The sequence below is a fragment of the Mogibacterium timidum ATCC 33093 genome, assembly GCF_000525775.1.
Lineage (GTDB): Bacteria > Bacillota > Clostridia > Peptostreptococcales > Anaerovoracaceae > Mogibacterium > Mogibacterium timidum.
Window position 1 is genome coordinate 1 of the sequence record NZ_JALU01000026.1, and the last position, 47,823, is coordinate 47,823.

Below are 47,823 nucleotides of genomic sequence, written 5' to 3' on the forward strand. Positions count from 1 at the left end.
ATTTGTTCCATCACTACTGGTCGAGTTCCGTAAAAGGTTGACGCCCGAAATCCTTGGAGACATCAATGACATGATCCTTGAGTACAATACTGCGGATGATGACAATGATCCAAACGGGTCACCTTCAGAGGGATGTACTGAAGAGACTTCATCAGATAGCAATTCCGGTACAATGATCATTGACGCCACATGTGCACCACAGAACATTGAGTTCCCACAGGACATAAACCTGCTGAACCAGACTAGGGAAAATCTTGAGTACATGATTGATGAGATATGCTTTTCGTACAACCTAAAGAAACCAAGAATGTACAGAGAAGTGGCAAGAGGTGACTATCTCGCTCCAGCCAAGTGCAAAAGGCGCACCGGCAAAAGGATCAGAAAGGTGAGCAAGAAGCAGCTGCAATATATCCGCAGGGATCTCAGGTATATCGATGAACTCCTTGCTCAGGGCATAGAACTCAAGCCAAAACAGCTTGAGCGACTCATAGTTGTTCGCAAAGTCTATGAGCAGCAGGAGTACATGTACTGCAATAACACTCATAAGGTACCGGACAGGATAGTAAGCATCAGCCAGCCTTACGTCAGACCAATCGTGAGAGGAAAAGCCAAAGAACCGACGGAGTTTGGAGCAAAGCTCGATCTCAGCATAGACAACGGCTTTGCAAGGATAGAAAAGCTATCCTTCGAAACATACAACGAGAGTGAAGTGCTCATCGGTGCCATAGAGCAATACTTCAAACGAAATGGTTATTACCCGAAGCGAGTCTTGGCAGATAAGATCTACAGGACTCGTGACAATACGGCTTATTTCAAGCTACATGGCATACGTCTTTCCGGGCCTGCACTTGTCAGACCGAAGAAAGATCCGAAGGCTGACAAGAAGATTGAGTACGAGGATGCTGTGGATCGCATTGAAGTAGAAAGAGCCTTCAGTCTTGCCAAAAGAAGATTCGGGCTCGGACTGCTTACGACGAGGCTTGAATCCACAACGGAGAGTTCTATCGTACTGTCTATTATCGCTATGAATGTTGATCGCTTCACCGGGCTTTTCTTTGTGCGAGTTTTGCTATCAATATTTCAAGGTACGTACGTTGGCCTCATTTTAGATCTAACTTTCTAACAATGACTTGTTGTGCATACACTAATTAAATTTTTGATAAAAATTACAGAGGAGATATACAAATGCCAACATATAGTAATAAGTGGGGATTTTTAAGGGAATCGCAAGAGGCTGCATTAAAAGCTGGAATTGACAAGAGAACTGGTCTATGTAGAACAGGGTTGGATGAATATCTAAAAGTTATATTCCCTAGCACTAGTGATTGGGTGCATGATGAAACTACTGGTATAGTAGAAAAATCTGGTAAACGGAGTTTGAAACGTCCAGATTGGCGAAGTGCAACCTTAAAGTTGATAATAGAGTTTGATGGTGTTGACCATTACAAGACTCCTCATCAAATAATTAGTGATTCAGAAAGAGTGGAATTTTACGAGAAGAACGGTTATAAAGTGGTTAGAATACCATATTTTATACAACTAACAAATGATGCAGTCGAAAAAATGTTTGGAGTTTCAGTAGAGGAGAAACTCTTTGATGAGACTATCCCTGCATTGGGCGAAGATAGGGCTTCTCCAGCATGTTTGTGTCCAATGGGAATTCAAAGAATGGCACGAGAATTTCATGAATTTCCAACCCAGTATAAAATAAACATCAAGCATCTTGAGAGTTATAATAATGAAGATTTGACAGGCTGTAAGTTATTAAAAAAAGAGTATGATAAGATTAAGTGAACTGAAGAAAATAAATAAAATATGATTTCAGGAAAACTCTAATACGATTTTTAACTATCTTCTCAAAACTTCTTATATGCCGATATAGCCTGTCTTTACAGGCATTGCCGGCATTTTATCTATCGGGAGATACTCACATATTTTCTTAAATCCGCTTGTGTTTTCGCTTTGAAAGGTAGTAAAGAAGTAGTAAAATCTCTCTTTTCCTTTAAGCCGCCAGTCTGAAAAATTCCGCCTGTGCGCTGTCAAAGGTGGCGTGTGCGTAATAGTTCAGGGTCATGGTAATGTTGGCGTGTCCCATAAGATACTGTAAGGCTTTCGGATTCATTCCCGCATTTGCCATGTTGGTGCAGAACGTGTGTCGCAGGGTATGGGGCGTTGTTACCGCCGGCAAAGCTTCCTCATGATTTTTGTTATACTTTTCTACAAGTCTGCGAAACATAGCATCATAGTTGATACAAGCCTGTGGTGTTCTGTTCCTTGTGAGAAAAAGAAAGCCTGTGTAGCCGTCAACCTCGAAACTACTTTTTCTTCGGCTTTGCACAACTCTCTGCAAGGCCTCAAGAACTCGGTCGCTCATTGGAATTTTCCGAATGCCGTTTTCCGTTTTCGGAGTTTCAATGCGGTACGATTTTTTACCGGAGTATTGAAGCTGATGATCCACATTGATTGTACGATTCTCAAAATCAATATCGCTCTCCGTCAATCCGCAAAACTCTGAAATACGAAGTCCTGTTCCAAGCAGAATGATAAGCTCGTCATAATACTTATGATAGACCTTATCGCTTTTCACAAAGGAAAGTAAACTTTCTTCTTGTGCAGGCGAAAGAGGAACCTTCGGCTCGGTGTCATCCTCAATAACTGTGTTGATATGAAAGTCAAAGGGATTTTTCCTGATACAGTCATCCTGAATGGCAGAATAAAAAGCTGCCTTTAGAGAACGCTTATGGTTGCTGATAGTTTTGAAAGAATAGCCTTTTTCTTTCATTCGTAAAGCCCATTCCTTTGCATCAGACATTTTTACATTCTCAATGCTGCAGGCTCCGATCGTATCTTCCTCAAGTATTCTCATAAGCTGCTTTCGACCTTGCTTTGTACCATGTCTTACATTTGCATGATTTCGTATGTGTTTTTCGTAAAGCTGGCATACGGTCATTTTCTTTCCCACAGGGTCAATCCCGTCATCAAGGTCTTTTTGTATCTCCTTGACTTTTTCACGCAGGGATTTATCCTCACGCTTGCCTTTCGGTGTCTTATCCGTAGGAACTAATTTCCACGCGTACACAAACTGCGGCTTTCCAAAAGTATCTGTATATTTGTAAGCATATCTCCCGTCTTTTCTCTGGCTCTCACCTGACCGCAAAACTCGGTTTTTGCTGTCCCGTCTTTTTTCTGACATTTTATGCTCCTTTCCAAGACGGAAAGAGCCTTGATATGCTATATCTATTATACCATCGTCAAGGCTCGATCTCCATTAGATTGTGTCAACCGTATCGATCATTTTTTCAAACAGCTTGCGCTTGATCTGAATACGGTTGCCGTTTAATATCACCCAATTTGCGTTAGGGTTTTCTTCCGCCAACTTTCGCAGCTTATTTTCTCCGATGCGAAAATACTTTGCTGCTTCTTCTATGGTAAGGGTATATTTCTCCCAGATAGGCACATCAATTTGATTCATCTCATCGCCCCCTTTCTCAAAATAGGTATCGTAAAAGTTCTGATATTTATATTTTTAAGAAAGGCACTACCGGACGGCTGTAAGCTTTAGCCTCACGGGAATTTCACCCCTGCATGGATCTCATCCAGCCCTACCCATTGCCTGCGACGCTTTTAACGCTCGGACTGTGGCTGTAAGGGAGTATCATTATGTATTTTGTGCCGTCATGGCTTGCAAGGTGCTACGCTTGCTTTACGGCAAAATGTTTCTCGCTCGGCTTCCGGTTAGGAAAGTGTCATGGCGTATTCTCCGCACAGCTAAGGCACAAAAGGAAAGTGTCCGGTTTGCCCTATGATACGCCGCCGTTATCTTGCGGGTATATTTGTCAAAGAACAGGTGTAAGAAAATCTGTCTTATCTGCGGAAAGGGGAACGCAGATCGTTACAGTCTTAAACCTTGAACATCAGGACAGCCTGCATCAGCTTTGAACGAAGGCGATCTCGTATATCCTCGTCTATGCCGTAATAGGTGTTTCCCCGTTCATCACGGAGTTTTCTCATAGAAAGGTGTGCGATATAGCCTGCGTAATGCTGGCAGACAATATTCATTGCCTGCGGCTCTCCCTTGGTTGCGGCTATGATTACCGGATAAGGCAACAAGCCGCGTTCATCGTCGGTTGTTTTACCAGTCTGGGTAGTCATAAGCGTGTTCCTCCAAATAGCGTTTTAGCAGCTCAAATGAGCTGGTTCTCCGATACTGCACCGTGCTTCTTGGAATCTGATAAAGCGCTGCTATTTCCGCATCGCTCATATCAAAGAAGTAGTAGAGTAGAACGGCTCTTCTTTTTTCTTCCGGCAAGCTGTGGATTGCGTCAGCGATAAGATTTGCACTCAATTCCTTTCCGCCTGCGAAAAAGGTTTGTTCTTCTTTATCTTCTGCAAAGAAATCTTCACAGGTATAAAGCTGGTTTTCCTCTTTCGGGGTCAGGTCGGAAAAACTAATTTCGTGTGCCTGCCGCTTCCTAATATCCTTATGGGCATTGATACTTTCATTCTTCAATGTCCGCTTGCAGAATCCGTTAAATGCACAGCGTATTTGCCATTCGGTTCTTTCAGGTTCATTCATGGTATTCACCTCCTTTCGCAGCCGCGAAAGCGGGTAGAATTTCCCCTTTCGTAAACCCTCAACAACGGAGAGTTGAAAACTGCCAAAGAAAAGCGAATATTTTTAGAAAAAAGTTTTTGCAGGCACAAAAAATCCCGACTGCACAGGGCAGCCGGGATTGGACATGAAAAGATATGGATATGATTTAAGTGGTCATCCGTAAAGACACGGAAACCCGGAAATAGAGTATATCCCTTTTAACAAGATTTTAAGATAACGAAGAATGAACACGACGATACCTCCTTTGATACCGCCGCTTTTCGTAAGCTATGACCTAATTTGAACTTCCGCTTTTTCATTCATAAAATGAAACCGGCGGCTTGCTCTTGCTTCTTAAAAAACTCTTCATAAAAATCACAAATTCAATCTTTTATTCAATTCTCAAAATATTGATATCATGCATTCCGGTACTGAGAAGCACGCTGTGATTTTCTACAGAATGAAACCCTCCGGCTTTTGCTGCATCAGCAATCTGACCTTTTATTACACCCATAGGCATTCCTTGTAAATTAAATGCCATATAGCCTAAAATCATGTCCCATGGTCCGGAATAATCCGGTTCAATTCCTTCATTTAAGCATACAACTACACCACCGGGATTTAATGCTTTTTTTAACTTTGCAAAGAAATTTGCACCGCCTGCAATGGCGAATAACATAATGGATGAGCAGATGATTAGATCATATCCGCTGCCAATATCATCGTTTATAAAGTCTCCGGTTTTGACTGAAACGCTGTCTTGCATATCGGAAAGCGCCACACTTTCTTCGATAAGTGGCTGCATATCCGGTCTGTCAAAAAGAACGCCCGTACGATTGCTTACGTCCTGTATAACTGCAATTCCAAGACAACCTGCACCGCAGCCCAAATCCAATATTTTGTGAATAGATTTATACTCAGGAAGGAATCGAAGAATTTCTAACAGTTCATATTGACGTATCCCTGATTGAGCATCACGCATCGCATCGCCATAAGATGCAAAATCCATAGACTGCTGTGTCTGTTCCTGCGGTTTAGGACCTTCTTTCACTTGCTGTGCTACGTTTCCAAGGCTCATTCCTTGATTATTGCAGAAAAATGCTAACATACTTCCCATATATGCAGGCTTCCCCTTAACAAGATATTTTGAAGTTTCCGGCATATTACAAAATGTATCTCCTTTTCGCTCAAGATAACCAAGACTGTACAAACCTTTCAAAAGATTGAAGGTGTTGCCTTCATTCCAGTTCATTTTTTTAGATAGCTCTTTTGTGGTAATAGGCTTTTCTAAATTAGAAAAGACATCTAATTCGATGGCACCCTGTATCAGTTGCTGATAAGCGGTGAGATACGGTAGTGCTGTAAGTTGTTCATAAATATTTGCTTTGTTAATCATAGTAATTTATCCTTTCTTTAATTTATAATTGCTTATGGCATAATTTTTCCATTTTATGTTTAGTGAATATCAGTTTTATCGATAAATTTCAGATTGTGGGTTTTCAAGCTCTGCAAAACCATTCGAAAGTCTCTTTCGTGCAACTTCAATATATGGATGTATAACGGCTTTTACAGGACATTGATGATAACACTCGGCACATAAAATACAATGCTTAGGTTCACGAACCATTTGTATGGTGTTATCAATATATGCAAACATATTGACAGGACAAGCTGCAACACATCGTTTACAACCAATGCATTTTTCTGTATTGATTGTAACTTTCTTATATTTTCCATGAATTTTTTCTTGGCTGAAAATGCGAAACATAATGCGTTTCATAAACGGTGCATATGCAAATTTCTTTCTTACATTGACCACAGCTATCTTGTCATTTACAACCTTTTCTGTTATTTTTGCCGCTTCTGCAAGGATTTGATCCTCAACTTTTCCCGGCAGATTTGGATTGATCCGTTTTTTGAAAGTTGCTGTCAAAGTATGCTCCGCAGCAATCTTAATGCCCATAATCGGAATATATCCTCTGCCATTAAGCGCTTTACCCATTTCTTCCAGTGCAACACTGCTGTGCACTCCCCCATAGGTCACAAGTGGAATCGCAGGAATCTGTTTTTCCTTTTCCCGAGGAAGTGCCCGTATTGTCCTGAGCATATTTTGCTCACAATGTCCGGCATATACCGGAGCACAGGGAATTAACAAATGATGTTCTCCAAGATCATTAACCAGTGTTTTTGTAATTATGAAGTCCTGAATATACTTATCGTTTTTTGTGATATTGATCATATGACAGGAAATTCCATTATTTTCAAGCAAATGCATGAATTTTTGTGCCGCAATAAGTGTATGTCCTGATGGACTAAATACAATAAAAACGACTTTCATTGCTTATCACTTTCCTTCCGTTTATCATCAAAACAATAATGACTGCCGTTTCCATACTCCCAGCTTCCACCCCCTGCTCCTAATTCAAAATGTAATTTAGCAATTCCAAGATCAATCATCGCAGTTTCTGTCGGTACTGTAATGGAAGCAGTTACCTGTCCATCTTTATATTTGAATACAAAGGGGCGTAAATTTCTTGCAGTAGGGGCAAGATAAACGGCATCCATACCATGGTTAAACCACTCCGGCAAAGGCGCTTCTGTTTCTATTAAAGCTTCCTTAGCTTTACTCTGCCTGTTCATACCATATTCCATCATTCGTTCTTTAAGTGAATGTTTTTCATCTGAATATCCGATTGCTATCACACAGTCTAATGTGTCGTTCACTCTACACAATGTCGTCGCTGCTTTTTTGTCATAACTGGTTCCTACCCAACAACTAGATAATCCCATTGCGGTCGCTTCAAGAATTATTTTTTCACCATAACGACCCACTTTCTCCATACGGTCAGGAAGATCTTTGTTGCCAATCATAGCAATGTAGTTCTGAACACCTACAAATAAACCATAGCTTTTTCGGAATCCGTTAAAAAGTTCCGCTCCGCTTCCAATGACTAATTTTATATTAAGTCCGGATTCTTTGTTGAACAAAGCAATGATATCTTCAAGCTGTTTCACATACTTGGAATCAATAGGTTTATTTGTATACTTTCTGCGGGAGCATCTTTTTTTCATAGCGGAAAGATATTCTTCGATTTTCATTTTTACCTCCTCACGCAAAAATCTTGCAAACTTATTTTGCCTAATATATAATTAAGTTAGTCGAATCTAACCTATTTTTTATATTACTTATTCATATCTTTAGCGTCAATGAAAGATGACAATAATTAGCTATTAGCATAAACTATTTATCGAATGGAGAAAATATAACTTTATGAGCGGGCAATTAGAAAAAATGTACAAGGATATTTTTGCGGACAGAGGCGTTATTCCGTGTGAACCCGTGCCCGGGTTTAATCCGAACGGCAAATTTTATAAAATGAATCCTGAGCTTGGAAAGGGACACTGCTGGGTATATCAATGTAACCCATACGTGACTATCACCATTATGAATCAGATTCACTACGAAGATACCTGTTGCGCTTTTGAACAGCCGGAATATATTTGCGTCGGTTATTTTTACTCTGTTTCCGGCGAAATACTGACACCATACCGCCGTTTGACATCCGGAGCAATCCAGGCATATGTAGGGAAAAAGAGTGAATATCGTATGATACTTCACAAAAAAATTCCTATAGACAGTGTAAGCATTACCTTTATGCCGGAATACTATAAGAAATATTTAAGCGAACAATACCCGGACCTTTATGAAAATCCTTCAGAAGCATTCGCACAGATAGACGGCTATCCCGATTTTCCTGAACTGGTCACGGTTTTCAACCAAATTAAAAGCTATATGGGTGACGGTATATCTGCAAAGTTGTTTTATGAAAGCAAAGTGAATGAAGCGCTTTCCATAATTCTTGAAAAAGCAAAAAAACGGAATAAAGAACATATTAGACATAGATTTTTAATACCCGATGATGATTTGGATGCCGTTGTATCTGTGGCTAATTATATTAACGACCATTATGCCGCGGATATCAGGATCGATTTTCTTGCACAAATTGCATGCATGAGCCAAGCTAAGCTGAAATATATATTCAAGGATGTATATCGGATGAGCATTCAGCAATATATTGTTACACGTCGTATTACACATGCTGAACATCTCCTTAGAGATACAGTACTTCCGGTATCTCAAATTGCCGAAATGGTCGGTTATAAACATATAAGCAGTCTGTCTGATATGTTTAGACAGCATACAGGAATGAAGCCTACCGAATACAGGGAAAAAATGCAGATGATAATAAATAAGTGATTAGGTTATTTTATGATATGAGTAACCAATGATAATGGGTAGATATCGCCTAAACAAAAGAGATAAAAAGACGAAGAAACAGACATCTAATGTTTCAAATACTAATTGAACAGATCTTACAAAATAAACGTTGCTGTTATATAAATTGCAGCGTTTTTCTTTGCAATCTTTGGCAAAAAGTGAATTTCCGTTGTTGTAGAGATTAAGGGATAAGTGGAATAGCAAGCATAGGAAAGGGGTACCCTTTCCGTAAAAAATCTCTATTTTCCGCAGTTCCAGCGTTAGAGATTTTGCTTGTACCCTTGCAGGCTAAAGCCTGTTGGGGCAGACCCTTGGGAAGTGTCCCAAACCCTCTATGAAAATGGAAAGGAAATTCACCTATGAATAACAGAAAAAGAAATGTGCAGATTAAATTTCGTGTGACGGAAGAAGAACGCAGCTTGATTGAAGAAAAAATGAAACAGGTGCCTACAAGAAATATGGAAGCGTACCTTCGGAAAATGGCGATAGACGGATATATCATTCAGGTCGATCACAGCGATATAAAGAAAATGACGGAAGAGCTTCAAAAAATCGGAGTCAACATCAATCAGATAGCGAAACACAATTTAAACTATATACCTATTTCATACATATACTTAGTTTTTAAAATTTAGCATATAGCATGTTATAATTATCACGAAAGGATGTTTATATGGATAATCAAAATGCATTAACAAGTACCGCAATGTTGGCGGCAATATGGGAGCAAGAAAAAAAGGATAATTTAGAATTAATACTACCTTTTGTTATATATTCGATAGGGAAAAATTTTTCTGTAGGTAATCGTGTTGATATTACCTCTATTGCTACATACCTTTCTACTAATTTGGGATTTTATGATATGCCCCATTCTGTGCTACAGAAAGCATTTAGGAGACTATCAAAAAGAAATATTCTTGAACGCAAAAATCTAGGATTTTTTTTAAAAATAGATTTAAGCGAAAAATGTAGTACTATCGACTTACAGTTACAGCAGGCTCAAAAAAATACTGATGAAGTTATCAAAGCATTGACAGAATATTTAAATCAGCAAAAAGAACGCTTTTTAAAAAAAGATTTTAGCGAGAAAGAAATTAAAAATCACTTTATAGAATTTCTTGAAACTAAAGGATATTTTGTATATGAAAAGATTGAAAAACTTCAGGAAATTTCAGCTCGTGAAAATACAATATATTATCATATAGCACAATTTATTATTGCCGAATACCATAAAAAAACAGTTGTATTTTCTTATATTGAAAATATTGTTAAAGGATTATTGCTTTCTCGTGTAATATATGGATATGTAGATGTAACATATAATGAAAAATTTAAAGATGTATGTGTTTATGTTGATACAACACTTTTATTGTGCATATTTGCGTTCAAAAGCGATGAACAAAATACCGTTGCCTCCCAATTAGTTAAGATATTATTTAATAATAATATATCTATCAAATGTTTTAGGCATAATTATGACGAAGTTTATAAAATTATTGAAGCATATAAATATAACATCTTAAACTCATCAAACAGACACGGACAAACAATAGAATATTTTGATAAACTTAGATATTCAGCAAGTGATGTAGAACGGGTATTGCGTAATTTAGAAGACTATTTCAAAGAAAGATCTATAGAAATAGTTGATACTCCCACTCTAAGTAGTGATGGCTCTGGCACTATTGTTGAAAGTGATTTCCAAAAGGCTATAGGGGAAACTGAGCTAAAAGAACATCTATCTAAAAAAGTATTTTATAAAAATGATATGGCAATAAGTAATGATGTTGAATCTATATCTGCAATACATATACTACGTCAAGGCAAAACATTTAAAAAAATAGAAAAATGCAAGGCATTGTTTGTAACTACAAATCATAGCTTGGTTTATGCTACCCAAGAATTTATTAACAATACTTCTAGTTCAGTACCACTATTAATAAGTGATTTGGAGTTAACATCGCTTTTGTGGTTAAAAAATCCAAAAAGATTTTCTGATTTTCCAACATTAAAATTAATTGAAAGCGCACGCATATCATTAGAACCTACAGAACAAATTCGTACTGAATTCATTAAGAAAATTGAGCAATTTAAAAATGAGCCTACTGTAACCGAAGAACGTGCAGCAGCTTATAGGCAGTTAATATATACTGAAAAAGAGAAATTAATGGAACTTATAGACGCAAACCCTGAAAATATTTCAAATATACAACTTGCAGATTTAGAAGATATATCTCGATAGCATTATAGTTCGCAGTTGAACGATGAAAACAAAAAATTAAAACAGCAGCTAGAAGAAAGAGCGAGAAAAATACGAATAGAATCAAATGAAAAAGTAGAGCGTGTCAGGGAGATTACAGCAAAAATATTAAAAATTATCATTTGGATATTTTTTGCAATTGTGTTTATTGTGGGCATAATATCAATATATACTCAATGGAAAGAGAGTAATAATAACTACCGTTCATTTATTTTATTAGGATTTATTTTATTAGGAATTATAGATGCAATAGTTCCACGTTGTCGACGTGTTAACAAACTGATAATGATATTGGCTAATAAACGTAAAATGCAGGTTGCTAGAAAAGAACAAGAACGTATAAAAAAAATACTTGAAAACTGAGCATTAATTTTTCTGTGATAGAAAAGACTGAAAGGACATAGTCCCAGTTTTCCGGAAGTGAAAGCATTTGAGAAAGCAAGCCCTTTGCCTTTAAGGTCAGTTCCTTGTTTCGCAGGTGGTGATTGCTCATGACGGTATAGCCCTTGTTTTTCTCTACTCTGAAAACTGCCATGATCTCTGCTCCTTTCATTTTTATTTGTTACGCAGTTAAAGGGCGATTTTGAAAGAAAAGGTATATTCCCTTTGCTTTGTCAAAATCGCCCTCAAAAAGCCTTGTATTTCAAGCCTGTATATGCCTCTACTTCGTAACATGGGCATGAAAAAAGCGGTGTCCTTATGCTTCCTTTACAGAAGCAGAAGATCACCGCTTTTACGATTTCCTATTTAATTTTGATCTCTACAATATATCTTTTGTATCTGTGTAAAATACTTTTATCTGCAAGAGTTTTTACAGCACATCAAGGCTTTTTCCTCAAAAGTAGTAAATTGGTAGTAAATTCAACTTGTTCTCTTGCAAATATCCTTGTATTTCAAAGGGTTTGAGGGTTAATTATTAAAGTTTCATAATAAATTATATTGACAGTCGGTATTAAAGGAAACGTAAAGTGAGCATTGTTCTTCTTTTAAGTAATTGCGGAGGATAATTAAAAAAAGGCGTGAGGATAAAAACATGGACACATATTAAGATTCTAAAATGGGTAGACATATGTATTCAAGTTAACAACGAACAGAAGCGTTGAAGATGTATCATAGGAGAGGAGCCGTCACGGAGATTGCGTATTAACTTTGTTATCCAGGTCGAAAGCAAGTGTATTTTTGGACGAGCATGTGGGTACAGAATCGGTTGATATGTTTCTGCAAACAAATGAAACTTTTTTGATATCTTGCAGCATAATCAATGTAAGTTTCCAGTGACTGTCATCAATCAAGGACTATCGAGACAGTTCGTAGGGGAAGTTCGAGTACAATAAAGTCGTAGGATTTGAGACTGATTAAGAGATGGATAGTGTCAACTGATCTATGAAAACCGAGACATGATCGATTGGAGGAGTCAGATATGGATATTTACAAGGAACTCAAGTTGAGGCGGAGCTATTACCGGCTGGATAAGCAGCTGCCTGTCGGCAAGGATGTTGTGCAACAGCTGATCGAAGAGGTTACGGAGCTCGTCCCGGACGCGTTCAATATGAAGAGCGCGCGGGTTGTGGTGGCGTTCGGCAGCAAGCAGGATGAGCTGTGGGACGGCATTTATGAGACTTTTGGCGGCAAGGTGCCGAGGGATAAGATTGACGGATTTAAGGTGGCGGCCGGTACTGTGCTGTATTTCTATGACGAGGCTGTCGTGGAGAATATGCAGGGTAAATTTCCGCTATATGCCGAGAATTTCCCGACTTGGGCCAATCATGCAAACGGCATGCTGCAGATCAGCGTTTGGAGTGCGCTCAGGAAGCTCGGGATTGGAGCTAATCTCCAGCATTATAACCTGGTGATTGACAAGCTCGTGTGCGAGATGTTCGGCGTGCCGGAGAGCTGGAAGTTGGTGGCGGAGATGCCGTTTGGCGGAATCGTGGCTGAGCCGGATCCTAAGGAGAAAGAGGATATAAGCAAGAGGGTGAAGTTCTTCGAGTAACCATCATGAAACGCAAGTAGGGGTGAAGCATGTATCCGGGTATATTAATTGTGACGATAATTGCCGGTGTTATTTTTTATCTGGCATTTCAAATCGGTAAAGGGCATACGAACTTGATACATGATTATCATGTTAGAAATATAAAAGAGAAGGATATGCCTAAGTATGCAAAGCTTATTTCAAAGGGTTTGTATGTAATTGGTCTGGGGAGCTTGTTATCTGGGGGATTCATGTATTTGGAATCTGTTGTGGGGGTTTTGACTTCTATTTTTGCGGGACTGTTGATTGGCATAGTAATTATTGCCAATGCTCAGAAGAGGTTCAAGAAATGACGAGGCGGATAAGTTTAATATTAATTTTATTAACGTCGGAACTGCAGAAATGCAGTTCCTTTTTTATTTGACAAATATATCGAAGTGCGATATATGATATGCATCGAGGATCGATATATCGAAATTTGATGTAAGGAGGAATACATGGACTCAAAGCTTAAGAGGGTGTACATGCCTATGTCAGAGACGGCGTTTTATATATTGTACTGCCTGCAGAGCCCACAGCATGGGTATGGGATTAATCAGGAGGTTAATTCCATGACGGACGGGGAGGTGAGCATAGGTCCGGGAACGATGTACGGTACATTGTCTAAGATGGAGAAAGATGGCCTGATACGATTCGTGAACGAGGAGAGTAAGCGCAAGATTCACGAAAGCACAGACCTGGGCCGGGAGATACTGAGCCTGGAGCTGAAGAGGATCAAGAGATTATACTTAAACAGCCTTGGAGGAGAATATCATGGGTAAAAGGACGACAAAAGTAAGAGTCTTTACAATAGCAGACTACATTGAAGAGCAACAGTGGCTGGAACAGCAGCACAGGAGAGGATGGAGATTGGTAAAGGTCGTGCCGCCTTGCTTCTTCGTGTTCGAGGCATGTGAGCCTGAGGAGAGCGTATACCGGATCGAATACCATAACCGACGTGCGGCGGCCGATTATATTCAGATGTACGAGGACTATGGCTGGGAATATGTGTGCTCGTGTATGGGTTGGAATTACTTCTGCAAGAGCACCTGCGATATATCGGATGCGCGCGACAAGGAGATATTTTCGGATGCAGAGGATAAGCTGGCGATACACTGTGCCAGGAAGCTCCGGAAGCTGAGGAAGGAGCTGGAGAAATAGTTGCTGTAAACATGTAACGCGAAGGCGCGCGCATAACCTCTATTACACCAGCACCTCGCCCTTCATCTCCTGAGGCACATCCAGCCCCATCAGGGTCAGCAGCGTCGGAGCTATATCCGCCAGCTTGCCGTGAGATACATTGAATGGCCTTGGCTCATTTGCAATATGGCAGAGCGGCACAGGAGACAGCGAGTGCTTGGTCACCACATTGTCGTTGTCATCCAGCATGTAGTCTGCGTTTCCGTGATCTGCAGTGAGCAGTATCTGACCATCCTTGGACAGTACCCTTTCTGCGATTTGCTGCACTAGTCCGTCGAGCGTCTCAATAGCACTGACTGCAGCGTCAAATACTCCGGTGTGTCCTACCATGTCCGGGTTTGCAAAATTCAGGATTATCAGGTCATACTTATCCGAGTCGATTGCATCGAGCACTTTCTCGGTCAGGATTGGCGCACTCATCTCCGGCTGCAGATCGTAGGTTGTGACCTTAGGTGACGGCACGAGTATCCTGTCTTCACCTGCGACCGGAGCTTCAACGCCTCCGTTGAAGAAGAATGTCACATGCGCATACTTTTCGGTCTCCGCTATGCGGAGCTGTGTCAGGCCTGTGGCCGATACTACGCCTCCCAGCGTTGGCTCTACTACCTCCGGCGGGAACGCGACCTTGACATTCGGCATAGACACGTCGTACTCGGTCATGCAGACGTATGTGAGATTCTGTGGGAGCTTCTTTCTGTCAAATCCGTCAAAATCAGGATCCACGAGTGCCCGGGTTATCTCGCGTGCACGGTCAGGCCTGTAGTTAATGAACACGACGGAGTCACCGTCCCGGACAGGGGTGGCATCCACGACTGTCGGGCGCACAAATTCATCCGACTCGTTCTTGCCGTATGAAAGCCGGATGGCCTCGGCTGCGCCGGATGCATGTACACCTTCGGAGAGAGTGAGCGCGTCGTATGCCGACTCGAGCCTCTCCCAACGCTTATCTCTATCCATAGCATAGAATCTGCCTGAGATGATGCCTATTCGTCCGACACCGAGCTCATTGCATTTATCCTCCAGTGCACCGAGATATGTCATCGCACTGCGAGGCGGTACGTCACGTCCGTCGAGATAGCAGTGGATAACGACGTTTTTTACTTTTGAGCGCTTTGCCATCTCGAGGACTGCATATAGATGCTCGAGCTTGCTGTGAACTCCACCGTCAGAGCAGAGACCCATTATGTGGAGAGTGTAGCCGGAAGCTGCATTTTCCATAGCCTCGAGCAGCACCTTGTTGGTGTAGAATTCGCCGGTGCTGATCGACTTGTTGATGCGAGGCAGATCCTGCAGCACCACATTTCCGGCACCTATGTTGGTGTGTCCAACCTCGGAGTTGCCAATCTGCCCGTCGGGAAGTCCGACGTATTCACCGCTGGCTTCAAGGGTGATGAAAGGGTATTTGGCGAAAAGCCTGTCAAGGTTAGGCTTGTTAGCGGCAGCAATTGCGTTGCCGTGCGATTCCTCGCGGATGCCGTATCCGTCGAGGATCATCAGCATTGTTGGTCTATGCTTAATCATTGCTTACCTCCAAAGTGTGAAGTGTTTTTTTAAGCTCTCTGTGTTGGGCCGTAAGTGCACCTTTTCATAGCAATATATTTTAAATTCTGTTCATAGCAATATGCTTTAGAGTCTTTCTTGACTATTTACCGGATTGCTATACACACATAAGTATACACAAGAGGGGCAGGCTTTTCCAGGACTTCGAGTATGCGTGATTAAGTGCCTGCGAAGGATTCCCCGCTTGAACCTGCCGCTGAATAAAAATATAATATTATCATCATTGGGTAAGGAGAATTTACCATGGCAAACGTCAGATTTACACCGGATCAGCAGAAGGCTATAGATACGATAGACAAAAGTATCCTTGTATCGGCAGCCGCCGGCTCCGGCAAGACGGCGGTGCTTGTCGAGCGCATCATCAACATAATAGTGCAGGGCAAGGCGGACGTTGACCGCATGCTTGTCGTGACTTTTACCAACGCGGCAGCATCCGAGATGAGGCTCAAGCTCATCAGGGCTATCAACAAGGAAGTCAAAGCATGCAAGGATACTGACCCTGAACGCGCTGCCAGGCTCAGGCGGCAGCTCGGCAGGATGTACAGGTCGTACATTTCAACCGTGCACAGCTTCTGCAATCGCATCATCAAGGAATTCTTCTACCTGACCGACCTCGAGCCTGACTTTCGGATCTGTGATAATCTCAAGGCGGAGATAATGAGGAAGGAAGCGATTGAGGAGGTGTTTGAGCGTGGATTTGAGAAGGATGACTTCATTGAAGGGTGCTCTTTCCGCGATTTTCTGGACCGTTACAGCAAGGAGCGCGACGATAAGCTCCTTATGGAGGAAATGATAAAAGCGTATGACAGTCTGCGCAGTATGCCCGACTATTTTGAATGGGCGGGCCGTATGGCTGAGCAGCTGCGACTACCGGAGAGCGGTGATTACCGTGACAGTGAAATTTTTCACTCTATATGGGATGATGCAAAGGCGCTTGTGGACGAGACTCTCAATGAGGCGCTGGGCCTGCATGAACGGCTAACCGGCTATAAGCTTCCTAATACCGCAGCCAAGCTGGACCGGGAGATTGCCGCATTTCGCAGCTTAAATGCGGCGTTGTCCGGAGACATTTCGACAACAGATAAAATGCGAGAAGCCGAAGCAGCCGCCATGCAGGTATTGCAGACTGATATATTTGACACGTTTAGTTACGGCGCTAAAGAGAAGGACGCATACAATCAGGTGAAGGATTCCTGTAAACCTGTCAGAGATGCGTATAAGGAGAAATTTAAGGATTTCTTTAAGAGGAACAACTTCGCTACACTCGGTACGCTATTTGAAGAGCAGGCGGAGACCTACAAGTATACGATGTATTATTTGGAGCTGCTCAAGGAATTTGAGAAGATCTTTGACGCCGGGAAGCGCGAGCAGAAGGTCATTGACTACGGCGACATGGAGCACATCACGGCGGATATCTTGAAGAACGAAGAAGCGTGTAAGGTGCTGCGTGACAGGTTTGAATTCATATTTGTGGATGAATATCAGGACGTCAATTCTCTGCAGGAGTTCCTGGTGTCGCAGGTGTCAAGACCTGACAACGTGTTCAAGGTGGGCGATGTCAAGCAGAGCGTCTACAGGTTCAGGCAGGCCGAGCCGCACATATTTGAGGAGACAGCTGGGGAGTATAGGGATGAGAACAACACGGACGCAATTCAGATAAATCTCAATAGAAATTTCCGCAGCAACGGCGCGACGATAGATTATATCAACTATGTGTTCAAGGATCTCATGACCGGTTATGATGAGGACGAAAAGTTATATCGAGGGCTGCCCGGCAGTGATGAGTACAATTTCAAGCCGGAGGTGCACCTGCTGCTCACAGACGCAAAGGATCCGGACAGCGGTTATTCCGATGGAGACAACGAAGACGGCGAAGGCGTGGATCAGATCGGTATGGATCTTGAAGCTGCCGGAACTGTGGGAATCATGACTGATGACGATTCTGAGTCAGAGGCCGATGATGAGCTAAAGGCTCTGTCAAAAGCAGAGACGGAGGCTGTGCATGTTGCAAATATAGTCAGTCAGATAATCGGCAGCGAGTTTTACGACGGCAAGACCGGAAAGGTCAGGGCTGCTACCCCTAGGGATATAGCCATTCTGCTTCGCTCGACAAGAAATAAGTCGGACATGTACTACAAATCCCTGATGAGTAAGAGCATCTCCTCGCACATCGCAGATGACGGTGGATATTTCAACACTGTCGAGGTTGCTGTTGCGATGGCTATTCTCAAGGTTGTGGACAATCTGCATCAGGATGTTCCTCTTATAGCCGTGCTGCGATCGGAGATTTTCGGGTTCACACCGGAAAACCTCGCCGAAGTGAGGGCTTTTGCGAGGGAGCAGAATCAGCGCGAATGGACAGAAGCTGCGGACAGGGGTGAAGAGGTGACACGCAACCAGATGACCTACTGTGAGGCACTTAAGGCATATGCCGAGGCTGGGCTCGACGAGGAGCTCAGAGATCGTGTAAATGATGCGCTCGAGACTATCGCGAGATGGCACGTACGCGGTCAGATGATGCCTCTCGACGATTACATCTGGTATCTGCTCAACGACTCGAATTATTACATGTACGCAGGCGCGATGTACGGTGGCCGCCAGAGGCAGGCCAATCTGCGTGCCCTTGTCGAGAGAGCGAGAGCATTCAGGCAGTCGAGTATAGCTTCGCTTAGCAGCTATATCAGCTATCTCGAGGTGCTCAGAACGAAAAATGTCGAAATGGGACAGCCTTCCATGGTCAGCGAGGACGACGATGTCGTGAGGATCATGACCATTCACAAGAGTAAGGGTCTCGAGTTCCCGTTTGTAATAGTCGCCGGCATGGGTAATAAGCTGCAGTATTCGAAGGGCAGCCTGGGCTTCCAGTTCCATAACGAACTCGGTATAGCGCTCGGCTACGTCAATCCGGAGCAGCACTATTGGCGCAGGACGCTTATGCAGCAGCAGATTACCGCCAGGATCAGGGATGACGAGTATCAGGAGCAGCTCAGGGTTCTGTACGTAGCGATGACACGTGCAAGAGAGAAGCTATATCTAATCGGCTGTGACAAAAAGGAAGACTTTATATCTAATAATCTCCGCTCCAAGACAAGCTTTTTCAAAATCATGGGCAGTCTCTGTGATTCGGACACATTCAATGAGTACAAGTCCGTGGAAATGCACAAGGTAATGCGCCCCGGGCTTCCTCGAGGACTTAACAATTTCTTGACTACAGACAAGCTGCCGATGGATATAGAGCTGAGTGAGGAATTTGCAGAAGTCAAGCGCAGACTCGATTACGAATATGCATACAAGGATGACCTGAACAGCAAGGCAAAGTATTCAGTCAGCGAGCTGCAGCGCGAGGCAAACGAAGCTCGGCATTTTGACAACAGAATAGAGGACAGAAGTACACGTGTGAAGCGCAGATCTACTGCGGATGCTGCCAACATCGGTACGGCCTATCACAGGATAATGGAATTCGTGGATTTCAAGCAGGCCGTAGGCGAATCCGGAGACGTGGATAGAACCTATATAGATGAAAGAGCCGCGAGGCTGCGTGACAATGGAGCCATTACCGCGCCTGTGTTTGCAGCGCTCGAGCTAGGCAAGATATATTCGTTCTTCGAATCGGAGATAGGCAGACGTGCAGCTGCCGCCGCCGGAGACGGCACGCTGGAAAAGGAAAAGCCCTTCACTCTACGGGTCGAGCACAATGATAAACAGGTGCTGGTGCAGGGTATTATCGACTGCTACTTCCGGGACGGGGACAAGCTCGTGCTGGTGGATTACAAGAGCAACCGCCTGAGCAGGAAGAATCAATCGGCAGATCTCGAACGCATCAAGGAAGACTATCGGGAGCAGATTGAACTATATAAGCGTGCCCTCGAGGAAGGGACAGGCTCAAGAGTCGAAGAGGCCTATCTCTATCTGTTCGATAAGCACATGTGTATTTCAATGATATAAGATCATATAGCTACGTGGAAAACAGAACGGTGCTTCAACCCTCTCATCCGGGCTTGATGGCTGAGAATGTTTAATTTAATATCGAATAATATCGAAAACGGGGATTATTGTGTTAAAGAGGAGGATGTAATTATGGTTATATTGACTGAACAGATTAATATTCCTGCGCCGTTCGAGAAGCTCTGCCTGTGGGCGGATAATTTTGAAGAGGAATTTGTCAAATGGAGTCCTTACCACTTGGCATGCCAGCTATTTGATGGCGGAATAAATGTCGGAGACAGGGTTCGGTTCTATGAGATTGTAATGGGGCTTGACTATGATGTGACCGGTAAGATAGTACATGCTGAGAGAGATGCGGATCACTTCATCTTTCAATTTGAAAGCGATAAAAAGACCGCTGTAATAACTTTTGAGGGAACCCGAACCCCTGAGGGCTGCCATTTCCGCCATACTGAAGCCTTCGGTATGCAGACTCCGGTCATAGGGGCAATCATAAATTTTCTGATATTCAAGGTGTTTTATAGAAAGAAGGCTAACTGGCAGCTTATTCGTGATGACATGATTTTGGATAATAAGTACCTTTCCGATATTTTAACGGAAGGCAAATATCCGGAGCGCATTTCCCCGGATGCTTTAAGGAATTCGGCAAAGTAGCAGATACTGTTTCAGCATATTTTTATTTGCTAATATCGGCAATTTTATATATTGCATATTTGCTTGTATGTAGAAAACAAGTATAATGTTCGTAATGGATATCGTATATTTATTTTGAGAGGAGAATCAAATGAGAACTTTGCATAGTTATGGCAAGAGCATGGCGGTGATTATAACCTTCTTGCTGGCACTAATGATGTTGATGCCGCCTAATATGGCATATGCAGCAAGCACCTATACGGCTACCGGAACTGAGTCAGGTGCAGATATTGCGGCGATAATTGCCGGCACTAAGCCGGATGCCTCAGGCAACCCGTATGACAGTGTTGAGTTCCCTGCAGGAAATTATAAATATGATCTTCCTGACTCCGTTATTATAAGCAGACCGGTAAAGGTAAAGGCTGACACCGGTGCCAAGGTTGAATTTAAGGGCGGAAGCTTTAGAGCGCATAACAATTCAGCAGACATTACCTTTACAGGTGCAGGCAGCTTTGAGATGAACAATTTGAACAGTTATGGCTTTTTTTCAAGCAATGTGAATGCTAAATTTAATTTCGACCACACTGATTTCACTATAGATGGAGCTAAGAATTTCGGAATTTATGCTTTTGGCGGTTGCACAATGAACATAAAGGGTGGAAGCTTTACCGTTAAAAACTGTTCCAATACAGGCAATGAAGGTGGGATTGAATTTGATAAAGGCAAGCTCAATGTTTCTGATGGAGCACAGTTGATTGTTGAGAATAACGGTAACGGTAATTTTGGTGATATTTACATGAATGGTGCAATGGAGGTTACCGGAGCTAAAACCAAGGTGATAATCAACGAGAGTAAGGCAGGTTTTTCAGGGTACGGTATGGTGCTTGCGGGAGGCGGAACGCTCAAGGTTGACGCCGGCTCAGTTGATATCAACACGAGTGCTGCAGGAAGAGGTATCAATGCAGGCAGTAACGCAACCAACACCATTGATCTTGTAAACGGTGCCAAGCTGAATGTCACAGCTAATGGCGGTATAGCTACGAGCGGCATAAGACGTGCAAAGGTATCCGTTAAAGGAGGCAGCGTCCTTGATGTCAAAGGGTATTCTTATGCTTTTGACGGTAGCTTGCTCGAAGCTTCGGATCGTGCATTAGTTACGCTTAACGGTAAGGTTATGGATAATGCTTCCCTTAAGGTGTTTACAGGCGGTACTAACGGTTCGACCATTATGGGCGGCTCGGTTTTAGAAAACTACAAGACAAGCGTAGTTAACGGAGTAGTTACTGAAAATCCTGCCGGCAATCATCTCGACAATCAGCCTGTGAATGCAGCCGGTGAGAAGCTGATGCGTTTTGACCTCAAGAATTTCGAAAATTCAAATATTGATATCACAGCTGATCCGGGTAATGCAGCTCATCCTGCATATACGTACAGAGTAGGTAAAAATCATGACGGTACAGCGTACGTATGGGCTCCTGCAGTAGAGGTCAGATTCTGGCAGAGCAAGGAAGCTCTCGACAAAGATGAAGCTGATAAGATGATCGCGAGTCTGTCGACTATACGTGGCAATAAGCTCGGCTTTGTCGGAGCAAAAGTTCCTGAAGCACCAAAAGCTCCTGCAGGCAAAGTGTTCTCGCATTGGGTTAATGCCAATACAGGCAGAGCATTTGATTCTAACGCTGCTTTCAGCGAACAGCGCACAAATGTATATCCTGTATATAAGGACGTGCCTGCAGGTGGTAACAACTCAACGAAGAAGGTTGTTAAGGTTCACAAGGTAAGCCCTAGAACCGGAGATGCATCGATGATTTTCCTATATGGCGGATTGGTTGTAGGTGCCGTTGTGGTACTTATGGTTCTAATTAAGATAAGACGTCGTGCGTAGCTTGCGTTAGAGCATGATTGTAATAGGTAGAAGGACGGAATCTTCGGGTTTCGTCCTTTTAAATTACCTGCAGCAGATTAACCGGATTATACACAATTTTGAAGGCTCATCAGAAAGTTAAATCGTATAACGGGCGGATGCCTGATTAACAATTGATATACAAGCAATAAAATAATTTATTTTCCGATTTCATAAACGTTTCATAAATCTTCTGTAATATGCTCTTCGTAAAGAGGATATTCTCAATTTAGATTAAGAATTATTTAGAAGGAGTGATGTGTAAGGTGATTAGAAACGCGATAGCTTACGTTCTTAGGCGAAGGTACAGAACGTTTATAATCCTCATAATTTTGACCTTGGTTCTCACATGTATACATGTGTGCTTAAGCATAAAGAAATCAAGTGACAATCTGGAAAGGTCTCTCTACAAGACCTCAAATTCTTCATTGTCCATAACCGGGAAGGAGAACCAAGGTGCTTTTGAAATTGACAGGTTTAAAAGCTTAAAAAAAATCAATGGTATCAAGGAGATAGTTCCCGAGTATGACGGACTGGCTCGATTATCGGACAGTAACGTAATTGAGAGCAACCAGAAGGTAAAGCGAGATGATCTGCCGGGAGATTTAAAAAATATTGTATCGGTACAATTGACAAGTAATTCCGAAAGAAGCCTTTTATTCAACAGCGGGGTTTTTACGATGCAGAAGGGAAGGCATCTTAGGAAAAATGATGTAAACAAGGTACTCGTTCACAGCGAATTCGCCAAGAAAAACAATCTGAAATTGCATGATAAGGTGAGTCTGGGGTTCTTGAGTGAAAATAGAACCGACAGCAACGCCGGAAATCGGGAGTTTGAAATTGTCGGGATATTCAGCGGTAAAAAACAGGAAAAACACACAGGCCTGTCGTCAGATCTGAGTGAGAATACGATGTTTGCCGATTATGATTCCGGACAAAGGGCAATGAATCCGGCCGGCAACAGCAGAATTGCAAATAAACTGTCCATATTCACAGACAGCCCTGAAAATATGAATACTGTAATGAAAAGGATCAAGAAGCTCGATATAGAGTGGCAGAAGTATAAGGTGGAGAAGGATACGAGTGCCTTCAAGGAGGCCATTGCTTCATTAGCAAGCATCAAGCATATTATCAGAATCATGACATATTCTATAATGATAGGCGGATTGATAGTATTATCTCTGATCTTAATCCTGTGGCTACGGGAAAGGATATATGAAATAGGGATACTGCTGTCTATCGGGATAAATAAAGCAAAGATTATGGCGCAATTTATATCAGAGCTGGTGCTCATATCTATGCCTGCGGCGATTATATCGCTGGTGCTTGGGAATGCTGTGTTTAAAAAAGTTATAGGCGGATTCGCCGGTGCAGATGGCAATGCGTCGATTACAAGCAGCTTTATAGAGAATGAAAGCATAGGCGATAATTTACTGACATTTGTGCAGAGCTACGGACTTCTGCTACTTATAATCGTCATATCTGTCGCCGCAACATCAGGGATAATTTTAGTAAGAAAACCGAAGGAAATTTTATCAAAAATAAGTTAGGGGAGGAAGATAATGGAGATACTCAGAATTAAGAATGTGACGTATAGCTACATAGGATCAAGAGAGAAAATTCTCTCATCAGTAAGCCGGAGCTTTGAGCTCGGGAAATTCTACGCAATCACCGGAAAGTCGGGAGCCGGAAAATCAACGATGTTGTCACTTCTTGCCGGATTGGACAGACCGAACAGCGGCGAGGTCATGTTCAGGGGTGAAAATATCGAGAGAAAGGGATATAGCAATCATAGAAAAAACAATATTTCACTGGTATTTCAGAACTATAATCTCATTGACTATCTCTCACCTCTGGAAAATATAAGGCTGGTAAACAGCAACGCTTCCGATGAGATGCTGCTTAAGCTCGGTCTCGACAAGAGCCAGATAAAGAGAAACGTAATGAAGCTTTCCGGCGGACAGCAGCAAAGAGTCGCCATAGCCAGAGCCTTGGCATCCGAGGCACCTGTAATATTGGCAGATGAGCCTACGGGAAATCTGGATCCCAATACAGCAGGAGAAATAATTGAGATGCTTAAGAAGCTGGCAAAAGAGCGCAACAAGTGCGTCATAGTAGTTACGCATAGTAAAGAAGTGGCCGCTGCAGCAGATACGATATTGGAATTGAGCAGCAAGAAATTAAAAGAAGTGCGCAAGGATAACTAGGAGGATAAGCAATGATAAGAAATGCTTTTGCATATGTCACAAGGAAGAGACTTAAATCGTTAATCATATTATTGGTGATCCTATCCATGTCTACCCTCAGTTTAATTGGATTATCGATCAAAGATGCTACGAACAGAGCTGCCAATAAGACCTTTGGAAGTATCACCAACAGCTTTACCATGGAAATAAACAGGCAGGTGAACCCCGGCACTCCGAGGGGCAGCGGCAATATACGCGGAGAGGATATCAAAAAAATAGTTGATTCCGGTCATATAGATAATTATATCAAGCGAATTGGAGCCGTGGCAGATCTGGTTGACCATGATATTATCAGAACTCAGGAGATTACGAACAGTGAGGATCCTGATCGAGCTGAAAAATTCAAGAGAACTACAATGATGACGGGCGTAAATGATTCTTCAAAGGAGACAAAATTCGTTTCGGGGGCATTCAAGCTAGTCGAAGGAAAGCATTTAGCCAAGGATGACAAAAATAAAATATTAATGCATAAAGCTCTGGCCGAAAAGAACAATTTGAAGGTCGGGGATAAGATTAAGATTAAATCCAATGTATACGATGCAGATAATGAAAAGCAGGCTAATGAGACCATAGAGGTTGAAATAAAAGGACTTTTTGACGGTCACAACAACGGAGGGGTTAGCGCGGCGACAGAGCTGTATGAAAACACCTTGATTGGCGACGTCCACACAGCTGCCAAGCTTTATGGAAATACTGAGCAGACAGCCGTGTACCAGGATGCAACCTTCTTCGTAAAGGGAAATAAGAATCTGGATAAGGTTATGAAGGATCTGGGTAAACTCAATATAAATTGGAATCAGTACAATCTGGTAAAGAGCTCATCGAATTACCCTGCATTGCAGCAGTCGATTTCGGGAATATATTCCATTGCCAATAAGCTGTTCGGAGGTTCTCTGATATTTGCCGGACTGGTGGTTTCGCTGTTGCTGTTCCTATGGATGAATGCTAGAAAGAAAGAGATTGCAGTACTGCTGTCTCTGGGAATATCCAAGGTGAGAATCTTCGGACAATTTGCCTTTGAGCTCCTATTCGTAGCTGTCCCCGCATTTGTAGCCTCGTATTTTGTAGCAGGAATTATGGGAAAGGCCATCGGAAACAATGTTTTACACAGGGTGACAGGCGGTATTGCAAGTCAGATTGCTAAGGAATCCGCTTCATCGGGACTTGGTGGCGGAGCCGAGGTCGACGGATTTAATAAAACTTTGACAAGCTTAGATGTTATGGTTAATCCAAAAGCTTTCGTTTATGTGGTATTATTCATGACAGTGATACTTGGAGTTTCGCTTCTCATAGCGACTTCAAAGATCCTGAGGAAGAGACCAAAGGAGCTGTTGATAGATACAAAATAATCAGGAGGGCTTATGAAAATTCTTGTTGTTGAAGATGATAAAATGATACGGGAAGGAGTCTGCGGATTTCTGTCTGAATTCGGATACGATACAATCGAAGCGGAGGATGGTCGTGAAGCCTTATCAAAATTTGAAGAGCAAGATGTTAATTTGGTAATTTTGGACATCCGGATTCCATTTATAAATGGTCTGGAAGTCCTGAAGGAAATCAGAAAGAAGAGTAAGCTGCCGGTTTTGATGCTAACAGCGTTTGGCGATGAGGAATATAAGATTGAGGCATTTTCGAGTCTGGCAGACGGATACATTGAGAAACCGTTTTCATTGCCTGTACTGAAGGTTCGCATCGATTCCCTGATTGAGAGACACTATAATAAAGTTGAGAGGTTGGAATACAAGAATACAGAGGTGAACTTTACGAGCTATACTGCCAAGGTTGATAATGAAAAAGTTGATGTGAACGCAAAGGAGCTCGAGATACTCAAGTGCCTATTGGATAATGAAGGCTATGCCTTGACAAGGGAACAGATAATAGACAAAGTGTGGAAAGAAACAGAAGAGCCGCCATTTGATCGGGTAATCGATGTATATATCAAAGAGCTTCGCAGAAAGCTGGGGCTGGACTGTATTGTCACCATAAGGAACGTGGGATATAAATTGGAGCGAAAATGAGAAATTTAAAAATATTTCCGAAAATGTTCTTAAATACATTTGCCATTCTCGGCATACTGATCGTTTTGGTACATCTCCTTATTTTCCTGGTTTTTCCGCGGACATATTTCGAGACGAGGAAGCAGGAGATTAACTCGAAGGCAAATGAAATTTCTCAAAGTCTCCAAGGCAAGGATGCTAAGTTCGTAGAGCAGTCTTTGGAAATCTATTCCAAGAGCAGCGAGATCAAAGCCTTTATAAGAGGAAATAGTGATAATAACGAGGTTCGGCTCGGAAATCATGATAACGTTGATCTGTCAAGCAATAACAATTCTCTGATAATCGAGGAAAGGGAAATAAAATTAAATAACGGCAGGAAGGTATCCGTGCAGTTCGTATCGACGGCGGATATGCAAAGGGATGCAAAGGAGCTGAGCTTTAAATTCCTGCCGCTTTCAATAACAATTTCGCTTCTGCTTTCAGTTGTTATTTCGCTGATTTATGCAAAGACAATAACAAATAATATTCAGGAAATCAAAGATGTTACCACAAAGATGATGGAGCTGGACAGGCGAGCACGTTTAAAGGTTGAGTCAACAAACGAGGTTGGGCAGCTCAAGGCGCATATTAATGATTTGTACGCGACGCTGTTGGAGCTCATAGACGACCTTGAAGTTAAGAATAGCGAAATACTGAAGCTGGAAAGGATAAAATATGATTTTTTCAGAGGGGCTTCTCACGAATTAAAAACACCTCTTGCCAGCCTCAAGATAATCCTGGAAAATATGAAGTTTAATATCGGCAAGTACAGGAATCGAGATGAATACATCGGAAGCTGCATTGATATAGTAGACGGTATGTCACAGAATATTTCGCAGATTTTATCAATTTCCTCTCTTGAGCATTTAAAGGATGACGAGGAGTGGCTGGAAGTGAACAGCGTGCTGCAGGATGTGATAGACAAGTATTCTCTGATGGCATCTAATAAAAAGATAGTCATTGCTAACCAAATTACAGATGAGAAAATGTATATCGGCAGAACAGCTCTTCAGATAGTTCTGTCAAATCTCATAAGCAATGCAGTGAAGTATTCCGACTCGCCGGGCAAAGTAACGATAGGTGTTACTGAGGAGTGGATATATGTGAATAACACCTGCAAGGATGCGGAACAGCTGGATATAGACAGGCTCTTTGAAGTGAATTTTGATCTGAGCAAGGATAACAGTAACGGTCTGGGTTTGTACATAGTACGAAATATTTTACTCAGCTACGGTATAGAGCACAAGGTTGTGCGTCGCAAATCGAGTGTGACATTTATGATAAAGCTGTCCGTGCCCGAATAACCGAATGAGAATTGAGGTCTGCCGGGTGCATGTGCATATGTAAATTAAATCCAACTCAAATCCGATGAATTTTGAACTTCGCTCGAGTGGGCCTGCCCCTGATTTCGTGTGATATCGACGGAGCCATGCGCAACGACGTGTGGCTCATTTTTGTTGTAATTTACACGAAAACCACACCTTAGGTCTTATTGATAAAAATCCTGCAAAATTGTATAATAATATGAATTATGCCATGTAAAATGGGTATTTGTGAGAGGAGGTAAGCCGATATGCTGAGCACAATTCAAAGTATTCTATCTAATTTTAGACCCGAAGATGCATTGGATATAGCTATCGTGTCTTACATCGTATATAAGATGCTCGGTTTCATCCAAGATACCAGGGCTATGCAGCTGGTTAAGGGCATCGTGATAATCGTGGTGGCATTCTTCGTGTCAGATATGTTCAATCTGTATCTACTCAACTGGCTGCTCAAGAGTCTCGTAACCATGGGACTTTTTGCGGTCGTTGTGCTGTTCCAGCCGGAGCTGCGCAGAGCCCTGGAGCAGGTTGGGCGCAAGAATATCATGAATACAAACTCTTTTCGTAACATCGATAAGAGCAAAGCGGTGGAGGCTGTTGCTGCAATCGTAGCAGCCATCGACGATTTCTCGGCAACCAGGACGGGAGCACTCATTGCAATCGAACGCGAGACAATGCTCAATGACATCATCGAGACAGGCGTGGTCGTGGATGCGGAGATATCTGTGCGCCTTCTGGGCAATCTCTTCTACGAGGGCTCACCACTGCACGACGGCGGCGTGATCATACGTGGAGCCAGAATACATGCAGCTTCATGTGTATTCCCGTTAACAGAGAAAAAGAATATCGGCAGAAACCTCGGCACCAGACACCGCGCAGGTGTGGGACTGAGTGAGGTCTGTGATGCGCTGGTCATTATAGTATCTGAGGAGACAGGCGTAGTGTCAATATGCGAGGACGGCAAGATCCGCAGATTTGTGGACATGAAGACCATCGAAAAGACTCTTCTCAACATGTACCTGCCGTCCGAAGCCGGTATGTACGGCAAGGTAGCACAGTTCGTACGCAGGAAGGGAGGGAAGCACGATGCAAAATAAAGTGTCAAGCGATAAGGGCATCAACAAGGTTAATCTTGTGCTTTCTATAGTGATTGCTTTTGCAGCGTGGGTGTACGTTGTATATAGCATAAACCCTACCGTTTCCAAGACTTACACAGATATACCTCTTACGGTTACCAATGCCAGGGATCTGGCCAAGAGCGACCTTGCGGTCAGTAAGATGGATATGGAGAAGATCAATGTCACGGTTCGCGGCAGGAGATCCTCGATTAATGAACTGGAGAAGTCGGATATCGAGGCGACCGTGGATGCAGCTAATGCAGGCAAGGGTGAAAATGCGCTTGCAGTTCAGGTCAAGGTACCGAACGGCATAACCATAAAATCTCAGAGTGAAAATAATGTTGCTGTAACAGTCGAGGATCTCGAGGTCAAGAAGGTTTCCACATATGCAGCTTATAAGGACGGCCAGTCCGGTGAGCCGGTGGTCAAGAAGCAGGGGAATAAGGAAGTCGAGGTGCAGGGAGCGACAAGCCTAGTCAAGAACGTGGATGCGGTCAAGCTTGAGCTCGATGCTGATAAGGTTACAGATAAGGCGAGGGAGTTTAGCGCAAATGCAATTCCTGTAGATGGGAGCGGACGACAGATCAAGTACCTGATGACCGGTCCCGGCAGAGTGGCGGTAACAGCCTATAAGGGTGAGGTCAAGACGGTCAAGCTCAAGGTAAGCGTTACCAACAATTTGGACGGAACCTTGGATAGAACCTATTCTGCACCTAACACAATTTCGATTAAAGGAAGAAGCAAGGATATCAAGGATATCTCGGAGATTTCAACAGAGAATATGGATATCAGCTCCATTACCGAGACCGGTGATATAAATATTAAGTACGACCTGCCTAAGGGAGTAAGCATCGCCAATGAGTCTCGCAACGTCAAGCTCAAGATTAAGGTCAATCAGAATATACAGAAGACAGTAAATGTGCCGGCAGGATCTATTAAGATCAGCAACGTCGGCAGCGGGCTTACGGCGAGTGCTGACAGCGGTGTCAACATAATTGTGAAGGGCAGCCAATCCAGACTTGCAAATGTCGGTGCAGGCTCCTTCGTGGTCAGTGCAGATGCCGGAGGCCTTGGAGCGGGACAACATACTGTCACGGCATATCTCACCAATAATTCCGGGGCGACGGCTGTGCTTGAGCGTACGCAGATAACTATCACTATCCAGTAGGTGCTATTTCGGAAAGCTGCAGACTTCTGTGGGGGAGATATCAAGTAGCGTTATGTCGAAAGAAATATGATGTATGCAATTCTAAGTTTTGGATGCAGGGAGATATCAAGTAGCGCATGTCGAAAGGCTACTTACTGACGGCAGGATGTAATAGCGACAGGGGGAGATATCAGGTAGTGCCATGTCGAAAGCAGCCCGTTACATGTATATTCCGGAAAGCTGCGGATTTCTATGACGCAGATATACGCCTAGCGCCAATGTGCATGCAGTCGGTAAATGACAAGCTTTTTATATATTGCAGATAGATTATTAAGGAGAAGTTAATGGGTAGATTATTCGGAACAGACGGAGTGAGAGGCGTTGCCAACACAGAGCTGACAGCTTCGTTGGCGTTCGATATCGGTAGAGCTGCAGCGTTTGTGCTGGGTGAAAACAACAGGAGACCGGTGATGGTAGTCGGACGTGATACGAGAATTTCCGGTGACATGCTGGAGAATGCGCTTACGGCCGGAGTGCTGGCGGTTGGCGGAGACGTAATTAAGCTCGGAGTTATTCCGACACCGGCGGTTGCGTATCTCGTGAGGAAATACAATGCAGATGCGGGAGTCGTAATCTCGGCATCCCATAATCCGTTTGAATACAACGGCATCAAGTTGTTTAACGGCAAGGGCTACAAGCTTGACGACAGCGTTGAACAGGAGATAGAGTCAATCCTGCTGGGCGAGAAGGAGATCGGCACAGACGAGTTTGTCGGTGATAAGCTCGGCAGATGTCGCGAGGATGATACAAACGCTATCAAGCAGTACACAGACTTTTTGCTCACAACCATCGATAAGAAGCTGGACGGAGTCAAGGTCGTGCTGGATACTGCAAACGGAGCTTCATTTGAGACTGCTCATATCGTGTATGAGGCGCTCGGCGCAGACGTGACTGTGATCAGCGATGAACCGGACGGAATCAACATCAATAACGGATGTGGGTCTACACATCCGGAGAATCTACAGCGCAAGGTCGTAGAGATCGGTGCAGATGTGGGATTTGCCTACGACGGTGATGCTGACAGACTGATTGTTGTGGATGAGAAAGGCCGCATTATCGATGGTGACAGAGTTCTGTGTATCTGCGGCAAGTACCTCAAGGATATTGGCAAGCTTGCAGAGGGCAAGATTACAGCGACGGTGATGAGTAACATCGGACTGCACAAATATCTTGAGCAGCACGGAATTGATGTAGACGTAACCAAGGTCGGAGACAGGTATGTGCTGGAGTCGATGCTTCAGACCGGCTCGGTGCTGGGAGGTGAGCAGTCAGGACACATGATATTCCTGGACTACACGACTACAGGTGATGGAGTCCTCTCTTCACTGCAGTTCATGAAGGCATATCTTGCTTCAGGGAGCAAGCTGAGCGAGCTGCGGGATGAGATTCATATCTATCCACAGGCTCTCGTAAACGCCGGGGTGGATAACGCTTATAAGCAGGCTGCGCTCGAGGACGAGGAGGTGAAGGAGTTTATAGGCAAGGTTGAGGCCAAGCTGGAGGGCACCGGCAGAGTGCTCATCAGGCCTTCGGGTACCGAGCCTCTGATTAGGGTAATGCTGGAAGGCGAAGACAGTGAAGAGATCCGGGGATACGCTGAGCAGATAGCTGAGCTCATCCATAAGAAGTTCGGATAGGCTTATACATCTCTCATACAAATACAGAGTGATCGTTAGCGGTTCTCCGGCTCGCCGAAGGACTGCTATTTATAAGAATATATTGGAGGAAATATTATGTGCGGAATCGTAGGTTATGTAGGTAATGACGCGCCTCAGGGCATCGTTATCGAGGGACTTAAGAAACTGGAATATAGAGGATATGACTCTGCAGGCATCGCCGTTGTCAGCGACGGGGAGATTGAGCTCAGAAAGCATGTTGGCGCTATCGTCAACCTGGAGAAGCTTATCGGCAAGGAAAACCTCGGCGGTCATGTGGGAATAGGCCACACCAGGTGGGCTACTCACGGAGCTCCTTCGGATGTCAATTCTCATCCACATATGAGTGCCGACAACAGAGTTGCGCTCGTACATAACGGCACCATCGAAAACTACGTAGAGCTGAGAACAGCACTCGAGGACGAAGGCATCGGGTTTAAGAGTGACACGGATTCTGAGGTTGCTGCGGTTCTAATCGGCAAATACTACAACATGTCAGGCGACCTCAAGGCCGCTATGGACAAGGCTACCTCCGAGATGACAGGTACATTTGCACTGGCAGCAATCGCAGCAGATGAGCCTGACATGTTCGTAGCATATAGAAAGAATGCCCCTCTGATCGTCGGAAAGGGAGATGGCTGTAACTTTGTAGCTTCCGACTTTTCAGCGTTGCTCAAATACACCAAGGATGTGTATTTGCTGGAGAACGGGGACACGGTGGTGCTGACGCCTGACAGCGTTACAATTTACGATGAGACGGGCAAGGAAATAAAGCGTGAAACTATGCACATCAGCTGGGACGAGAGCGTTGCGGAGAAAGGTGACTTTGAGCATTTCATGCTCAAGGAGATTTACGATCAGCCGGAAGGAATCATGGAGACTCTTAAGCGAAATCTCAGCGACAACGGCAGAGCTGAGCTCTACGATATGACACTCACTAAGGAAGACTTTGCAAAGTTCAACAAGATTTGTATAGTGGCTTGCGGGACTGCATATCACGCCGGTTTAGTTGGAAGAAATATCATTGAGAAGCTTGTCAAAATCCCTGTAGAGGTCGATGTGGCGTCTGAGTTCAGGTACAGAGATCCGTTTGTAAATGAGCAGACCCTGTTTATCGCGATTTCCCAGTCCGGTGAGACCGCCGACACACTTGAGGCTCTCCGCGAGGCTAAGAGGAAGGGTGCAAGAGTTTTATCCATCGTCAATGTAGTTGGAAGCTCGGTGGCTCGTGAGTCCGATGACGTGTTCTATACATGGGCAGGACCGGAGATTTCGGTTGCTTCGACAAAGGCGTACACAACTCAGCTCTTGTCGCTGTATTTGCTGGCTCTATATCTCGGAGACCTAAAAGATACCATTACGCCGGAGTACTACAGCGAGATTATAGAGGAGCTCGCTGCAATTCCGGGCAAGCTTGAAGAAGTACTCAAGATGAGAGGCTCCATTGAGAAACTGGCCAAGAAGCTGTACGATAGAGATCAGGTTTTCTTCATTGGCAGAGGTATGGATTCCAGCGTTGCTTACGAGGGCTCACTTAAGCTCAAGGAGATTTCATATATAAATTCCTTTGCTATTGCCGCCGGAGAGCTCAAGCACGGAACCATTGCACTGATGGAGCCTAAGACAATAGTCGTTGCACTTGCAACACAGTCTAAGCTCTTTGACAAGATGGTATCTAATATACAGGAGGTTAAGGCTCGCAACGCCCATGTAATCTCCATCGCCAAGGAGGGCAATACAGCAATCGAGGAGCATTCGGATGAAACCTTCTACATCCCTAATTGCCTGGATGAGGTCACACCTCTGCTCAGCGTTATTCCTCTTCAAATCTACGCATACTATGTAGCTAAGGAGAAAGGCTGTGAGATCGATAGACCTCGCAACCTCGCCAAGAGCGTAACCGTAGAGTAGCAGGGGCGCAGTGAAGGTGTACGAGGGGATTGGACAGGACGTATTGCATTTAATTAAGAATTAGAGAATAGACATGGAAGAGAACAAGGCAATCAGGAATTATACAGAATGGATTAATGCCAAGGGAATCGATCCGAATATGAGGCAGGACCTCATGAACATGATATCCCGCCCCGATGATATCGAGGCGTGCTTCGGGGCAGAACTCAAATTCGGTACAGCCGGAATGAGAGCCGCCATGGGGCCCGGAGCATCTCGCATGAACATCTACACCGTAGCGACAACTGCTTACGCTATGGCTGAGATGCTCGGGGAAAAGCAGCAGATTAAGGACGTTAGAATTGTCATTTCATACGATTCGCGCAATAATTCGAGAAAATTTGCGGAGGCAGCTGCGACTGCGATATGTACCGCAGGCGCACGGGTTATCTTCTCAGACAGATTGAGACCGGTGCCGATGCTCTCCTATGCTATCAGGCACTACAAAGCGGACGGCGGCATCATGATTACCGCCTCGCACAACCCTAAGGAGTACAATGGCTTCAAATCATATAGGGCTGACGGCGCTCAGATGATTGACTGTGAGACTGAGGATATCAAGTCTCGCATCAAGTCTCCGATTGAAGGCATTCAGATCATCGCATCGGCAGCATCCTTTGAGGAGCTCGTCGCATCGGGCAAGGTAGAGTACTTCGGTCGAGAGCTTGATGACAGCTATAACGCTATGGTCATCGAGTCCTTTAACAGCAGCAGCGTGAGCAGGAAGGCGCGCGCTTCGTTACGCATCGTGTACTCTCCTCTAAATGGCTCCGGCCGCGAGCCTGTAAGGCGCGCAATGAGAGAGCTCGGCTACGAGAAGGTCTTTGCGGTCGATGAGCAGGATCGGCCGGACGGAGATTTTCCGAGCCTCAGAGTGCCTAACCCTGAGTATGACGATACCTATGAACTCGCCATGAAATATGCCGATATGTCCATCGCTGATATCATTATCGTGACTGACCCTGATTCTGACAGGCTCGGAGTATCGGTGTACGACGAGGGCAAATACAAGAAATTAACCGGTAACCAGATTGGAGCAATTCTGCTCGAGTACCTGTTGTCCGAGTCCAAGAAGATGGGCAAGCTGCCTGCAAATGGATATGCGGTTACATCAATCGTCTCGACTCACCTCGCAAGAGCGATTGCTGCGAGATACGGTATCAAGCTGTATGAGACTTTGACCGGTATCAAGTACATCGCTGAGCAGATTAGAGAGCGTTCAGATGATGGCGATGAGTCATTCATGTTCGGCTTCGAGGAGAGCAACGGATATATGCTTAACGCGTCTGTTCGCGATAAGGATGGCGTTATGGCAGCTGTTGCTATTGCTGAGATCGCAGCTCTTTCAAAGTCAAAGGGCTTAACCCTGATAGATCAGCTGGATTCACTGCACAAGCTGTACGGATATGCTTCTGAAAAGAGCATCTGTATCGAGGGTGCGGGAGTTGGCGATAAATTTATGGAGCATCTGCGTTCACTTAATGGTATGCTAGGCGAGCCGGGGACTGAGCTCGGCATTCTGGATGTCAGGAATTACGCAGATTACATGCCTGAATCCAATGTGCTGCTGTATGAGTTAAATGGTCTGGACTGGATTGCTTTCAGACCTTCCGGCACTGAGCCGAAGTTTAAGATTTATTACGGGTTCTACGGCACGGAGTCAGCAGCAGAGAGCAGATTGGAGAGAATATCCAAGGCTGTGGTTGCAGAAATTAATAAATATAAGGAAAATTAAGATGGCAGATGATATTAGAATTGCTCTACTCATTGATGCGGAGAATATTTCGGCTCAATATGCAGGGGACATCATAGAAGAGATTGAGAAGTACGGAATCTGTTCCTACAAGCGCATCTATGGAAACTGGGAGCGCATTGTCAAGACGAGGTGGGAGCAGGAGATACGGAAGCATTCGCTTAAGCCGATGATGCAGGTCAACAATACCAGAGGTAAGAACGCCTCTGATTCGGCACTCATCATCGACGCGATGGATATACTCTATACAAGCAATGTCGAGGGCTTCTGCATAGTGTCTTCTGACAGTGATTTTACTTCGCTTGCCAGGAGACTGAGCGAGTCGGGCTGTCTCGTGCTCGGCATGGGGGAGTCGGACAAGGCAACAGAGGCACTTGAAAACGCATATGACAAGTTCATTTATATCGACCTTCTCGCCAAGCAGGCAGAAGAGGAAAGACTCGCAGAGGAAGAGCTGGAGGCTGAGTATAGGAAGCAGAAGCGCCAGGAGGAATATGAGCGCAGCCGCGAGGTGATTGAAAATACGGCCAATACTCCCAGCAAGAAGACGATTGAGTCCAGGATTCAACAGATTATCATGGAGAACAATGATAAGGGTAAGCCAACAGATCTCGGTCAGATTGGCAACGAGCTGAATCGCGTGTACAAGAACTTCGACGTCAGATACTACAGCATGAAGGGCGGCAAGCGCTATAAATACCTCAAGGAATTTGTAAGCGACTTCAAGTCGCTTAGAGTAGAGGTACACGGAGATCGCGGCATCTATGTTACAATCAAATAGCAATAAAAAACATCCTATTACAGCAATCGCTGAGATAGGATGTTTTGCTTAATTCTCATCAACGCTGAAGCTCAGCTCTGCACCGCACTCAGGACATAGCGCATCGCCCGGCGATGCCTGAAACTCCTTGTTACATACAGGACATTTGATGATATATGTGTCAGCGTCGTAACCGTCAGGTACGTTATTGTTAAACGCTTCTCGATATTTCTTACCTTCCATAGCTCCTCCTAATTCTTAATTATTTATTATTTTACCTTATATCTGTTGTTTACTCAACTTGTTCGCACATATAATGATTTTATAGTTATCATTAAAAAACAGAAAGAAGGAAACCGTGAAGAACAATGCAGTTGGCCTTGGCGGGCTCAAAGTCGCGGTGACAGCAATTTGGATAGAGGTTGCATACACAGTATTCGGAGGGGCAACCGGAATAATAAGCCTCGGTGTGATGTCAGCGATGAGCGACACCACTGATTATTCATTTGCATATACGACGGAAGTGACTTATGACGTAGTGATAATCCTGAAGATGGCAGAGGTTATTTTGTTGCTGATAGGGCTTGGCTATCTGCGAACAGTTAATCCGTTTTATAGAAGAGCCTTTAAATTCAATATCATAAACCTGATATTTGTCGTGACAGCGGTAAGTGCCGTGATAGCGATTGTAGTATCGTCTCTTGGATATCTGATGCTGTCTATTAAAAAAGAAGGTATCAATAATGCATCTGTAACTCATCTTGTATGCATTGTATTGGCCATACTTATAGCGGTACAGCTTGTATCGAATGTATTCAAAATAATATATACCAGAAACCTGATATTCGGAACACGAAGAGTTGTCGACGTAATAGGAAACAGCTTGCAGTCTCAAAACCTGACGGCAGCGGAAAAATTCTATAGATATGGCATGATTGTCATAATTGTGCTGCAGTCAATCGGCACGACAGGCGTTGTTTATATAGTTGCAAAGTACGGTTATAAGATTATTGGCGAAGGTACTGAAGCTTATCCGGCGCTGTATAGTGCCTTTAAAGAAATTCAGCTTTTCCTGTTTATGCTTATTATTGTGTTTATTGTAAGCCTCCTCATCCGGGTTGTGGTTGCAGTCAGGCTCACTCAGAGTGACGTTGTGATAGGGAAGCATGTGTTTAGCGAGGAAGAGAATGCAATGCTGCTGGAGGACAGACAGGCGGTAATCGAAGGTGTGAAGAGCAATGCGAAGTAGTGAGCTTTACGCCGGAAGAACACAGATAATAAAACGAAGCTGAGTATAAACTGTTTTATTGACACGAATTTTATTGACCAAAAGGAACAAGTATGTTAATATACCGGTGGTATATACCACCGGTATATTAACGTGGAGAGATTGGATGAAAATATCAGAAACACAACAGAAAATATTAGAGGTCGGTAAACGCGAACTTTTGGAAAAAGGTTTTAAGGATGCGTCCCTTAGGAAAATTGTAGCGGAAGCGGGATTTACCAAAGGTGCTTTTTATGGACATTATCCGGATAAAGCAGCTTTGTTTGAGGCACTTGTTTCCGAGGCGGCGGATGGTTTGACGGAACAATTCAGAGCTGCACAGGATGCACATTTTGATTTAATTCCCGCAAATAAAACTTCAGAAAGCAGAGAGCTGTCTACGAAATATCTTCTGCATTTTGTGAATTATATCTATGATTATTTTGAAGAATTCAAGCTCGTGCTTTGTTGCTCTGAGGGCACAAAATATGCAGATTATATTCATGAACTTGTAGAACTGGAAGTATCCCGAACAGAAAAATACTATGCTGTTCTTAAAGAGAAGGGCAAAATAACAGGGAGCGTCAGTCATGATTTACATCACATGATCACCAGTGCATATTTTACAGCTGTATTTGAAACAGTAGTTCACGATATGACAAGAGAACAGGCGATCGAATATGTCGAAGAGCTTGCCGTTTTTTTCAATTCCGGATGGGAGGGGCTTTTAAGGCTTACGTAAGGTGCAAAAATTTTTTATAGCTTAGTTAGTTGCAACTAACATTTATATTATTATAAAGGATGTGCTGATTATGAAAAATGAAAACAAATTATTGACAAGAGACTATATTTCCATAGGCGTCTTCTCACTTATTTACTTTGTTATTGCATTCGTGATAGGCGGTATCGCACAGCTGACACCTGTAACTTTTCCGTTTATGCCAATGGTAGTCGCTTTATTTGCAGGCAGTGTTTTTATGCTGTATACCGCCAAAATACCGAAGCGGGGGTCGCTTGCCATACTCGGCATTCTCGCCGGAATCTTGCTATTTGTTACCGGTATGTTCTGGATGATGTCTGTATTTTTCGTCATATTTGGATTTATTGCGGATTTTATTTGCCGCACAGGAAATTTCAAATCATTCAGAAGGAATTTAATTGCATATTGTGTATTTGCACTATCTCCAATGGGAGCCTATATACCTATGGTACTAATGCCCGCACAGTTTGATGAATTCATGCGTAGAAAAGGCGATGTTTCCTCTTTTGAAGGAATCATCAATTCTATCAGAGTAAATTGGTGGGTTATCCCTCTGATGATTTTAGGGACAATTATCTGCGCCGTAATTGGAGGCCTTATTGGCAGAAAATTATTGAAAAAGCACTTCGAAAAAGTGGGGATCATATAGATGCTTTTGGATCCCAGAACAAAGCTTCTGATTCTGTCGATAACAAGTATTTCCGTTTTCCTGAATGAAAGTATAGTCATAGAATGCCTTTTCACGGCAATCCCCGTATTCTTGCTCTTGCAGGCAAGAGAACTCCGGACGGCTTCAAAATACGGAATTCTCTTTATTGTGTTATTGACAGTACAGCTGCTGGTGATATTGAAATTGCCCGTTACGTTAGGGGGCATCATATATATGTTTGATGTCTATATAAGGAAGCTGATTCCTTGTTTTATGCTTGGCACATTTTTAATACGCACGACCAAGGTAAGCGCTTTTTTGGCTGCACTCAGTCGATTGCAGCTGCCCAAAGGCTTTACAATTGCGCTTTCCGTTACATTGCGATATTTTCCGACAATGGCTGAGGAATGGAATTATATTAAAGATGCTATGGTTCTCCGAGGACTCTCTGCGTCTTTTGCAGGATTTCTGCGACAGCCGATCAAGATAATGGAGTATGTGTATGTGCCGATGCTGGTATCCGCTTCCAGAATCTCTGATGAAATCACGCAAGCCGCTATCACTAGGGGCATTGATCATGCAGGAAGACGCAGCTGTCTGGAGAAGGTTTGTTTTTCAATTTGGGATGCCCTGATGGTAATCATATATATAGGGATTATATGTATGATGACTTTTGATTTTTTACGAGGAGGTGTATTCCCTTGATTGAATTTATAAAACTCTCTTTTTCCTACAAGGAGTCGGCAAAAGGTTCTCTGCGGGAAGTGCACTTAGATATTCCGAAAGGACAATGTGTTCTTTTATGCGGTGCATCCGGATGTGGAAAAACAACTCTTACGAGGCTGGTGAATGGACTGATCCCTCATTTTTTTGAAGGAAGCCTTTCGGGAAAAGTAACTGTAAGAGGAATGAATGTTGCTGAAACTGAAATTTCAACTCTTTCCGATAGTGTCGGTACAGTTTTTCAAAATCCGCGAACACAATTTTTTAATACAGACACAGACAGTGAAATTGTTTTCGGACTGGAAAACAGAATGCTTGAGCCTGAAAAATTAAGACAGCAGCTTGAAAGAGTTACCAACGATTTACACATAGAAAAATTAAGAGGACGCAATGTTTTCGAGCTTTCCGGCGGAGAGAAACAGAAGATCGCATTTGCATCTGTATATGCCGCTAATCCGGATATCTTTGTATTGGATGAACCCTCTTCCAATCTGGATTTTCATTCTGTACTTGAACTGAAAAAACTTATAGAAAGAATAAAGCAGCAGGGGAAAACGATTATCATTGCCGAACATCGCTTGTGGTACTTAATAGAAATTGCAGATAGAGTCCTTTTGATGAAAGCCGGTCAAATCTTCAAGGATATGAGTATGCAGGACTTTTGCAGACTTCCTGTTAAACAGATACGGAATATGGGACTTAGGTGTCGAAACTTTTCTGAGATCGCAACAAATACCGATGATAAAAAAATTTCCGACCACACCTTGGAGTTAAAAGATATCCATGTCAAATATGGCGAAAAGACAATCCTGCAAAATATCTCTTTCACCGCAAACGGCGGAGAAATCGTCGCAATTACCGGTGCAAACGGAGCGGGGAAAACGACACTGGCACGTACTATCTGCGGACTTTTAAAACAAAAATCGGGGAATATATTTACAGACGGCATAAATTTGACTGCAAAAGCGCGAATTGAAAAATCTTATATGGTAATGCAGGATGTCGGCCATCAACTTTTTACAGATAGTGTAAAAACCGAATGCACACTTGGAACAAAAACACAAAATGATACTCACGTTGATGAAACTCTATCGATGCTGTCCCTTGCCGAATTGAAAGACAGACATCCCTTGTCACTTTCAGGCGGACAGAAGCAAAGGCTTGCAGTGGCAATCAGTTTACTCTGTGATAAAGAAATCCTTATTTTTGATGAACCGACCAGTGGGCTTGATTTAAAAAGCATGCGAGAAGTGGGAGCTCTGATAGAGCGTCTGTCTGCACAGGGTAAAATCCTGCTTGTTATTACACACGACATTGAATTTATAAAAACAATATGCTCCAGAGTCTTGCTTTTGTCAGGTGGTAAAATAATCACCGATTTGAAAGGAGAAGAAAAGGAAGATATCGAAAATTATGTTTTAGCAGGAGGGGATCGGGCATGACATACGAAAGATTTTACTTCGGAAGGTTAAATGCACAAATATTAAAAGATATAGATGCAGAGCATAAAACGAAAATGAAGCAGCTTATCAAAGAAATCAATCAAGGGTCATGGACGGAAAAACAGAAAAAAAGGCAAAAAAACAGCATCATTTCAAATATAGCCTTGTACCGATGCTTCATAGATAAAGGGCTTTCAAAAAACGAGGCCAAAGAATTGGTAAAGGAGTATTCATTTTATGTTGCTGAAAAGGCACATAAGCTTTTGAAAACATTTTTTCATATCCCCGGGTTTTTCCGTCTGTTCTGTCTGTTTATGAAAAAAGGGATGTCAGGTGATGAAATTTGGAAAAGCAGAATCCTGTCGGATGACGGCAGATGCTACCGCGTCGATGTGCTCAAGTGCCTTTGGGCGGATACCTGCAAGTTTTTTGAATGCCCGGAGCTTTGTGAAATATTCTGTCTGTGTGACCATATTGTATTCGGGAATATAAAGGGCTTGGTATTTGAGCGAAGCCGGACACTGGGGATGAACGGTGAAAAATGTGACTTTTGTTTTATGAACGTGAAAGGAAAAAACAGATGAATAAAGCTGAAAAATACAGGCAAAATAATATGAAAAATTAAGGAGGGGGTTATAATGGATGTTCGTGATAAATTACTTACGGAAAACTCCTGGAAATTGATGATTAAACTTAGTTTGCCTGCAATTCTAGGTCAACTGATAGTGGGATTATATGCCTTTGTCGATTCAATTTATGTCGGACAAATGGTGGGAACCGACGCCATGAGTGCAGTTTCGGCGGCATCTCCGTTTGTATTGATCAACAATGCAATTGCAGTTCTTCTTGGTATAGGTTCGGGCTCTGTGCTTTCTCGGGCAATCGGGAAAAAAGACAAAGCTACCGTTGATAAGATTATAGGGAATCTGACTTTTCTGGTAATCATTTTATCGTCAGCAGTTATGATTATCGGTATCATATTTGCTCCTGAATTTTTGCGTTTATCAGGTGCCGGCGGAGAGGTGATGGAGATGGGTGTTTCTTATTTAAGAACAGTATATCTCGGCTCCATATTCGTAAATTTTATGCAGGGTGCAAACATGGTAATAAGGGCAGAAGGACGCATGGGAATTGCCATGGGGATCATGGCAGCCGGGGCCATTCTGAATATTATATTAGATCCTGTATTCATTCTGCTTATGCCGTCTCGAGGACCGCAGGCTGTTGCAATCGCAACTGTGATCTCTCAAATCAGTCAAGCTTTGGTTACCTTAATATACTTCCGGAAAAAAAGCCCGGTGGTTCGTTTTCACGGGATAAAACCCGCAAAAGACTTATTGCCTGAAATCTTTTCCGTGGGAATGAGTGCTATGCTCATGCAAATCATGATGTTGGTTCAAATGACAGTCGTATATAATACGGCGGTGCATTTTGGCGGAGAGAAACAAATAGCTCTTATGGGAGCCGCCCAAAGAGTTATGCAGCTTGCATTTGTTCCTATATGGGGCATGAGTCAAGGGCTGCAGCCTGCTGTCGGAACGAATTTCGGAGCAAAAGAGTATATGCGAGTTAAAAAGCTTACTAATGTATTTATTATAGGCTCCACTTGTCTTGCCGGATTTTTCTTTGCCATAATCGAAATTTTTTCGGTGCAGATATTATCTGCATTTATTACCGATTCAGCTATTGTAAGTTCGGGGCTAACTAATTTTCGCCTTATGTACTGCGTATTCCCTACTTACGGCATACTCATAATGACAGTTACTTATTTTCAGGCTGTCGGAAAAGCAAAACAGGCAGGAGTATTGGTTATCCTAAGACAGCTTGCACTGGTAGTTCCGTTAGTATTGCTGTTACCTCGTTTACTAAATGGAGATGTTCTCGGTGTATGGCTTGCATTGCCATTGAATGATGTCATTATAATTTTGATTGCAATTCTGTTGTTGATGGGTGAATACAAGCATCTTATTAAGCTTGCACAGGGAATAGGAGAGGTAAAAATCGGCGAAATATCATGAAAGAGCTTCATTGTTTCTTCCAACATAGCAAACGCCTGATTATCAATAAATCAGGCGTTTGCTGCTACCTTATGAGATTGGCTCAATTAAAGTGATTCTGTATCTCAAATCTCGTATCGGCATTAACCGATGAGATCGAGAAGAGCCTTCTTTGGAACCGCTCCTACCGACTTGTTAACTTCCTCACCGCCCTTGATGACAAGAACTGTAGGGATGCTCATAACGCCGTATTTCTGAGCCAGCTCAGGCTGCTCGTCAACGTTGACCTTACCAACCTTGATGTCGTCTCTCTCTCCTGCGATTTCATCGATTACAGGCGATAGCATCTTACAAGGCCCGCACCATGAAGCCCAGAAATCAACCAGAACCGGCTTGTCTGCCTGTAGTACTTCCTGCTCAAAATTCTCTGTTGTCAATTCAATTGCTGCCATTTTATTTTCCTCCGTATTTACATTATTTTACATTACCAATTGCGTTAAGCGCCTCTGATTAATTGTGTACAATTTGTATATTTACACTTTACCATTTTTGCAGGCCTGTGTGTGATGATTCTGTGAGAAAATACAATATCATGCTATAATAAATAATCGGAATTTTAATAGAAATCGGAGATATGACATGTACATTGATGAGGCTGTTTTCAGAGAAATTTTCCATAAATTCATATATATCGAGTGCCCGGACGCAATCGAAGGACTTGCCGACACTCTCGAGATTATCGACGGAGCTACCGGAGTGCTTGCCTATTGCTTCTGCGAGGATCTGGTCGGCACCAACTTTAACCTGCTGGCTTCCGTCAGGAAGGATGAGAAAGGCAAACTGGTTGTAGGCTCAAGGAGCAGCGAGCGATATGCAAGGGTTAGATTCAAGGATGTCAGAGACTATGAGTTTGAGATGGCAGATGAGCTGGGGGCTGATCTATCTGAGTATGAAGATGTGCCGGATGACATCCTGCACATCTTCGAGTCAGCAGATCAAAAGATGACGATGCTGCGAGAACTGGAGCTGCTGGATGGCGGACGCAATCTGGAGCTTCCGGACTTCATAAGCATTATTGTGGCCCAAAAGGGGAGCCTGCCTGAGGTCGTATGGGTGAGGACGACGAGCTTCGGCGAAGACGAATTTCACGGAACTCTGCTTCAACCACCCACGCAGGGCTTTGGACTCGAGGCAGGCCAGAAGGTTAGATATCGCGCATACAAAAACGAAGGGGAGATTGTGCTGATACTGGATAGCAGCATGCTGAGCTAATGGATATTACACACAAGATAACTGAAGAATTGGAGATTAAGAAATGGCAGGTCGAGGCGGTCATCAAGCTGATAGATGAGGGAAATACGATTCCGTTTATCGCCAGATACCGCAAGGAGGCTACCGGTGCGCTTGATGATGAGACGCTCCGTCGCTTCGATGAGAGGCTGCGCTATCTCCGCTCGCTGGAGGATAGGAAAGCGACAGTAATAGCTTCTATCGAAGCGCAGGGCAAGCTAACGGACGAACTGCTCGCCAAGCTGGAGCAGGCTGAGACGATGGTTGCAGTGGAGGACATCTACAGACCGTACAAGCCTAAGAGACGCACTCGTGCCATGATAGCCAAGGAGAAAGGGCTGGAAGGTCTTGCAAAATACATATTGTCGGCAGATGCTGCGGTTCCTGTTCCCGAGGAGGCAGAGAAGTATCTGAACGAGGAGCACGAGGTCGTAGATGTAGAGACAGCGATCAAACTGGCTCAGGACATCATAGCCGGTGATGTGTCGGATGATGCTGATATCAGAACATGGGTCAGGGGCATCACATATAAGGAAGGCGTGCTGATTACATCGGTAATACCTGCAGCTAAGAAGAAGCTTGACGAAAGCGGACAACGCAGCGTGTACGAGAACTATTTTGATTTTGCTGAGAAGGTGGATGGTCTGCCAGGACACAGGATCCTGGCTATCAACCGCGGAGAAAACGAAAAAGTGCTGAGTGTCAAGCTCGAAGCACCGGTGGACAATGTAGAGCAGCATATCTGTGCTGAGCTGGGAACCTGCAATAACAGGCTGACTCAGCAGTACAGCGAGGAGGCTTGCGTAGATGCGTATAAGCGTCTGATTGCACCATCTATCGAGACGGAGATCAGAAATGAACTGACACTCGGAGCACAGGAGGCAGCGATAAAGATATTTGCCAGCAACCTCGAACAGCTCCTCATGCAGCCACCGATTGAAGGCAAGACAGTTCTCGGTTGGGATCCCGCGTTTAGAACGGGCTGTAAGCTTGCAGCTGTAGACGCGACAGGCAAGATACTTGATACGACGGTCATCTACCCGACGGCGCCTCAGAACAAGGTCAAGGAAGCCAAGCAGGTGTTGGCCAAGCTGGTCAAACAATATGACATTGATATAATCTCGGTCGGAAACGGTACAGCTTCGCGCGAGTCTGAGCAGATTGTCGCCGAGTTTATCAAGGAGTACGAGCAAGGGCTATATGCCAACCCAAGCAAGAAACTGCAGTATGTGATAGTCAACGAGGCCGGTGCGTCTGTGTATTCGGCTAGCAAGCTGGCGACTGAGGAATATCCGGATCTCGATGTCGGCGAACGCAGCTCGGCATCTATTGCGCGCAGGCTTCAGGATCCGCTGGCGGAGCTGGTCAAGATAGATCCGCGTTCAATCGGGGTCGGACAGTATCAGCACGATATGGATCAGAAGAGGCTGTCAGAGGCGCTGGAGGCAGTTGTAGAGGCTTGTGTTAACAGTGTCGGAGTTGATCTGAATACAGCTTCCGCATCGCTGCTCGAATATGTCTCGGGCATCAGCAAGCCGATAGCGGCTAATATCGTGAAGTATCGTGAGGAAAACGGGCGATTTGACAGCAGAAGGCAGCTGCTCAAGGTTGCAAAGCTCGGACCGAAGGCTTATGAACAATGTGCCGGATTCCTCAGAATCAGGGACGGTAAAGAGCCTTTGGACTGCACGGCGGTTCACCCTGAGAGCTATGAGGCTGCCGGGAAAATTCTGGAGCTTATGGGTTACACCCCTGCCGACATCGTCACAGGCGCGGCAAAGGGAATCGCGGCCGATGTGAGTTCAATGAATAAGCTGCATGAGAAATATGGCAGCAAGCACGGAAATGGCAATGGCGATAAGCCTTCTCTGAAGCAATTGGCGGAGGAGGCAGGCATTGGTGAATACACACTCAAGGATATCCTGTCCGAAATAGAAAAGCCGGGGCGCGACCCTAGAGATGAGGCGCAGGCGCCGTTGCTGAGGAGCGACGTGCTGGACATCAGCGACCTGAGACCGGATATGGAGCTGAAGGGTACGGTTAGGAATATCGTGGACTTCGGTGCATTTGTTGACATAGGCGTTCATCATGATGGACTCGTTCACATCTCCGAACTGTCCGATAGATTCGTAAAGCATCCGCTTGACATAGTGAAGGTTGGAGATATCGTAAATGTACGTGTGTTGTCGATCGATGAGAAACGCAAGAAAATATCACTCAGCATGAAAAAGAAACGATAATCGCAGTTATGAGCAGCTTAGCGTTGATATATCGATGGATGTAAATTGCCGACATCATGGTGTGAATAGCTGCAAATAAAGGGGTATGGCGAAAGCCAAGGAGGTTGAAATGGAATTCGGTAAGGTGGTAAGAGACAGGTATGCGTGCAAAAAATACAGCAGCAAGAAAGTTGAACGAGAAAAGCTTGAAGCTGTACTGGAAGCCGGAAGACTTGCTCCAACGGCGAAGAATCTTCAGGAACAGCATATCTACGTATTGGAGTCTCAGGAGGCTCTGGACAAATTTGATATAGAAACACCATGCAGATACGGTGCGAAGACGGTTATAGTAGTTGCTTTTGATAAGGATAATGTCTACAGATATCCCGGCGGACAGAGAGATTCGGGGATTGAGGATGCTTCAATTGTTGCAACTCATATGATGCTGGCTGCGACCGATCAGGGACTGAACAGCTGCTGGATTAACTTCCTTGATCCGGATAAATTAGCTAAGGCGCTGGAGTTTCCGGAAAACGAGGAGATATTGATGGCGCTCGATCTGGGGTATGCAGCGGAGGATGCGGAGCCTCTGGCAAATCATTTTAGCCGCAAGGAACTGAGCGAAACTGTTTCATATCTGTAATAGGTACTAGGTTAGTTATCGTCATAAGGACGTCATATAAAAGGCCTCGGGCTGCACCCGAGGCCTTTTATATACACCCGCACGGCAGCCATGCTGCGCTTGTCCCCGGCCGCCTCCGATGCTTGAAACGAGCAGGTGTGCAACGTATGCTGCGCGAAGCAAGGCTCCGGGAATTCTAATTTCTGTCCGTTGATCACTTCTCGCTGATTGAAGCTGCCGCCGCCCTGGCTGAAGACCATGCGAACTGCAGATTGTATCCGCCAGTTATGCCATCGACATCCAGAATTTCGCCGATGCAGTATATTTCGGGATCGGATTTTAGCTGCATCGATTTGCAGTCAAACTGTTCGAGGCGAAGGCCGCCCGCGGTGACCATCGCCTTGTCGAAGTCACCGCGC

The 47,823-nt window shown here is 43.9% G+C and carries 45 protein-coding genes (1 of these 45 only partly in view); 34 read left to right on the plus strand and 11 right to left on the minus strand.

What is annotated here, in order from left to right; genetic code table 11:
• Window positions 1-1,123 (plus strand): IS5 family transposase (locus HMPREF0581_RS06960; protein ID WP_036381767.1); only part of this gene is annotated, 1,123 nt, incomplete at its 5' end.
• 62 nt (window positions 1,124-1,185) lie between these two features.
• Window positions 1,186-1,794, plus strand: a complete 609-nt coding sequence (locus tag HMPREF0581_RS06965) for a DUF559 domain-containing protein (RefSeq protein ID WP_009643720.1) — start codon at window positions 1,186-1,188, stop codon at window positions 1,792-1,794.
• 208 nt (window positions 1,795-2,002) lie between these two features.
• On the opposite strand, the gene HMPREF0581_RS06970 is transcribed toward HMPREF0581_RS06965, so the two are convergent.
• The 7 genes from HMPREF0581_RS06970 to HMPREF0581_RS07000 all read right to left on the minus strand — a co-directional run bounded on the left by HMPREF0581_RS06970 (window position 2,003) and on the right by HMPREF0581_RS07000 (window position 7,693).
• Window positions 2,003-3,193, minus strand: coding sequence for a site-specific integrase (locus HMPREF0581_RS06970; protein ID WP_036381771.1), 1,191 nt, complete (start codon window positions 3,191-3,193; stop codon window positions 2,003-2,005).
• 75 nt (window positions 3,194-3,268) lie between these two features.
• Window positions 3,269-3,472 (minus strand): excisionase, encoded by a 204-nt coding sequence (locus tag HMPREF0581_RS06975; RefSeq protein ID WP_036381774.1) that lies wholly within the window; start codon window positions 3,470-3,472, stop codon window positions 3,269-3,271.
• Window positions 3,473-3,900: 428 nt separating this feature from the next.
• Complete coding sequence (locus HMPREF0581_RS06980; RefSeq protein WP_036381777.1) at window positions 3,901-4,152, minus strand: helix-turn-helix domain-containing protein; 252 nt, start codon at window positions 4,150-4,152, stop codon at window positions 3,901-3,903.
• Window positions 4,133-4,576, minus strand: a complete 444-nt coding sequence (locus HMPREF0581_RS06985) for an RNA polymerase sigma factor (protein WP_009644575.1) — start codon at window positions 4,574-4,576, stop codon at window positions 4,133-4,135. Before HMPREF0581_RS06985 ends, HMPREF0581_RS06980 begins: the two co-directional genes overlap by 20 nt.
• Before the next feature lie 409 nt (window positions 4,577-4,985).
• Entirely contained in the window at window positions 4,986-5,990 is a 1,005-nt protein-coding gene (locus HMPREF0581_RS06990; protein WP_009644557.1) for an SAM-dependent methyltransferase, read from the minus strand.
• Window positions 5,991-6,065: 75 nt separating this feature from the next.
• Window positions 6,066-6,932: a 4Fe-4S dicluster domain-containing protein gene (locus tag HMPREF0581_RS06995; protein WP_036381780.1), complete on the minus strand. Its 867-nt coding sequence runs from the start codon at window positions 6,930-6,932 to the stop codon at window positions 6,066-6,068.
• The gene (locus HMPREF0581_RS07000; protein WP_009644587.1) at window positions 6,929-7,693 is read right to left on the minus strand and encodes a nitroreductase family protein; all 765 of its coding nucleotides are present in this window, start codon (window positions 7,691-7,693) and stop codon (window positions 6,929-6,931) included. Before HMPREF0581_RS07000 ends, HMPREF0581_RS06995 begins: the two co-directional genes overlap by 4 nt.
• A gap of 346 nt (window positions 7,694-8,039) precedes the next feature.
• On the opposite strand from HMPREF0581_RS07000, the gene HMPREF0581_RS07005 reads away from it, so the two are divergent.
• From HMPREF0581_RS07005 to HMPREF0581_RS07040, 8 genes are all read left to right on the plus strand, one after another.
• Window positions 8,040-8,852, plus strand: coding sequence for a helix-turn-helix domain-containing protein (locus tag HMPREF0581_RS07005; protein WP_242835204.1), 813 nt, complete (start codon window positions 8,040-8,042; stop codon window positions 8,850-8,852).
• A gap of 380 nt (window positions 8,853-9,232) precedes the next feature.
• Entirely contained in the window at window positions 9,233-9,508 is a 276-nt protein-coding gene (locus tag HMPREF0581_RS07010) for a plasmid mobilization protein (protein WP_009644485.1), read from the plus strand.
• A gap of 38 nt (window positions 9,509-9,546) precedes the next feature.
• Complete coding sequence (locus HMPREF0581_RS07015; protein ID WP_036381783.1) at window positions 9,547-11,115, plus strand: hypothetical protein; 1,569 nt, start codon at window positions 9,547-9,549, stop codon at window positions 11,113-11,115.
• Between the two features lie 15 nt (window positions 11,116-11,130).
• A complete protein-coding gene (locus tag HMPREF0581_RS07020) occupies window positions 11,131-11,496 on the plus strand; it encodes a hypothetical protein (protein WP_009644500.1) in 366 nt (121 codons plus the stop codon).
• Between the two features lie 1,057 nt (window positions 11,497-12,553).
• Complete coding sequence (locus HMPREF0581_RS07025) at window positions 12,554-13,126, plus strand: nitroreductase family protein (RefSeq protein ID WP_036381786.1); 573 nt, start codon at window positions 12,554-12,556, stop codon at window positions 13,124-13,126.
• A gap of 29 nt (window positions 13,127-13,155) precedes the next feature.
• A complete protein-coding gene (locus HMPREF0581_RS07030) occupies window positions 13,156-13,458 on the plus strand; it encodes a hypothetical protein (RefSeq protein ID WP_009644581.1) in 303 nt (100 codons plus the stop codon).
• Window positions 13,459-13,602: 144 nt separating this feature from the next.
• Window positions 13,603-13,926, plus strand: coding sequence for a PadR family transcriptional regulator (locus HMPREF0581_RS07035; protein ID WP_036381789.1), 324 nt, complete (start codon window positions 13,603-13,605; stop codon window positions 13,924-13,926).
• Window positions 13,919-14,305: a DUF2812 domain-containing protein gene (locus tag HMPREF0581_RS07040; protein WP_009644571.1), complete on the plus strand. Its 387-nt coding sequence runs from the start codon at window positions 13,919-13,921 to the stop codon at window positions 14,303-14,305. Before HMPREF0581_RS07035 ends, HMPREF0581_RS07040 begins: the two co-directional genes overlap by 8 nt.
• Window positions 14,306-14,347: 42 nt before the next feature.
• Here HMPREF0581_RS07040 and gpmI read toward each other — a convergent pair whose 3' ends face one another.
• A complete protein-coding gene (gene gpmI, locus HMPREF0581_RS07045; RefSeq protein WP_036381792.1) occupies window positions 14,348-15,865 on the minus strand; it encodes a 2,3-bisphosphoglycerate-independent phosphoglycerate mutase in 1,518 nt (505 codons plus the stop codon).
• Between the two features lie 282 nt (window positions 15,866-16,147).
• Here gpmI and HMPREF0581_RS07050 point away from each other — a divergent pair, with 282 nt between their 5' ends.
• From HMPREF0581_RS07050 to HMPREF0581_RS07115, 14 genes are all read left to right on the plus strand, one after another.
• A complete protein-coding gene (locus tag HMPREF0581_RS07050; RefSeq protein WP_036381795.1) occupies window positions 16,148-19,849 on the plus strand; it encodes a UvrD-helicase domain-containing protein in 3,702 nt (1,233 codons plus the stop codon).
• Between the two features lie 132 nt (window positions 19,850-19,981).
• Window positions 19,982-20,503 carry a hypothetical protein gene (locus HMPREF0581_RS07055; RefSeq protein WP_009644548.1) on the plus strand — a complete coding sequence of 174 codons (522 nt, stop codon included), beginning with the start codon at window positions 19,982-19,984 and terminating at the stop codon, window positions 20,501-20,503.
• A gap of 130 nt (window positions 20,504-20,633) precedes the next feature.
• Entirely contained in the window at window positions 20,634-22,367 is a 1,734-nt protein-coding gene (locus tag HMPREF0581_RS07060; RefSeq protein WP_036381798.1) for a sortase B protein-sorting domain-containing protein, read from the plus strand.
• A gap of 275 nt (window positions 22,368-22,642) precedes the next feature.
• On the plus strand, window positions 22,643-23,935 hold the full coding sequence (locus HMPREF0581_RS07065) for an ABC transporter permease (RefSeq protein ID WP_242835205.1): 1,293 nt from the start codon (window positions 22,643-22,645) through the stop codon (window positions 23,933-23,935).
• A gap of 12 nt (window positions 23,936-23,947) precedes the next feature.
• On the plus strand, window positions 23,948-24,592 hold the full coding sequence (locus HMPREF0581_RS07070; RefSeq protein WP_009644558.1) for an ABC transporter ATP-binding protein: 645 nt from the start codon (window positions 23,948-23,950) through the stop codon (window positions 24,590-24,592).
• A gap of 11 nt (window positions 24,593-24,603) precedes the next feature.
• Window positions 24,604-25,980: an ABC transporter permease gene (locus tag HMPREF0581_RS07075; protein ID WP_009644475.1), complete on the plus strand. Its 1,377-nt coding sequence runs from the start codon at window positions 24,604-24,606 to the stop codon at window positions 25,978-25,980.
• Between the two features lie 12 nt (window positions 25,981-25,992).
• Window positions 25,993-26,649 carry a response regulator transcription factor gene (locus HMPREF0581_RS07080; RefSeq protein WP_009644476.1) on the plus strand — a complete coding sequence of 219 codons (657 nt, stop codon included), beginning with the start codon at window positions 25,993-25,995 and terminating at the stop codon, window positions 26,647-26,649.
• Complete coding sequence (locus tag HMPREF0581_RS07085) at window positions 26,646-27,971, plus strand: sensor histidine kinase (protein WP_009644480.1); 1,326 nt, start codon at window positions 26,646-26,648, stop codon at window positions 27,969-27,971. The genes HMPREF0581_RS07080 and HMPREF0581_RS07085 overlap by 4 nt, the downstream gene beginning before the upstream one ends.
• A gap of 269 nt (window positions 27,972-28,240) precedes the next feature.
• The gene (gene cdaA, locus HMPREF0581_RS07090; protein ID WP_036381801.1) at window positions 28,241-29,089 is read left to right on the plus strand and encodes a diadenylate cyclase CdaA; all 849 of its coding nucleotides are present in this window, start codon (window positions 28,241-28,243) and stop codon (window positions 29,087-29,089) included.
• Window positions 29,079-30,278: a CdaR family protein gene (locus HMPREF0581_RS07095; RefSeq protein WP_009644489.1), complete on the plus strand. Its 1,200-nt coding sequence runs from the start codon at window positions 29,079-29,081 to the stop codon at window positions 30,276-30,278. The genes cdaA and HMPREF0581_RS07095 overlap by 11 nt, the downstream gene beginning before the upstream one ends.
• A gap of 323 nt (window positions 30,279-30,601) precedes the next feature.
• Complete coding sequence (gene glmM / locus HMPREF0581_RS07100) at window positions 30,602-31,954, plus strand: phosphoglucosamine mutase (protein WP_036381804.1); 1,353 nt, start codon at window positions 30,602-30,604, stop codon at window positions 31,952-31,954.
• Window positions 31,955-32,050: 96 nt separating this feature from the next.
• Complete coding sequence (glmS, locus tag HMPREF0581_RS07105; RefSeq protein WP_036381806.1) at window positions 32,051-33,883, plus strand: glutamine--fructose-6-phosphate transaminase (isomerizing); 1,833 nt, start codon at window positions 32,051-32,053, stop codon at window positions 33,881-33,883.
• Between the two features lie 73 nt (window positions 33,884-33,956).
• Window positions 33,957-35,657 (plus strand): phospho-sugar mutase, encoded by a 1,701-nt coding sequence (locus tag HMPREF0581_RS07110; protein WP_051426970.1) that lies wholly within the window; start codon window positions 33,957-33,959, stop codon window positions 35,655-35,657.
• Between the two features lies 1 nt (window position 35,658).
• Complete coding sequence (locus HMPREF0581_RS07115) at window positions 35,659-36,456, plus strand: NYN domain-containing protein (RefSeq protein ID WP_036381808.1); 798 nt, start codon at window positions 35,659-35,661, stop codon at window positions 36,454-36,456.
• A gap of 48 nt (window positions 36,457-36,504) precedes the next feature.
• Here HMPREF0581_RS07115 and HMPREF0581_RS08785 read toward each other — a convergent pair whose 3' ends face one another.
• Entirely contained in the window at window positions 36,505-36,678 is a 174-nt protein-coding gene (locus tag HMPREF0581_RS08785) for a hypothetical protein (RefSeq protein ID WP_156918864.1), read from the minus strand.
• Between the two features lie 115 nt (window positions 36,679-36,793).
• Between HMPREF0581_RS08785 and HMPREF0581_RS07120 the strand changes: the two genes are divergently transcribed.
• From HMPREF0581_RS07120 to HMPREF0581_RS07150, 7 genes are all read left to right on the plus strand, one after another.
• A complete protein-coding gene (locus HMPREF0581_RS07120; protein WP_036381810.1) occupies window positions 36,794-37,684 on the plus strand; it encodes a hypothetical protein in 891 nt (296 codons plus the stop codon).
• 145 nt (window positions 37,685-37,829) lie between these two features.
• Window positions 37,830-38,444 carry a TetR/AcrR family transcriptional regulator gene (locus tag HMPREF0581_RS07125; protein WP_036381812.1) on the plus strand — a complete coding sequence of 205 codons (615 nt, stop codon included), beginning with the start codon at window positions 37,830-37,832 and terminating at the stop codon, window positions 38,442-38,444.
• A 70-nt stretch (window positions 38,445-38,514) separates the two neighbouring features.
• Window positions 38,515-39,111, plus strand: coding sequence for an MptD family putative ECF transporter S component (locus HMPREF0581_RS07130; RefSeq protein ID WP_009644539.1), 597 nt, complete (start codon window positions 38,515-38,517; stop codon window positions 39,109-39,111).
• A complete protein-coding gene (locus HMPREF0581_RS07135; protein WP_036381816.1) occupies window positions 39,112-39,816 on the plus strand; it encodes an energy-coupling factor transporter transmembrane component T in 705 nt (234 codons plus the stop codon).
• Window positions 39,813-41,276, plus strand: a complete 1,464-nt coding sequence (locus tag HMPREF0581_RS07140; protein WP_036381819.1) for an ABC transporter ATP-binding protein — start codon at window positions 39,813-39,815, stop codon at window positions 41,274-41,276. The genes HMPREF0581_RS07135 and HMPREF0581_RS07140 overlap by 4 nt, the downstream gene beginning before the upstream one ends.
• A complete protein-coding gene (locus tag HMPREF0581_RS07145) occupies window positions 41,273-41,860 on the plus strand; it encodes an L-2-amino-thiazoline-4-carboxylic acid hydrolase (protein ID WP_036381823.1) in 588 nt (195 codons plus the stop codon). The genes HMPREF0581_RS07140 and HMPREF0581_RS07145 overlap by 4 nt, the downstream gene beginning before the upstream one ends.
• A gap of 54 nt (window positions 41,861-41,914) precedes the next feature.
• A complete protein-coding gene (locus HMPREF0581_RS07150) occupies window positions 41,915-43,294 on the plus strand; it encodes an MATE family efflux transporter (protein WP_036381827.1) in 1,380 nt (459 codons plus the stop codon).
• Between the two features lie 122 nt (window positions 43,295-43,416).
• Here HMPREF0581_RS07150 and trxA read toward each other — a convergent pair whose 3' ends face one another.
• On the minus strand, window positions 43,417-43,725 hold the full coding sequence (gene trxA, locus HMPREF0581_RS07155; RefSeq protein ID WP_009644509.1) for a thioredoxin: 309 nt from the start codon (window positions 43,723-43,725) through the stop codon (window positions 43,417-43,419).
• 187 nt (window positions 43,726-43,912) lie between these two features.
• Here trxA and HMPREF0581_RS07160 point away from each other — a divergent pair, with 187 nt between their 5' ends.
• From HMPREF0581_RS07160 to HMPREF0581_RS07170, 3 genes are all read left to right on the plus strand, one after another.
• On the plus strand, window positions 43,913-44,545 hold the full coding sequence (locus HMPREF0581_RS07160) for a hypothetical protein (protein ID WP_036381830.1): 633 nt from the start codon (window positions 43,913-43,915) through the stop codon (window positions 44,543-44,545).
• Complete coding sequence (locus tag HMPREF0581_RS07165) at window positions 44,545-46,803, plus strand: Tex family protein (protein ID WP_036381833.1); 2,259 nt, start codon at window positions 44,545-44,547, stop codon at window positions 46,801-46,803. The genes HMPREF0581_RS07160 and HMPREF0581_RS07165 overlap by 1 nt, the downstream gene beginning before the upstream one ends.
• 109 nt (window positions 46,804-46,912) lie before the next feature.
• Complete coding sequence (locus HMPREF0581_RS07170) at window positions 46,913-47,425, plus strand: nitroreductase family protein (protein WP_036381836.1); 513 nt, start codon at window positions 46,913-46,915, stop codon at window positions 47,423-47,425.
• Between the two features lie 193 nt (window positions 47,426-47,618).
• Here HMPREF0581_RS07170 and HMPREF0581_RS07175 read toward each other — a convergent pair whose 3' ends face one another.
• Window positions 47,619-47,823, minus strand: partial view of an aminoacetone oxidase family FAD-binding enzyme gene (locus HMPREF0581_RS07175; RefSeq protein WP_084645369.1) — the end only. 1,148 nt of this gene lie beyond the right edge of the window; 205 of the gene's 1,353 nt are visible here — the last part of the coding sequence; its start codon lies beyond the right edge, outside the window; it ends in the stop codon at window positions 47,619-47,621.

Bases quoted from the DNA above. Each gene is read 5' to 3' on its own strand.
- HMPREF0581_RS07095 (WP_009644489.1), top strand. From the start codon at position 29,079: ATGCAAAATAAAGTGTCAAGCGATAAGGGCATCAACAAGGTTAATCTT.
- HMPREF0581_RS06985 (WP_009644575.1), bottom strand. From the start codon at position 4,576: ATGAATGAACCTGAAAGAACCGAATGGCAAATACGCTGTGCATTTAAC.
- HMPREF0581_RS07145 (WP_036381823.1), top strand. From the start codon at position 41,273: ATGACATACGAAAGATTTTACTTCGGAAGGTTAAATGCACAAATATTA.
- HMPREF0581_RS07165 (WP_036381833.1), top strand. From the start codon at position 44,545: ATGGATATTACACACAAGATAACTGAAGAATTGGAGATTAAGAAATGG.
- HMPREF0581_RS06965 (WP_009643720.1), top strand. From the start codon at position 1,186: ATGCCAACATATAGTAATAAGTGGGGATTTTTAAGGGAATCGCAAGAG.
- HMPREF0581_RS06970 (WP_036381771.1), bottom strand. From the start codon at position 3,193: ATGTCAGAAAAAAGACGGGACAGCAAAAACCGAGTTTTGCGGTCAGGT.
- HMPREF0581_RS08785 (WP_156918864.1), bottom strand. From the start codon at position 36,678: ATGGAAGGTAAGAAATATCGAGAAGCGTTTAACAATAACGTACCTGAC.
- HMPREF0581_RS07060 (WP_036381798.1), top strand. From the start codon at position 20,634: ATGAGAACTTTGCATAGTTATGGCAAGAGCATGGCGGTGATTATAACC.
- HMPREF0581_RS07080 (WP_009644476.1), top strand. From the start codon at position 25,993: ATGAAAATTCTTGTTGTTGAAGATGATAAAATGATACGGGAAGGAGTC.
- HMPREF0581_RS07015 (WP_036381783.1), top strand. From the start codon at position 9,547: ATGGATAATCAAAATGCATTAACAAGTACCGCAATGTTGGCGGCAATA.
- HMPREF0581_RS07125 (WP_036381812.1), top strand. From the start codon at position 37,830: ATGAAAATATCAGAAACACAACAGAAAATATTAGAGGTCGGTAAACGC.
- trxA (WP_009644509.1), bottom strand. From the start codon at position 43,725: ATGGCAGCAATTGAATTGACAACAGAGAATTTTGAGCAGGAAGTACTA.
- HMPREF0581_RS06980 (WP_036381777.1), bottom strand. From the start codon at position 4,152: ATGACTACCCAGACTGGTAAAACAACCGACGATGAACGCGGCTTGTTG.
- HMPREF0581_RS07070 (WP_009644558.1), top strand. From the start codon at position 23,948: ATGGAGATACTCAGAATTAAGAATGTGACGTATAGCTACATAGGATCA.
- HMPREF0581_RS06975 (WP_036381774.1), bottom strand. From the start codon at position 3,472: ATGAATCAAATTGATGTGCCTATCTGGGAGAAATATACCCTTACCATA.
- HMPREF0581_RS07025 (WP_036381786.1), top strand. From the start codon at position 12,554: ATGGATATTTACAAGGAACTCAAGTTGAGGCGGAGCTATTACCGGCTG.
- HMPREF0581_RS07050 (WP_036381795.1), top strand. From the start codon at position 16,148: ATGGCAAACGTCAGATTTACACCGGATCAGCAGAAGGCTATAGATACG.
- HMPREF0581_RS07030 (WP_009644581.1), top strand. From the start codon at position 13,156: ATGTATCCGGGTATATTAATTGTGACGATAATTGCCGGTGTTATTTTT.
- HMPREF0581_RS07135 (WP_036381816.1), top strand. From the start codon at position 39,112: ATGCTTTTGGATCCCAGAACAAAGCTTCTGATTCTGTCGATAACAAGT.
- HMPREF0581_RS07110 (WP_051426970.1), top strand. From the start codon at position 33,957: ATGGAAGAGAACAAGGCAATCAGGAATTATACAGAATGGATTAATGCC.
- HMPREF0581_RS07160 (WP_036381830.1), top strand. From the start codon at position 43,913: ATGTACATTGATGAGGCTGTTTTCAGAGAAATTTTCCATAAATTCATA.
- glmS (WP_036381806.1), top strand. From the start codon at position 32,051: ATGTGCGGAATCGTAGGTTATGTAGGTAATGACGCGCCTCAGGGCATC.
- HMPREF0581_RS07035 (WP_036381789.1), top strand. From the start codon at position 13,603: ATGGACTCAAAGCTTAAGAGGGTGTACATGCCTATGTCAGAGACGGCG.
- HMPREF0581_RS07040 (WP_009644571.1), top strand. From the start codon at position 13,919: ATGGGTAAAAGGACGACAAAAGTAAGAGTCTTTACAATAGCAGACTAC.
- gpmI (WP_036381792.1), bottom strand. From the start codon at position 15,865: ATGATTAAGCATAGACCAACAATGCTGATGATCCTCGACGGATACGGC.
- HMPREF0581_RS07075 (WP_009644475.1), top strand. From the start codon at position 24,604: ATGATAAGAAATGCTTTTGCATATGTCACAAGGAAGAGACTTAAATCG.
- HMPREF0581_RS07115 (WP_036381808.1), top strand. From the start codon at position 35,659: ATGGCAGATGATATTAGAATTGCTCTACTCATTGATGCGGAGAATATT.
- HMPREF0581_RS06995 (WP_036381780.1), bottom strand. From the start codon at position 6,932: ATGAAAGTCGTTTTTATTGTATTTAGTCCATCAGGACATACACTTATT.
- HMPREF0581_RS07130 (WP_009644539.1), top strand. From the start codon at position 38,515: ATGAAAAATGAAAACAAATTATTGACAAGAGACTATATTTCCATAGGC.
- HMPREF0581_RS07000 (WP_009644587.1), bottom strand. From the start codon at position 7,693: ATGAAAATCGAAGAATATCTTTCCGCTATGAAAAAAAGATGCTCCCGC.
- glmM (WP_036381804.1), top strand. From the start codon at position 30,602: ATGGGTAGATTATTCGGAACAGACGGAGTGAGAGGCGTTGCCAACACA.
- HMPREF0581_RS07170 (WP_036381836.1), top strand. From the start codon at position 46,913: ATGGAATTCGGTAAGGTGGTAAGAGACAGGTATGCGTGCAAAAAATAC.
- HMPREF0581_RS07055 (WP_009644548.1), top strand. From the start codon at position 19,982: ATGGTTATATTGACTGAACAGATTAATATTCCTGCGCCGTTCGAGAAG.
- HMPREF0581_RS07010 (WP_009644485.1), top strand. From the start codon at position 9,233: ATGAATAACAGAAAAAGAAATGTGCAGATTAAATTTCGTGTGACGGAA.
- HMPREF0581_RS07065 (WP_242835205.1), top strand. From the start codon at position 22,643: ATGTGTAAGGTGATTAGAAACGCGATAGCTTACGTTCTTAGGCGAAGG.
- HMPREF0581_RS07150 (WP_036381827.1), top strand. From the start codon at position 41,915: ATGGATGTTCGTGATAAATTACTTACGGAAAACTCCTGGAAATTGATG.
- cdaA (WP_036381801.1), top strand. From the start codon at position 28,241: ATGCTGAGCACAATTCAAAGTATTCTATCTAATTTTAGACCCGAAGAT.
- HMPREF0581_RS07005 (WP_242835204.1), top strand. From the start codon at position 8,040: ATGAATCAGATTCACTACGAAGATACCTGTTGCGCTTTTGAACAGCCG.
- HMPREF0581_RS06990 (WP_009644557.1), bottom strand. From the start codon at position 5,990: ATGATTAACAAAGCAAATATTTATGAACAACTTACAGCACTACCGTAT.
- HMPREF0581_RS07085 (WP_009644480.1), top strand. From the start codon at position 26,646: ATGAGAAATTTAAAAATATTTCCGAAAATGTTCTTAAATACATTTGCC.